The sequence below is a fragment of the Sandaracinobacteroides sp. A072 genome (assembly GCF_052616365.1).
Genome location: NZ_JBQXGU010000004.1, coordinates 57,672 through 113,861, shown reverse-complemented (window position 1 = coordinate 113,861; position 56,190 = coordinate 57,672). Strand labels below are relative to the sequence as shown.

At 67.6% G+C, this 56,190-nt stretch carries 51 protein-coding genes and 1 tRNA gene (2 of these 52 running past the window's edge); 30 read left to right on the top strand and 22 right to left on the bottom strand.

What is annotated here, in order from left to right:
* The 3 genes from ACUJ46_RS11565 to hslV all read right to left on the bottom strand — a co-directional run.
* A protein-coding gene (locus ACUJ46_RS11565; RefSeq protein WP_445390644.1) for a TerC family protein crosses the window boundary here: on the bottom strand, window positions 1-581 show its 5' portion. 409 nt of this gene lie to the left of the window's left edge; the window shows 581 of its 990 coding nt (coding positions 1-581); its start codon is at window positions 579-581; the stop codon falls past the left edge of the window.
* Window positions 582-739: 158 nt separating this feature from the next.
* A complete protein-coding gene (hslU, locus tag ACUJ46_RS11560; protein ID WP_445390643.1) occupies window positions 740-2,071 on the bottom strand; it encodes an ATP-dependent protease ATPase subunit HslU in 1,332 nt (443 codons plus the stop codon).
* Between the two features lie 2 nt (window positions 2,072-2,073).
* Window positions 2,074-2,616 carry an ATP-dependent protease subunit HslV gene (hslV, locus tag ACUJ46_RS11555; protein WP_445390642.1) on the bottom strand — a complete coding sequence of 181 codons (543 nt, stop codon included), beginning with the start codon at window positions 2,614-2,616 and terminating at the stop codon, window positions 2,074-2,076.
* Window positions 2,617-2,786: 170 nt separating this feature from the next.
* Here hslV and ACUJ46_RS11550 point away from each other — a divergent pair, with 170 nt between their 5' ends.
* Both ACUJ46_RS11550 and ACUJ46_RS11545 read left to right on the top strand, forming a co-directional pair.
* Window positions 2,787-3,902 (top strand): DUF2157 domain-containing protein, encoded by a 1,116-nt coding sequence (locus tag ACUJ46_RS11550; RefSeq protein ID WP_445390641.1) that lies wholly within the window; start codon window positions 2,787-2,789, stop codon window positions 3,900-3,902.
* The gene (locus ACUJ46_RS11545) at window positions 3,899-4,405 is read left to right on the top strand and encodes a GDYXXLXY domain-containing protein (protein ID WP_445390640.1); all 507 of its coding nucleotides are present in this window, start codon (window positions 3,899-3,901) and stop codon (window positions 4,403-4,405) included. Before ACUJ46_RS11550 ends, ACUJ46_RS11545 begins: the two co-directional genes overlap by 4 nt.
* Here ACUJ46_RS11545 and ACUJ46_RS11540 read toward each other — a convergent pair.
* Entirely contained in the window at window positions 4,402-5,868 is a 1,467-nt protein-coding gene (locus tag ACUJ46_RS11540; protein ID WP_445390639.1) for a lipopolysaccharide biosynthesis protein, read from the bottom strand. The two genes, ACUJ46_RS11545 and ACUJ46_RS11540, sit on opposite strands and share 4 nt — an antisense overlap.
* A 70-nt stretch (window positions 5,869-5,938) precedes the next feature.
* On the opposite strand from ACUJ46_RS11540, the gene ACUJ46_RS11535 reads away from it, so the two are divergent.
* Complete coding sequence (locus ACUJ46_RS11535) at window positions 5,939-7,279, top strand: MFS transporter (protein WP_445390638.1); 1,341 nt, start codon at window positions 5,939-5,941, stop codon at window positions 7,277-7,279.
* Window positions 7,280-7,286: 7 nt separating this feature from the next.
* On the opposite strand, the gene ACUJ46_RS11530 is transcribed toward ACUJ46_RS11535, so the two are convergent.
* Entirely contained in the window at window positions 7,287-8,378 is a 1,092-nt protein-coding gene (locus ACUJ46_RS11530) for a diguanylate cyclase (protein WP_445390637.1), read from the bottom strand.
* A gap of 157 nt (window positions 8,379-8,535) precedes the next feature.
* On the opposite strand from ACUJ46_RS11530, the gene acnA reads away from it, so the two are divergent.
* Window positions 8,536-11,220 (top strand): aconitate hydratase AcnA, encoded by a 2,685-nt coding sequence (gene acnA, locus ACUJ46_RS11525; RefSeq protein ID WP_445390636.1) that lies wholly within the window; start codon window positions 8,536-8,538, stop codon window positions 11,218-11,220.
* A gap of 149 nt (window positions 11,221-11,369) precedes the next feature.
* Here acnA and ACUJ46_RS11520 read toward each other — a convergent pair whose 3' ends face one another.
* Both ACUJ46_RS11520 and ACUJ46_RS11515 read right to left on the bottom strand, forming a co-directional pair.
* Window positions 11,370-12,128 carry an alpha/beta hydrolase gene (locus tag ACUJ46_RS11520; RefSeq protein WP_445390682.1) on the bottom strand — a complete coding sequence of 253 codons (759 nt, stop codon included), beginning with the start codon at window positions 12,126-12,128 and terminating at the stop codon, window positions 11,370-11,372.
* A 17-nt stretch (window positions 12,129-12,145) separates the two neighbouring features.
* On the bottom strand, window positions 12,146-14,416 hold the full coding sequence (locus ACUJ46_RS11515; protein WP_445390681.1) for an NADP-dependent malic enzyme: 2,271 nt from the start codon (window positions 14,414-14,416) through the stop codon (window positions 12,146-12,148).
* Between the two features lie 52 nt (window positions 14,417-14,468).
* Between ACUJ46_RS11515 and mutS the strand changes: the two genes are divergently transcribed.
* On the top strand, window positions 14,469-17,060 hold the full coding sequence (mutS, locus tag ACUJ46_RS11510) for a DNA mismatch repair protein MutS (RefSeq protein WP_445390635.1): 2,592 nt from the start codon (window positions 14,469-14,471) through the stop codon (window positions 17,058-17,060).
* A gap of 38 nt (window positions 17,061-17,098) precedes the next feature.
* Entirely contained in the window at window positions 17,099-18,403 is a 1,305-nt protein-coding gene (locus tag ACUJ46_RS11505) for a L,D-transpeptidase family protein (protein ID WP_445390634.1), read from the top strand.
* On the opposite strand, the gene ACUJ46_RS11500 is transcribed toward ACUJ46_RS11505, so the two are convergent.
* From ACUJ46_RS11500 to infA, 6 genes are all read right to left on the bottom strand, one after another.
* Window positions 18,373-19,026, bottom strand: a complete 654-nt coding sequence (locus ACUJ46_RS11500) for a murein L,D-transpeptidase catalytic domain family protein (RefSeq protein WP_445390633.1) — start codon at window positions 19,024-19,026, stop codon at window positions 18,373-18,375. The two genes, ACUJ46_RS11505 and ACUJ46_RS11500, sit on opposite strands and share 31 nt — an antisense overlap.
* A 178-nt stretch (window positions 19,027-19,204) precedes the next feature.
* A tRNA-Phe gene (locus ACUJ46_RS11495) sits at window positions 19,205-19,280 on the bottom strand.
* Window positions 19,281-19,316: 36 nt separating this feature from the next.
* Window positions 19,317-19,454, bottom strand: a complete 138-nt coding sequence (gene yacG, locus ACUJ46_RS11490; RefSeq protein WP_445390680.1) for a DNA gyrase inhibitor YacG — start codon at window positions 19,452-19,454, stop codon at window positions 19,317-19,319.
* Between the two features lie 31 nt (window positions 19,455-19,485).
* Complete coding sequence (locus ACUJ46_RS11485; protein ID WP_445390632.1) at window positions 19,486-20,460, bottom strand: ribonuclease; 975 nt, start codon at window positions 20,458-20,460, stop codon at window positions 19,486-19,488.
* A complete protein-coding gene (locus tag ACUJ46_RS11480) occupies window positions 20,453-21,052 on the bottom strand; it encodes a Maf family protein (RefSeq protein ID WP_445390631.1) in 600 nt (199 codons plus the stop codon). Before ACUJ46_RS11480 ends, ACUJ46_RS11485 begins: the two co-directional genes overlap by 8 nt.
* A gap of 14 nt (window positions 21,053-21,066) precedes the next feature.
* The gene (infA, locus tag ACUJ46_RS11475; protein WP_194744413.1) at window positions 21,067-21,285 is read right to left on the bottom strand and encodes a translation initiation factor IF-1; all 219 of its coding nucleotides are present in this window, start codon (window positions 21,283-21,285) and stop codon (window positions 21,067-21,069) included.
* Window positions 21,286-21,468: 183 nt separating this feature from the next.
* Between infA and ACUJ46_RS11470 the strand changes: the two genes are divergently transcribed.
* Window positions 21,469-21,711, top strand: a complete 243-nt coding sequence (locus ACUJ46_RS11470; RefSeq protein WP_445390630.1) for a hypothetical protein — start codon at window positions 21,469-21,471, stop codon at window positions 21,709-21,711.
* On the opposite strand, the gene dapB is transcribed toward ACUJ46_RS11470, so the two are convergent.
* Complete coding sequence (dapB, locus tag ACUJ46_RS11465; RefSeq protein ID WP_445390629.1) at window positions 21,708-22,508, bottom strand: 4-hydroxy-tetrahydrodipicolinate reductase; 801 nt, start codon at window positions 22,506-22,508, stop codon at window positions 21,708-21,710. The two genes, ACUJ46_RS11470 and dapB, sit on opposite strands and share 4 nt — an antisense overlap.
* Window positions 22,509-22,596: 88 nt before the next feature.
* Between dapB and ACUJ46_RS11460 the strand changes: the two genes are divergently transcribed.
* The gene (locus ACUJ46_RS11460; protein ID WP_445390628.1) at window positions 22,597-23,307 is read left to right on the top strand and encodes an NAD-dependent deacylase; all 711 of its coding nucleotides are present in this window, start codon (window positions 22,597-22,599) and stop codon (window positions 23,305-23,307) included.
* Here ACUJ46_RS11460 and phhA read toward each other — a convergent pair.
* Window positions 23,290-24,153 carry a phenylalanine 4-monooxygenase gene (phhA, locus tag ACUJ46_RS11455; protein ID WP_445390627.1) on the bottom strand — a complete coding sequence of 288 codons (864 nt, stop codon included), beginning with the start codon at window positions 24,151-24,153 and terminating at the stop codon, window positions 23,290-23,292. The genes ACUJ46_RS11460 and phhA overlap by 18 nt on opposite strands.
* An 89-nt stretch (window positions 24,154-24,242) precedes the next feature.
* On the opposite strand from phhA, the gene ACUJ46_RS11450 reads away from it, so the two are divergent.
* From ACUJ46_RS11450 to ACUJ46_RS11435, 4 genes are read left to right on the top strand one after another with little or no spacing between them, the layout of a single operon-like run.
* The gene (locus tag ACUJ46_RS11450; RefSeq protein WP_445390626.1) at window positions 24,243-24,971 is read left to right on the top strand and encodes a peptidylprolyl isomerase; all 729 of its coding nucleotides are present in this window, start codon (window positions 24,243-24,245) and stop codon (window positions 24,969-24,971) included.
* A 12-nt stretch (window positions 24,972-24,983) separates the two neighbouring features.
* On the top strand, window positions 24,984-26,798 hold the full coding sequence (mnmD, locus tag ACUJ46_RS11445; RefSeq protein ID WP_445390625.1) for a tRNA (5-methylaminomethyl-2-thiouridine)(34)-methyltransferase MnmD: 1,815 nt from the start codon (window positions 24,984-24,986) through the stop codon (window positions 26,796-26,798).
* A 35-nt stretch (window positions 26,799-26,833) separates the two neighbouring features.
* The gene (locus ACUJ46_RS11440; protein ID WP_445390624.1) at window positions 26,834-28,180 is read left to right on the top strand and encodes a TrkH family potassium uptake protein; all 1,347 of its coding nucleotides are present in this window, start codon (window positions 26,834-26,836) and stop codon (window positions 28,178-28,180) included.
* Window positions 28,170-28,841, top strand: a complete 672-nt coding sequence (locus ACUJ46_RS11435; RefSeq protein ID WP_445390623.1) for a potassium channel family protein — start codon at window positions 28,170-28,172, stop codon at window positions 28,839-28,841. The genes ACUJ46_RS11440 and ACUJ46_RS11435 overlap by 11 nt, the downstream gene beginning before the upstream one ends.
* A 104-nt stretch (window positions 28,842-28,945) precedes the next feature.
* Here ACUJ46_RS11435 and ACUJ46_RS11430 read toward each other — a convergent pair whose 3' ends face one another.
* The 5 genes from ACUJ46_RS11430 to lgt all read right to left on the bottom strand — a co-directional run bounded on the left by ACUJ46_RS11430 (window position 28,946) and on the right by lgt (window position 34,507).
* Window positions 28,946-29,611, bottom strand: a complete 666-nt coding sequence (locus tag ACUJ46_RS11430) for a superoxide dismutase (RefSeq protein WP_445390622.1) — start codon at window positions 29,609-29,611, stop codon at window positions 28,946-28,948.
* Between the two features lie 111 nt (window positions 29,612-29,722).
* Window positions 29,723-30,826, bottom strand: a complete 1,104-nt coding sequence (locus ACUJ46_RS11425; RefSeq protein WP_445390621.1) for a calcium:proton antiporter — start codon at window positions 30,824-30,826, stop codon at window positions 29,723-29,725.
* Complete coding sequence (locus ACUJ46_RS11420) at window positions 30,823-32,628, bottom strand: aminopeptidase P family protein (RefSeq protein WP_445390620.1); 1,806 nt, start codon at window positions 32,626-32,628, stop codon at window positions 30,823-30,825. Before ACUJ46_RS11420 ends, ACUJ46_RS11425 begins: the two co-directional genes overlap by 4 nt.
* Window positions 32,629-32,633: 5 nt before the next feature.
* Entirely contained in the window at window positions 32,634-33,677 is a 1,044-nt protein-coding gene (locus ACUJ46_RS11415) for a class I SAM-dependent methyltransferase (protein WP_445390619.1), read from the bottom strand.
* Window positions 33,674-34,507, bottom strand: coding sequence for a prolipoprotein diacylglyceryl transferase (lgt, locus tag ACUJ46_RS11410; RefSeq protein WP_445390618.1), 834 nt, complete (start codon window positions 34,505-34,507; stop codon window positions 33,674-33,676). Before lgt ends, ACUJ46_RS11415 begins: the two co-directional genes overlap by 4 nt.
* A 47-nt stretch (window positions 34,508-34,554) precedes the next feature.
* Between lgt and ACUJ46_RS11405 the strand changes: the two genes are divergently transcribed.
* The 5 genes from ACUJ46_RS11405 (at window position 34,555) to pgeF (ending at window position 40,008) form a co-directional block, all read left to right on the top strand.
* Window positions 34,555-35,760: an acyl-CoA dehydrogenase family protein gene (locus ACUJ46_RS11405; protein WP_445390617.1), complete on the top strand. Its 1,206-nt coding sequence runs from the start codon at window positions 34,555-34,557 to the stop codon at window positions 35,758-35,760.
* 3 nt (window positions 35,761-35,763) lie between these two features.
* Window positions 35,764-36,903, top strand: a complete 1,140-nt coding sequence (locus tag ACUJ46_RS11400) for an acyl-CoA dehydrogenase family protein (RefSeq protein ID WP_445390616.1) — start codon at window positions 35,764-35,766, stop codon at window positions 36,901-36,903.
* A 71-nt stretch (window positions 36,904-36,974) separates the two neighbouring features.
* Window positions 36,975-38,699, top strand: a complete 1,725-nt coding sequence (locus tag ACUJ46_RS11395) for a class I adenylate-forming enzyme family protein (RefSeq protein WP_445390615.1) — start codon at window positions 36,975-36,977, stop codon at window positions 38,697-38,699.
* A complete protein-coding gene (locus ACUJ46_RS11390) occupies window positions 38,696-39,253 on the top strand; it encodes a GNAT family N-acetyltransferase (protein WP_445390614.1) in 558 nt (185 codons plus the stop codon). The genes ACUJ46_RS11395 and ACUJ46_RS11390 overlap by 4 nt, the downstream gene beginning before the upstream one ends.
* Window positions 39,250-40,008 (top strand): peptidoglycan editing factor PgeF, encoded by a 759-nt coding sequence (gene pgeF, locus ACUJ46_RS11385; protein ID WP_445390613.1) that lies wholly within the window; start codon window positions 39,250-39,252, stop codon window positions 40,006-40,008. Before ACUJ46_RS11390 ends, pgeF begins: the two co-directional genes overlap by 4 nt.
* 116 nt (window positions 40,009-40,124) lie before the next feature.
* Here the strand turns inward: pgeF and ACUJ46_RS11380 are convergent, their stop codons facing one another.
* Window positions 40,125-41,270 (bottom strand): tetratricopeptide repeat protein, encoded by a 1,146-nt coding sequence (locus ACUJ46_RS11380; protein WP_445390612.1) that lies wholly within the window; start codon window positions 41,268-41,270, stop codon window positions 40,125-40,127.
* A 245-nt stretch (window positions 41,271-41,515) separates the two neighbouring features.
* Here ACUJ46_RS11380 and fabD point away from each other — a divergent pair, with 245 nt between their 5' ends.
* From fabD to ACUJ46_RS11330, 10 genes are all read left to right on the top strand, one after another.
* Window positions 41,516-42,466, top strand: a complete 951-nt coding sequence (gene fabD, locus ACUJ46_RS11375) for an ACP S-malonyltransferase (protein WP_445390611.1) — start codon at window positions 41,516-41,518, stop codon at window positions 42,464-42,466.
* An 11-nt stretch (window positions 42,467-42,477) separates the two neighbouring features.
* The gene (gene fabG, locus ACUJ46_RS11370; protein WP_445390610.1) at window positions 42,478-43,212 is read left to right on the top strand and encodes a 3-oxoacyl-[acyl-carrier-protein] reductase; all 735 of its coding nucleotides are present in this window, start codon (window positions 42,478-42,480) and stop codon (window positions 43,210-43,212) included.
* A gap of 181 nt (window positions 43,213-43,393) precedes the next feature.
* Window positions 43,394-43,630 carry an acyl carrier protein gene (locus tag ACUJ46_RS11365; protein WP_445390609.1) on the top strand — a complete coding sequence of 79 codons (237 nt, stop codon included), beginning with the start codon at window positions 43,394-43,396 and terminating at the stop codon, window positions 43,628-43,630.
* A 364-nt stretch (window positions 43,631-43,994) separates the two neighbouring features.
* A complete protein-coding gene (gene fabF / locus ACUJ46_RS11360; RefSeq protein ID WP_445390608.1) occupies window positions 43,995-45,242 on the top strand; it encodes a beta-ketoacyl-ACP synthase II in 1,248 nt (415 codons plus the stop codon).
* A 52-nt stretch (window positions 45,243-45,294) separates the two neighbouring features.
* Window positions 45,295-46,254: an endolytic transglycosylase MltG gene (gene mltG, locus ACUJ46_RS11355; RefSeq protein ID WP_445390607.1), complete on the top strand. Its 960-nt coding sequence runs from the start codon at window positions 45,295-45,297 to the stop codon at window positions 46,252-46,254.
* Window positions 46,255-46,299: 45 nt separating this feature from the next.
* Window positions 46,300-47,715 (top strand): 3-isopropylmalate dehydratase large subunit, encoded by a 1,416-nt coding sequence (gene leuC / locus ACUJ46_RS11350; RefSeq protein WP_445390606.1) that lies wholly within the window; start codon window positions 46,300-46,302, stop codon window positions 47,713-47,715.
* Entirely contained in the window at window positions 47,715-48,629 is a 915-nt protein-coding gene (locus ACUJ46_RS11345; protein WP_445390605.1) for an ABC transporter ATP-binding protein, read from the top strand. The genes leuC and ACUJ46_RS11345 overlap by 1 nt, the downstream gene beginning before the upstream one ends.
* 213 nt (window positions 48,630-48,842) lie before the next feature.
* Window positions 48,843-50,456 (top strand): L-aspartate oxidase, encoded by a 1,614-nt coding sequence (gene nadB / locus ACUJ46_RS11340; RefSeq protein ID WP_445390604.1) that lies wholly within the window; start codon window positions 48,843-48,845, stop codon window positions 50,454-50,456.
* Between the two features lie 74 nt (window positions 50,457-50,530).
* Window positions 50,531-50,944, top strand: a complete 414-nt coding sequence (locus ACUJ46_RS11335; RefSeq protein ID WP_445390603.1) for a MerC domain-containing protein — start codon at window positions 50,531-50,533, stop codon at window positions 50,942-50,944.
* 89 nt (window positions 50,945-51,033) lie between these two features.
* Window positions 51,034-52,356 carry an amidohydrolase family protein gene (locus tag ACUJ46_RS11330; RefSeq protein ID WP_445390602.1) on the top strand — a complete coding sequence of 441 codons (1,323 nt, stop codon included), beginning with the start codon at window positions 51,034-51,036 and terminating at the stop codon, window positions 52,354-52,356.
* Between the two features lie 82 nt (window positions 52,357-52,438).
* On the opposite strand, the gene trmFO is transcribed toward ACUJ46_RS11330, so the two are convergent.
* Entirely contained in the window at window positions 52,439-53,800 is a 1,362-nt protein-coding gene (gene trmFO, locus ACUJ46_RS11325) for a methylenetetrahydrofolate--tRNA-(uracil(54)-C(5))-methyltransferase (FADH(2)-oxidizing) TrmFO (RefSeq protein ID WP_445390601.1), read from the bottom strand.
* Window positions 53,801-53,879: 79 nt separating this feature from the next.
* Between trmFO and ACUJ46_RS11320 the strand changes: the two genes are divergently transcribed.
* The 3 genes in view from ACUJ46_RS11320 to pepN are tightly spaced (at most 58 nt apart) and all read left to right on the top strand, a layout consistent with a single transcriptional unit that may run on beyond the window.
* Window positions 53,880-54,800, top strand: coding sequence for a sulfite exporter TauE/SafE family protein (locus ACUJ46_RS11320; protein WP_445390600.1), 921 nt, complete (start codon window positions 53,880-53,882; stop codon window positions 54,798-54,800).
* Window positions 54,797-55,558, top strand: a complete 762-nt coding sequence (locus ACUJ46_RS11315; RefSeq protein ID WP_445390599.1) for a TIGR02186 family protein — start codon at window positions 54,797-54,799, stop codon at window positions 55,556-55,558. The genes ACUJ46_RS11320 and ACUJ46_RS11315 overlap by 4 nt, the downstream gene beginning before the upstream one ends.
* A gap of 58 nt (window positions 55,559-55,616) precedes the next feature.
* A protein-coding gene (gene pepN, locus ACUJ46_RS11310; protein ID WP_445390598.1) for an aminopeptidase N crosses the window boundary here: on the top strand, window positions 55,617-56,190 show its beginning. The gene runs 2,000 nt beyond the window's last position; the window shows 574 of its 2,574 coding nt (coding positions 1-574); its start codon is at window positions 55,617-55,619; its stop codon lies off the right edge, out of view.

Genomic DNA, 56,190 nt, shown 5'->3' with positions numbered 1-56,190 from the left:
GGCGTCTTCACGAAGAAGCGGTCGCCGTGCAGGTCGTCCGTCACGTTGAGGCGTCGGCGCACCCAGGCGAGCACCGGCGAACCGCCGACATCGAACGCGCTGTCGGCCATGCGCCACATCTTCACGCCGGTGTAGATGAGGAAGGCCGCGAAGAAATAGAGAATCCAGCCGAATTCCGAAACCAGCGTCGCGCCCAGCCCGATCATGATGCCGCGCAGCACGATCACGCCCAATATGCCCCAGAACAGCACCCGGTGCTGGTAGAGCCTCGGCACGGCGAAATAGGAAAAGATTATCGCGATGACGAAGACATTGTCCATCGCCAGGCTTTTCTCGACAACGAAGCCGGTCACATATTCCTTGGCTGCCGTCGCCCCCAGCTGCCACCATACGAAGCCGCCGAAGGCCAGCCCGAGGGTGATGTAGAAAGCCGACATCCACAGCGATTCCCGCACCTCGATCTCGCGGTTCTCCCGGTGGAGAACGCCCAGATCGAGGACGAGAAGTGACAGCACGATGCCGAAAAAGGCGAGCCACAGCCACAAGGGCTTGCCCAGCCAGTCCGTGAACAGGAACTCCATCAGGCCCCTCTGCATATCCGCATGGCGCCGCGTCCGCGCCGGTTTCCCTTGCGCGGTTCCGACATCGCCGTGCCGCCGCACGACCAGAGGGGCCCGGAACCCGAGGCTTCCAGATGGACCCCGGCCTCCGGGCTTTCAAGCGGGAAAGAACGGAATGTTCAGAGGATGAACTTGCTCAGGTCATTGTCGCGGGCGATGGCGGCCAGCTGACGATCGACATAGGCGGCGTCGATCACCACTTCGCTGCCGCCGGCGTCGGGCGCCTCGAAGCTCAGCTCGTCGAGCAGCTTTTCCATCACCGTCTGCAGACGCCGGGCGCCGATGTTCTCGACCCGCTCGTTCACCTCGGCCGCCACCCGCGCGACAGCCGCGATGCCGTCGTCCGTGAAGGACAGGCTGACGCCCTCGGTCGCCATCAGCGCCACATACTGACGGACGAGGCTCGCCTCGGTATCGGACAGGATGCGCACGAAATCCGCCTGCGACAGGCCGGTCAGCTCAACCCGGATGGGAAGCCGGCCCTGAAGCTCGGGCAGAAGATCGGACGGCTTCGCCACATGAAAGGCGCCCGAGGCGATGAACAGGATATGGTCCGTCTTCACCGGGCCATATTTGGTGGCAACCGTCGTGCCCTCGATCAGCGGCAGCAGATCACGCTGCACGCCTTCGCGGGAAACGGAACCGCCCCGCACATCCGACACGGCGATCTTGTCGATCTCGTCCAGGAAGACGATGCCATTGGCTTCGGCCGCCTTCACCGCCTCGCGGGTCAGCTCCTCGGTGTCGAGGCGCTTGTCGCTTTCCTCGTTCACCAGCAATTCCCAGGCATCTTCCACCGGCATCCTGCGACGCCGCATGCGCTTGGGACCCAGGCCCTTCAGCATGTCGCCCAGATTGATCATGCCGACGGAACCGGGCGGCATGCCCGGCATCTCGAACGGCATGCCGCCGCCATTGTCCTCCACCTCGACATCGACTTCCCGGCCCTTCAGCTGGCCGGCGAAGATGCGGTCGCGGAAGGCAAGCCGCGTCGCTTCCGAGGCATCCTTGCCCACCAGCGCATCGAGCAGACGGTCGAGCGCCGCCTTTTCGGCCGCGTCGCGAACGGACGCCCGCCTTGCATCACGGGTCAGGCGGATGGATTCCTCGACGAGATCGCGAATGATGCTGTCCACGTCGCGGCCGACATAGCCGACCTCGGTGAACTTCGTGGCCTCGATCTTCAGGAACGGGGCATCGGCCAGCTTCGCCAGCCGGCGGCTGATCTCCGTCTTGCCGCAGCCCGTCGGCCCGATCATCAGGATGTTCTTGGGCGTCACCTCGTCGCGCAGTTCGGGCGGCAGCTGCTGGCGGCGCCAGCGGTTCCTGAGTGCGACGGCGACCGCCTTCTTGGCATCTGTCTGGCCGACGATATGCCGGTCTAGCGCGGCAACGATGGCGCGCGGCGTCAGCGCTTCGGCGGCGGTGTCGGCGATGATCGTCCTGTCCATGATCAAAGGGTTTCCACGGTCAGCTGGTCGTTGGTGTAGACGCAGATGTCGGCGGCAATCCGCATCGACCTGCGGGCGATGGCCTCGGCGTCGAGCGGCTGGTCGGCCAGCGCCCGGGCGGCCGCCAGCGCATAATTGCCCCCCGAGCCGATGGCGGCGATGCCGTCATTGGGCTCGAGCACATCCCCGGTGCCGGTCAGGATGAGGGTTGCCTCGCTGTCCGCGACGATCATCATCGCCTCAAGCCGCCGCAGGTAACGATCCTGCCGCCAGTCCTTGGCGAGTTCGACGGCGGCGCGTGTCAGCTGGCCGGGAAAACGTTCCAGCTTGGCTTCCAGCCGCTCGAACAGGGTGAAGGCATCGGCGGTCGAACCGGCGAAGCCGCCGATGACCTTGCCATCGGCCCCCAGCCTTCGAACCTTGCGGGCATTGGGCTTGATCACCGTCTGGCCCAGCGACACCTGACCGTCGCCGGCCACCACAACCTTGCCGCCCTTGCGCACGGACAGGATGGTCGTGCCGTGCCAGGTCTGAACTTCGCTCATGCGGGAAGCATGCCTTTCCATATCGGGCCGCATCGGCCCTTTTCTTCCTATCGGGTTCCACATGTAGGAACGCGGCGGCGCGATGAAAGGCCGGGATTTGCCCGTGGGGCGAACAGGCCGGTGGCGCGGCCCATATGGACGAGCCTCCGGGAAGCAGGCATGCAAGCCCGATGGCACTTGAGCGCAATCTGGCCCGCTGGGTGGATGCGGGGCTGATCAACCCGGCCACGGCCGACGGCATCCGCGCCTTCGAGGCCGGGCGCGAGCGGCCGACCGCCCTGTGGGCGATCGCCGGGCTGGGCCTCTTCGCCCTCGGGCTTGGCATCATCCTTCTTGTTTCAGCCAACTGGGACCGCATCCCCGACGGGCTGAAGCTCGGCCTGCACATGGCGCTTCTGGCGGGTGCTGCGGCCACCCACTGGATAGCCCGACGGGATGCCCGGCGCTGGCTGGCCGAAGGGTCGCTCTTCCTGTTCAGCCTCCTGACACTGGCGGGAATCGCGCTTCAGGCCCAGGTCTATCAGCTGGCAGGCCCACTCTGGCATGCACTGCTGCTGTGGCTGGCGCTTGCGGGGCCGGCGCTGCTTCTGGGCGGCGCCACGAGGCTCACGGGGCTGCAATTTTCCGCCATGGCGCTTTTCGGCCCACTGGCCATGGCCGTCGACACGATCGACCGCGGCGGCCCCTGGCTTCTGGCGCAGGGGGCGGCGATGGCCGTGCCGTTGCTGCTGCTTCTGCTCGCGCTCGACCGCTGGCGGCTTCAGCCGGCCTTCCGCGCCGCCCTGCGCGAAGCCGGCATCGTGCTGACACTGGCCGGCGCCAGCATCGCCCATTTCGCCTGGGCCTCCAACATCACCTCCGTGCAGGCGCTCGACAATGCGGCAAGGCTGCTGCCCTTGCTGGCGGTCGCGCTCGCCGGGCTTTTGCTGGCGCGCGGCGGGGGAATCCCCCGGTCGCTCATCCTGCCAGTCTTCCTCGGCCCTCCAGTCGCCCTCGGCCTTGCGCTGGCCATCCCCCACCCCGATCACATGGCCAGCCGCCTCCTCGGCATCATCGTCTATGCGCTGATGTGGGCGGCCGTGGCGCGCGGGGCATCGGCAAGCGGATGGTCAACCCTGTTCGCCACCGCCGTCGCCGCCATCGCGCTGCGCATCTTCATCATCTACGTCGAACTGTTCGGTTCACTGGCGGCCACTGGCGGCGGGCTGGTGACAGGGGGCCTGCTGCTGATCGCCCTTGCCTGGGGCTGGCGCAGGATCGTGCGCGAGGAAAGGGTCAGCCCGTGAACCGCCGGACGCTCGCAACCCTGCGCCTGATCGCCCTTGTGCTGCCCATCCTGGCCCTGGGTGGCGCGCTGTGGCAGCATGAAGCCCAGCTTGGCGCGGCGACACTGTGGCGCATACTCGTGGGCGGCTACGACCCGCGCGATCCCTTGCGCGGCCGCTTCATCCAGTTCGCCTATCAATGGGATCTTCGCGGCGATGCGGGCCCCTGCGAACGGCCGGGCGGCTGCCAGCTCTGCCTGTCGCGCGAGGGCGGGCGCGTTGTCGCCACCATCGCAGCGCCCGGCGCTGCCTGCCGGCACCGCGTGAACCCCGATCTTTCGGCCATGGATCTGCGCCCGGCCTTCCGCGAAAACGAGCAGCCGGCCTTTACAAGCAGGATCTTCGTCTCCGAATCAAGCGCGCCAGCGCTTGAACGCCAGCTTCTGGACGGGCCGATGGTGGTGGTTGCCGCCCTCACGCCCGATGGCCGGCTGGTCAGCCGCCGGCTGGAACCGCAGGGCTAGCGCCGGCCGAAAAGCGCCCGGTCCTCCGGGCCGAAGCCCCAGCGCCACATGACCAGCCCGAACAGGATGAGCACGCCGGGAATCGTCGCCAGCATCTGCCACAGTTCGGGCAGGGCGCGGGCCGCATAGCCATAGCCGAAGGCAAGCGCGCCCGCCGCCAGAAGCGACCAGCGCCAGAAGGTTACCGAAGCCCCCAGCGCGCGGCGCAGCAGGATCTGCCGGGCAATCGCCGCAGCCAGAAGCGCCACGAGAAGCGCCGCCGCCGCCCCGGCGCCGCCATGCAGCGGCACAAGCACAAGGCTGAGCACGGCCTGCAACGCCAGCCCGCCCACGGCCACGGCAAGGTTGAGCTTGGGCCGGGCGTAGATCAGCGCCATTTCGGCAACGCTTCCATTGGCGGCGGCCAGTTCAGCCGTAAGCAGCAAGGCCAGGACGAGGGCGCCCGCCGCGAATTCGGGGCCGAACAGGCCCAGCACCCCCTCACCCGGCAGCCCGAGCGCCAGCACCACGGGGATCTGGAAGGCCAGCACCCAGAAACCCACCTGCCGCACATGGGCGGCCGCTTCGTCGGGCCGCCCGGCCTTGAGCGCGGTGGACAGCATCGGCGCAAGAATGGGGTCGAAGCTCATGCGGATACGGCCCGCCAGCGTCGCCACCTGCTGCGCGACAAAATAAAGGCCCACCACTTCCGGCCCGGCAAAACGGCCCAGAACGAATATGTCGAGCCGGCGTGTCGCCCAGTCCACCAGATCGGCGCCGGCCAGCGGCAGGTTGCGCACGCCCATAGCCCAGAGCCGCGAGGCCGAAAGGCGCCAGCCCCGTGGAACCCCGAACTGCCTGATGGCCGGCGCCACCGAAGCAATCGCCGCCGCCGCCAGCGAAATGGCAAAGGCGATCAGCAGCCCGCCGGGCTTGAGAAAAGTGAAGGCGAGCCCCGTGCCGACCAGCGTGAGAACCCATGGCTCGATCACCGAACGCGCCTGCACGGCCACCCCGATGCGGTGCCGGAAGGCCAGTGCCGCAAGGCAGACATCGGAAAGCAGGATGGCCAGCACAACCAGAGCCAGAAGTGGCTCGGCGGCATGGCGGATGCCATCCGGAAACATGAGAACGGGAAGGGCGATCAGCAACAGGGTCGCCGCCAGCCCCAGCAGCAGGGCGAGCGCCAGGGCATCGGCGACGACATGCGCCTCGGGCCGGCCGCTACGCGCCATCTCGCCCGAAAGGCCGCGCTTCAGGCCAAGGGTCGTCAGCTGGGCGGCGAACTCGACCACCATGGTGGCATAGGCGAATCGGCCGAGATCCTCCGCGCCGTAAAGGCGGGCGCCAAGGACAAGGAAGGGAAAACGGGCCGCCAGCCGCAGCAGGAAGCCGGCGAAATTGGTGCGCCCGCCCCGCGCGAGTGCAGCCGCACCCGAAGGCGCGTTTCCAGCACTTTGACTAGCTTCGCCGGTTTCGGCCATGCCTGCCCCTAGCGCCGTGCAACGGGCTGGGGCAAGCTTCGCTGCGGGAGAGACATTTCAGGGAGGAAGCATGGGCGTCCGATTGCGTACGCTGCTGGCATGGTGCGCACCCTGCCTGCCAGTGGCAGCGCTCAGCCTGCCGCTGGTCGTCTATCTGCCACCCTATTATGCCGGCACCCTCGGGCTGCCACTGGCAACGGTCGGCTTCCTTTTCGCCCTTGTGCGCATCGTCGACATCCCGCTCGACCCGCTGCTCGGCGCCCTGATGGACAACAGCCGCACGCGGATCGGCCAGTTCCGGCCATGGATCCTCGGCGGTGCCGTCTTTCTGGCGCTCGGCGTCTGGATGCTGTTCATGGCAAAGCCCGGCGTCAGCGCCGGCATGACCTTCCTGTCTCTGTTCACCCTCTATTTCGGCTTTTCCTGCATATCGCTGGCGCAAACGGCCTGGGGCTCCCGCCTCTCGACCGATTATGCCGAACGCGCGCGCATCTTCGGATACTGGACCGCCCTCAACGTCTTCGGATCGATTCTCGTGCTCGTGATTCCGCCCCTGGTGAACCAGCTCATGCCAGGCTCGGGGCCGGCGGCCGGGATACATGCCATGGGCTGGTACATCCTTGCGGCCATACCGCTTGCCGCGCTCGCCGTCGGCCTGTTCGTTCCCGAAGGGGAAGCACCGGTGGGCGAGCATCGCGTGCGCATGGCGGACGTTCGCGGCGTCCTTTCGGATCCCCGCATGCGCCAGCTTCTGCTTGCCGACCTGCTCCTGTCGCTGGCGCCCGGCCTCACCGGGGCGCTCTTCGTCTTCTTCATCACGCAGGTGCGCGGAATTCCGCTCGAAACGGCGTCCGGCATCATGCTGCTCTATTTCGTGGCCGGACTGATCAGCGCGCCGCTCTGGATCCATGCGGCCCGGCGGTTCGGCAAGCACAGGGCAACGGCGGTTGCCGCCATCTGGTACGGGCTCGTCCAGATTCCGGTCGCCTATGGCCCGGCCGACAATGTCCTGGTCTTTTCACTCATCCTGATCGTCGCCGGCATGCCGCTGTCCGCCTCGGGCTTCCTGCTGCGCGCCATGCTTGCCGATCTCACCGATGCCCAGACCCTCGACAGGCAGCAGGAAGGCAGGGAAGGCGCGGACACCACCGGTCTCAATTATGCGATCCTCACCGCGACAGCGAAGCTGGGCTTCGCCGTGCCCGTGGGCCTCACCTACCCGCTGCTCGGCCTCATCGGCTTCGACCCGAGACCCGATGCCGCAAACACGCCCGAGGCGATCGCCGGGCTCACCCTGATCTTCGTCGTGCCGCCTATCCTGATCGGTTTCGCGGCCGCCTATGTGATCTGGCGCTGGCCGATCACGGCCGATGCCCATGCCGCGATCCGCGCCCGGCTGGCGGCCGCATGACAGATGGTCATTCAGCCGTCCGTTCGGGATAGACCCTGTCCCGCCCGGCCCGCTTTGCGGCATAGAGCGCGGCATCGGCCCGGTCGAACAGCGTGTCTGGGCTGTCATCAGGGCGCAGTGCGGCGACACCGGCCGAAAAGCAGAGCCTGCCGAGGCTGACGCCATCCGAGGCGCGCCGCAGGATCTGCCGCGCCATCAGGTCGCGCGCCTGGTCCATGGCGGCCGTCGCCTCCGCCAATGCGAGGCCCGGAAGCAGCACTAGAAACTCCTCCCCGCCATGACGGCCGGTCACGGCGCCCTCGCCCGCGGTCTCGCGGGCACGGGCGGCCAGGTGCGCACCCACGCATCGCAGCACCTCGTCGCCGATGGCATGGCCCCACTGGTCGTTGAAGCGCTTGAAATGGTCGATATCCACCAGCGCGACAGACAGGGGTGCGCCGCGCGCATCCGCCTGGACGGCGGCGCGCTTCATGGCCTCGGCAAGGCCGCGCCTGTTGGGCAGGCCCGTCAGCGGATCGGTGCGGGCGCTGCGCTCGGCGCTTTCCAGCCGGTCGAGCAGGCGGCCGGTCTGGTGGCTGGCGGCCCGGATCTCGGCGGCAAGCCGCCTGTTGGCAGCCATCATCACCGCATTGGCCCGCCGCAGCCGCTGTACCGCTTCAGCAAGAGCCTGCGCCGTGAGGGAAGCGGCAATCAGGCTGTCCTCGGCCGCGATTCTCTCGTCATAGGCACGGATGTCGCTCTGGCCGCGGCTCAGCCGGTCGGCAAGCTGCAGGGCGCTGCCCTGCGTCGCTTCCACAAGCGCCATCATTTCGGCGCCGGCAATGTCGCCAAGATGGATGCGGCGCAGCGCCATCACCCGTTCCGCCGTCAGCCGGCCCTCGTCCAGCATGGCCTCCAGCTCGCGCGAGAGGGCGGGCGCCCCGCCGCCCAGATGCAGCCAGAAGAGTTCGTAGGTCTGCGGGTCCGGCGGCAGGCCCGTTTCCGCGAACAGGGCGCGGATCGCGTCATAGCGCGCAAGGCCCGGGTGGCCGCCATGGCCCTGCCAGTCCGCCTGCCGGTCGGCGGCTCGCACCGCTTCCGGGCGAAGTCCCTGTTCCATGTGCCTTTCCTCGCGCATCTTCGCCCCGCCGCCGCATGCCTCGGGGGCGATGCGACTGAACGGCCGCCGCCGCCGCAGATTAAGCCGATGCTTGCCGCACGGGGTGCGGCGTTCTAGGAGCGGCAGGGACATTCCAGGATCACGAGGACCATAAGACATGACCGCGATCGGACAGGACACACTCGGCACCCGCGCCACCATCGAGGTGGAAGGCAAGCGCTATGATTATTACAGCATCCCCGCCGCCCAGGCGAAGATCGGCGATGTCTCGCGCCTGCCCTTCTCGATGAAGGTGCTGCTGGAAAATCTTCTGCGCTTCGAGGATGGAACGACCGTCACGGTCGAGGATGTGAAGGCCATTGCCGACTGGGCGAAGGAGCGCCGCTCCGACCGCGAGATCCAGTATCGCCCGGCCCGCGTGCTGATGCAGGATTTCACCGGCGTTCCCGCCGTCGTCGATCTTGCCGCCATGCGCGATGCCATGGCGCAGCTTGGCGGCGACCCGCAGAAGATCAACCCGCTCGTCCCCGTCGATCTCGTGATCGACCACTCGGTCATGGTGGACGAATTCGGCACGCCGCAGGCCTTCGAGCATAATGTCGAGCTGGAATATGCCCGCAACATGGAACGCTACGAATTCCTGCGCTGGGGTTCGACCGCGCTTCGCAACTTCCGCGTGGTGCCGCCGGGCACCGGCATCTGCCACCAGGTGAACCTTGAGTATCTGGCGCAGACCGTGTGGGTCTCGCAAGCGGCAGACGGCGCCGAGATCGCCTATCCCGACACCCTCGTCGGCACCGACAGCCACACAACCATGGTGAACGGCCTCGGGGTTCTGGGCTGGGGCGTGGGCGGAATCGAGGCCGAAGCCGCGATGCTCGGCCAGCCCGTCTCGATGCTCATTCCCGAAGTCGTCGGCTTCCGCCTGACGGGCATGCTCGCCGAAGGCGTTACCGCGACCGACCTCGTGCTCACCGTCACGCAGATGCTGCGCAAGAAGGGCGTTGTGGGCCGGTTCGTCGAATTCTACGGCCCCGGTCTCGATGCCCTCACGCTGGCCGACCGCGCGACCATCGCCAACATGGCCCCGGAATATGGCGCCACCTGCGGCTTCTTCCCGGTGGACAGCAAGACACTCGACTACATGCGCCTCACCGGCCGCGACGATCACCGCATCGCCGTCGTCGAAGCCTATTGCAAGGCGCAGGGCATGTGGCGCGATGCCTCCACGCCCGATCCCGTCTTCACCGACACGCTCGAACTCGACCTCGGCTCGGTCCAGCCCTCGCTCGCCGGCCCGCGCCGCCCGCAGGACAGGGTGCTGCTCGGCCAGGTGGACGAAGCCTTCGAAGCCGAGCTTCTGGGCTCCTATGGCAAGGCGGAAAACCCCGATTTCCGCGTGCCCGTGCAGGGCGCCGCGCACGACATCGGCCATGGCGACGTGGTGATCGCCGCCATCACCAGCTGCACCAACACGTCCAACCCCAATGTGCTGGTCGCCGCCGGCCTCGTCGCCCGCAAGGCGCGCGCCCTAGGCCTCGATCGCAAGCCCTGGGTCAAGACCAGCTTCGCCCCCGGCTCGCAGGTGGTGACGGATTATTTCAACAAGTCCGGCCTCACCGAGGACATGGACGCGCTGGGCTTCAACCTCGTCGGCTATGGCTGCACCACCTGCATCGGCAACTCCGGCCCGCTGCCCGAGCCGATTTCGCAGGCGGTCAACAAGAATGACATCGTCGCCGCATCGGTGCTGTCGGGCAACCGCAACTTCGAAGGCCGCGTCTCGCCCGACGTGAAGGCGAACTATCTCGCTTCCCCGCCGCTCGTCGTGGCCTATGCCATTGCCGGCACCATCCGCTCCGACATCACCGAAACCCCGCTCGGCAAGACGCCCGACGGCCGCGACGTCTATCTCAAGGACATCTGGCCGACGAACCAGGAAGTCGCCGAAATGGTGCAGGGCGCCGTCACCCCGGCGATGTTCCGCGAGCGTTACGCGAATGTCTTCCAGGGCGACAGCCACTGGCAGGCGATCCGCGTGACCGGCGGCGACACCTACAAGTGGAATGCCGGCAGCACCTATGTGCAGAACCCGCCCTATTTCGAGGGCATGACCATGACGCCCGCCGCCGTCACCGACATCGTCGGCGCCAAGGCGCTCGCGCTTCTGGGCGACAGCATCACCACCGACCACATCAGCCCCGCCGGCTCGATCAAGCTGGACAGCCCCGCCGGCCAGTATCTGACCGACCGGCAGGTGCCCAAGGCCGAGTTCAACAGCTATGGCGCACGGCGCGGCAACCATGAAGTCATGATGCGCGGCACCTTCGCCAACATCCGCATCCGCAACCGCCTTGCCCCCGGCACAGAGGGTGGCGTCACCACCTATCTGCCCACCGGCGAGGTGATGCCGATCTACGACGCCGCCATGAAGTACAAGGAAACGGGCACCCCGCTCGTGATCCTCGCGGGCAAGGAATATGGCACCGGCTCCAGCCGCGACTGGGCTGCCAAGGGCACCAACCTGCTGGGCGTGCGCGCCGTGATCGCCGAAAGCTTCGAGCGCATCCACCGCTCGAACCTCGTCGGCATGGGCGTGCTGGCGCTGCAGTTCCCCGAGGGCCAGTCGGCGGAATCGCTCGGCCTGAAGGGCGATGAAGCCTTCACCATCGAGGGGGTCGCGAACCTGAAGCCGCGCCAGACGCTGACGGTGAAATACACCCGCGCCGACGGCAGCAGCGGCCAGTTCGACGCGCTGTGCCGGATCGATACCGAAAACGAGATCGACTATTTCTACGCTGGGGGCATCCTGCCCTACGTGCTGCGGAAACTCGCGGCCTGATGCAGCCGGCCGGGCGCAAGCCCGGCCAGCCTTTCACGCTGGAAACAGAAGGGCGCGGTCTTTTCGCAAGACCGCGCCCTTGTTTTCGAGCAGAATTTTCAAACAGGCCCGCACGGCCCATCGGCCACGACAGGCGGCAATGGGGGCTTTCAGCTCAGGCTTGCCATGAAGCGGGCGATGGCCGCCGCAAGCCGCGGGCGCACCGCATCGTGGAACAGCCAGTGGCCGACACCGGCCCATTCCTCGAAATCGACCGTCGCGCCGGCATTGGCAAGGCGCCGGGCGGTGCGGCGCGAGACTTCGGGCGGCACGATCCTGTCGGCGCTGCCGGTAAGGACAAGGGCCGGCATGCGCAGCCGGTCATAATCGACGCGCGCACCCCGCTCCTGGTCCAGCAATGGGGAGGCCATCTGGGCGAGCACGGCGCCCGAATCCCATGTCAGTTCGGCCAGCGCCGGCAGCACCTCTTCCTCGGGCACGCCGTTGAAAACGCCGAATCGCGCCCGCGCCTCGTCGATCAGGGTCGGCTTGCGCCACCAGCCCCATTCGCCCATCACCCCACGCAGGGTGCGGAACGCATCGAGCGTCATTGCCGAAGTCTCGGCCGAGGGCGCGGAAGAGAGCAGGATCAGCCCCCTGGGCTGCACCTTCACCGACAGCAACTGCGCCAGAAGCCCGCCCATGGAATGGCCCAGTATGACGGGCTGCTCGCCGAGTTCGGCAACACTGCGCTCAAGCGCCGCCACATAATCGCCAAGCCGCAGCCGGCCCAGCGCCGCCGGCGGCGGGCTGCCCGGCGGCAGGTCATGGAAAGGCAGGGTGACAGCCGCACTGCGGATCCCGGCAGCATCCAGTTCGGCGCGCAGCGTCGAGAAGGTGGAGGGGCGGCTCCACATGCCATGGATCATCAGCACCGGCGGCATGGCTATTGCACCACGCCCGAAGCAGCCAGCGCCGCCAGAGTCACGAGATCGGTTGCGCCCGAAGTCATGGGCGCGATCTGCACCGCCTTCGACATGTTCATCAGCACCGGCCCGATGACCCGGCCGCCACCCAGTTCCTTCAGCAGCTTGGCGGCGATGTTGGCCGATTGCAGGCCGGGCATCACCAGAACATTGGCGGGGCCGGTCAGGCGGTTGAACGGATAGACGGCCGTCATGTCGCGGTTGAGCGCGACATCCACCGACACCTCACCTTCATATTCGAAGCCGGGGCGCATCTCGTCGAGAATCCGGACGGCCTCCTGCAGATGCGCGAGGTAGGAACCGGGCGGGTTGCCGAAATTGGAATAGGAAAGGAATGCCACGCGCGGTTCCATGCCCAGCCGCCGGGCGGCGCGGGCGGTGCCGACAGCGATGTCGGCCAGCTGTTCGCCGGTGGGGCGCTCATTGACGGTGGTGTCGGCGATCAGGAAGGTGCCGCCGCGCCCGGTGTAGATGTGGAAGCCATAGGGCGTATGGCCGGGCAGCGGATCGACCGCGAGGCTCACCTGCGAGAGCACGTGCCGGAAATGCCGGGTCACGCCCGAGACCATGGCGTCGGCTTCACCCATTTCGACCATGAGGGCGGCAAAGACGTTGCGCTCGTTGTTCACCATGCGCTGCACGTCACGCAGCAGATAGCCCTTGCGCTGAAGCCGGGCATAGAGCCGATCCACCATCTCGGGCACGAGCGGGCTCTTGGCGCTGTTGTAGATGGGGTAATTCTCGATGTCGGTCACGCCGATGCGCCGGAAGCCTTCGAGAATCGGCTCTTCGCGGCCAACCAGAAGCGGCTCGCCATAGCCTGAGGTGCGGAAGGAAACGGCCGCGCGCAGCACCACTTCCTGCTCGCCCTCGGCGAAAACCACACGGCGCGGCCGGGCGCGGGCGGCCTCGAAGCTGGCGGCCAGCGCCGAGGAGGCCGGGTTGAGCCGGGCGCGCAGCTGCAGCTTGTAGGCATCCATGTCGAAGATCGGCTTCTGCGCCACGCCCGAATCCATCGCCGCCTGCGCGACGGCGGCCGGCACCTGCTCGATGAGGCGCGGGTCGAACGGGGCGGGAATGATGTATTCCGGCCCGAACACACGGCTGCCGCCATAGGCCGCGGCCACTTCGTCAGGCACGGATTCGCGCGCCAGTTCGGCGATGGCGTGGGCGGCGGCCACCTTCATTTCCTCGGTGATCTTGGTGGCGCGCACATCGAGCGCACCCCGGAAGATGTAGGGGAAGCCGAGAACATTGTTGACCTGGTTGGGATAATCCGACCGGCCGGTGGCGATGATCGCGTCACTGCGAACGGCCTTCACCTCCTCGGGCGTGATTTCGGGATCCGGGTTGGCCATGGCGAAGATGATCGGCCTGTCCGCCATCGAGGCGACCATCTCGCGCGTGACGGCGCCCTCCACCGAAAGCCCGAGGAAAACATCGGTGCCCACCATGGCCTCGGCCAGGGTACGTGCATCGGTGCTGACGGCATGGGCCGCCTTCCACTGGTTCATGCCTTCGGTGCGGCCCTGCCAGATCACGCCCTTGCTGTCGCACATGATGACATTGTCCGAAGCCACGCCCATCGCCTTCAGCAATTCGGTGCAGGCAATGGAGGCCGCACCGGCGCCGTTGACCACCACCTTGATGTCGCGGATGTCGCGGCCGGTCAGGTGCAGGGCGTTGAGCACGCCCGCGGCCGCGATGATGGCGGTTCCGTGCTGGTCGTCGTGGAAGACGGGGATGTTCATGCGGGCGCGCAGTTCATCCTCGATGATGAAGCATTCCGGCGCCTTGATGTCCTCGAGGTTGATGCCGCCGAAGCTCGGCTCCATCAGCTCGACTGCATCGATGATGCGCTGGACATCCTCTGTCTTCAGCTCGATGTCGATCGCGTCCACATCGGCGAAGCGCTTGAAGAGCACCGCCTTGCCTTCCATCACCGGCTTCGAGGCAAGCGCCCCCAGGTTCCCCAGCCCGAGGATGGCCGTGCCGTTGGAGATGACGGCCACGAGATTGCCCTTGATGGTGTAATCATAGGCGGTGGCGGGATCTTCGGCGATGGCGAGGACCGGCACCGCCACGCCAGGCGAATAGGCGAGGCTCAGGTCGCGCTGCGTGGCCATGGGCTTGGAGGCGATGATCTCGAGCTTGCCCGGCCTTTTCGCCGAATGGAAGATCAGCGCCTCCCTGTCCGAGAACTGCGGCCGCTGTTCGGAACTCTCGCTCATCACCACCTCGCTCTTGTATTCCAGACCCGTTCCGGGCTGATAGGCGCGGATCATGACTACGGCAACGCCCACTCCGATGATGCAGCAATATCTCGCCCTCAAGGAAGAGGCCGGGGCAGCGCTGCTGCTCTTCCGCATGGGGGATTTCTACGAGCTTTTCCTCGACGATGCCGAGGTCGCTGCGCGCACGCTCGACATCGCCCTCACCCACAGGGGCGAGCATCTGGGCCAGCCGCTTCCGATGTGCGGTGTTCCCGTCCACAGCCACGAGGCCTATCTCGCGCGGCTGGTGAAGGCGGGCTTCGCCGTTGCCATCGCCGAGCAGACGGAAGACCCGGCAGCGGCGAAGAAGCGCGGCGCAAAATCGATCGTGCGCCGGGCGATCGTGCGCATCGTGACGCCGGGAACGCTGACCGAGGAGCGGCTGCTCGACGGTCGCCGCGCCAACTGGCTGGCGGCCGCCCTGCCCGCCGGCGCGGAAACGGGCCTTGCATGGGCCGACATCTCGACAGGTGATCTCTGGCTGGCGGCCATTCCGGCCACGGCCCTCGGCGACGAGCTTGCCCGAATCGGCCCGGCCGAACTGCTGTGGCCCGAGGAGACCGCTGGCGCGCCGCCGGCTGCCACCGCGCTTTCCCGCCGGCTGTTCGACAGCCAGGCCGCCATGCGCAACCTCTCCCAGAGGCTCGGCGTCGCGACACTGGATGGCCATGGGGAATTCCCGCGCGCGGCACTCGCTGCTGCCGGCGGCCTCATCGCCCATATCGAATCGACCGCGCGCGGGGCCGCCGTCAACCTGAGGCCGCCGCGCCTGCATAGCGCCGGCGCCGTCATGGCGATCGACGCATCGACAAGACGCAGCCTCGACCTTGTGGAAGGCCCGGCCAGCCTGTTCGCCGCCATCGACCTGACCGTGACCGGCCCCGGCGCCCGCCGGCTTTCGGAGGATCTCTCGACCCCGCTGGCCGAAGCCCGGGCCATCGAAGACAGGCTGGACCTCGTGCAATGGCTGCTGGCGGACGGGCGACTGCGCGCCGATGTGCGCGGGCAGTTGAAGGGCACGCCCGATCTTGCCCGCGCCCTCGGGCGAATCGCCGCCGGACGCGGCGCCCCGCGCGATCTCGTGGCCCTGCGCACGGGGCTGGCTGCAGCCGAAAGCCTGGGGGCAGCCCTCGACACGGCAGCCGGATCGGGGGCGCCCATTGCCCTGAAGCCGCTGCGCGAAGGGCTGCGCCCGCCGGCTGCCCTGCTGGCGCATCTGCGCGCCGCGCTCGCGGAACAGCCCCCCGCCACGCGTGGCGAAGCCGGCGTGATCGCTGCCGGCCATGACAGCACGCTCGACGAGCTGCGCCTCCTTGCGCAGGACAGCCGCGCCGCGCTGGCGGCGCTGGAAGCGCGGTTGCGCGACAGCAGCGGAATCGCCCAGCTGAAGATCCGCCACAACAATGTCATCGGCTATCATGCCGAAGTGCCAAGCCGGCTGGCCGACCCGCTGATGGCCAGCCCCCTCTTCTTCCACCGCCAGACGCTTGGCACCACCATGCGATTCGATACGGAGGAACTGCGCGGCCTTGCCAGCCGCATTTCCCAGGCGCAGGCCCATGCGCTGGCGGCAGAAGCCGCCCATGTGGAAGAGATGGAGGCGATGGCGACGGCCGAGGCCCGTGCCATCGGCGCCGTTGCCGAAGCGCTTGCCGCCCTCGACCGGTCGGCAGCGCTTGCCGAGCTTGCCTCCCGCGAAGGGTGGTGCCGCCCCCGGCTGACCGACGGCCGCGATTTTCATGTCGTGGCCGGGCGCCACCCGGTGGTGGAAGCGGCGTTGAAGGCGGGCGGCAAGGCCTTCGTGCCCAATGACTGCCAGCTCGAGGGGGAAGCCCGCGTCTGGCTGGTGACAGGTCCGAACATGGGCGGGAAATCCACCTTCCTGCGGCAGAACGCCCTCATCGCCATTCTGGCGCAGGCGGGAAGCTTCGTGCCTGCGGCAGAAGCGCGCCTGGGCCTCGTCGACCGGCTCTACAGCCGTGTCGGCGCATCGGACAGCCTGGCCGAGGGGCGCTCGACCTTCATGGTCGAAATGGTCGAAACGGCGGCCATATTGAACGGCGCCAGCGACCGCTCGCTGCTGCTGCTCGATGAAGTGGGCCGGGGCACTGCCACCTGGGACGGCCTGGCCCTCGCCTGGGCGATCCTGGAGGCGATCCACGACAGGATCGGCGCGCGCTGTCTCTTCGCCAGCCATTATCATGAACTCTCCGCGCTCGACCGCCGGCTCGACGGCCTTGCACTGCGCACCATGGGGGCACGGCAATGGCAGGGCGACCTCGTCTTCCTGCATGAAGTGCAGGCAGGGGCGGCGCCGGGCAGCTTCGGCCTCGATGTCGCGCGGCTCGCCGGGGTTCCGGCCGATGTGCTTGCCCGGGCGGGCGAAATCCTCGCCCGGCTGGAAACGGGCGAAGCCGGGCGCAACGCCCGCGACGCGCTGGCGGACCTGCCGCTCTTCGCGGCCACCGCCCCGCCACCGGCGACGCCACCTGCCGACCCGCTGCGCCAGCGGCTGGCCGAAACCCACCCGGACAGCCTCAGCCCGCGCGCCGCTCTCGATCTCGTCTATGAACTGAAACGGCTGGCCGAAGCAGGGGGCTGACAGGTTGCGGCATGGCGGCATTGCTCTATCCATACGTCATGAAAAGGTCGCTTCCCCTCGCATTCGCTGCACTGCTCCTTGCCACCCAGCCCGGTCTGGCTGGCCAGCCGGCCGCAATGGTCGCCCCCCCGGCTTCCCCCGATATGGCTGTGGCCCTCGCCAGCTGGACCCCGGCATCGGCGGCCGGGCTTCTGCAGGTGATCGAAGCGGCGGCGGCGGAAGGACTGGACCCGGCTGACTACAAGGCCGCAGAACTGTCCGCTGCCATTGCCTCGGGCGATTTTCTCGGCCTCTCGTCCGTCGCAACCAGCGCCTATTTCGCTCTTTCGCGCGATTATGCCCGCGGACGCACGCCCGCTGCCGCACGGCACGGCTGGTATGTGACGGCACCGCGCGCCGATGACGCCTTTCTGCAGGCCCGGCTTTCGGATGCGCTTGCCAATGGAACGGTACGCCGCAGCCTCGAGACTCTGCTACCCGATCATGACGATTATCGCGCCCTCAGGGCCGCCCTTGCCACAACCGCCGATGCCGACGCGCGCGCCACCCTGCGCGTCAACCTCGACCGCTGGCGCTGGATGCCGCGCCTGCTCGGGCCGGATCATATCCTCGTGAATGTGCCCGCCTTCGAAATGCGGCTTGTGCAGGGCGGGGCGGTTGCCGCCCGAAAGCGCGTCATCGTCGGCAAGGTGAAGACACCGACGATCCAGTTCTCGTCCGTCATGACAGGCATTGTCCTCAACCCGCCCTGGGTGGTGCCGCAGAGCATCATCGCGGAAAGTGTCGGCAGCCTCGTGCGCAACCGGCCATCGACAGCGCGTGCGCGCGGCTACACATGGACCTACACGGGCGGCCGCCTGAACGTCACACAGATGCCCGGACCGGGCAATTCGCTGGGGCAGGTGAAGTTCGACATGCCCAACCGCCACGCCATCTTCATGCACGATACGCCATCAAAGGCCCTGTTCGACCGCGACGTCCGCGCCTTCTCGCACGGCTGCATCCGCACGCAGGGGATTGTCGATCTGTCAGCCATATTGCTCGAAACGGTGCCCGGCTGGGACAGGGCGCGGATCGACAGCGTGCTCGCGGAACGCAAGACCACGCGCGTGCCCCTGCCGCAGCAACTGCCGGTGCATATCGCCTATTTCACGGCAACGCCGGGCGAATCGGGCGATATCCTCTTCCACCGCGACCTCTATGGCCGCGACAGGCCGGTCAGGGATGCCCTCGGAGCGCCCGATACCGGGGAATCGGCCCGGTCATCGACCATGAGCGCGCAAGCGCCCACGATCGTCGCGGGAAGCGAGTGTCAGGCGGCGATGCCGAACTTGCCGGCGTAAAGCAGCCTGCCCGGTCCCATGCGCTCCAGCACTTCATCGAGGCTGTTGTCGGCAAAGGCGAAACAGCCTTCCGAGCGGCCGATCTTGCCATGCTGGCGCGCCATCTGCGGGGAAACATACCAGGCGCCGTGGATCACGATGGCGCGCGCCTCGGCGTTGCTGTTCTGAGGTTCAAGGCCCAGCAGGCGCTGTGAACGGCCATGCTTGCCATGATAATAGGCCCCGGTCAGATAGGCGCCATCCGAAGAGGCGAGCGAACCCGGCGTGTTCGAGAAGCGCTGCACCCAGCCCGAATGGGCCGGATCGGACCCGCGCCCATGCGAGACGAGATGGGAGGTTGCCCGGCCCGCCTTCATGTCGACGATGAAGAACCGCGCTTCACGCGAGGGGGCGGCAAAATCGGCAATGGCAATCAAGTCCTTGTGGCGGATGGACGCGGCGTGGCGCTCAAGCCCCTCCTGGGCGACGTCGCGCAGGGTGCGGCTTCCGGCAGGCGGCAGGCCAGCGGGGCGGGCTTCTGCGACCGCCGGAAAGGCGAGGGTAGCCGGCGCGGCAAGGCCGACAGCGGCAGCGCCAAGAAAGGCGCGGCGATTCAGGTTCATCATGGAATCGGATCGAGACATGAGGGACGATTAGATTTCGACCCCAAGGCATTACAAGAAGGAAGAGGCCACGCCTGCGACAGGCCGTGCGCCCGACGGGACTGAAGGGAGCCATCCGGCGGCACCAACCCGCAAGCCGTGCAACAAAGCCGCCCCTGCGGGCGTCTTGCACAGCGTCTTCATCAAAGGAGGGGGAAAGTGGTGCCCAGGGGCAGAATCGAACTGCCGACACTACGATTTTCAGTCGTATGCTCTACCAACTGAGCTACCTAGGCACGGGAGGCGGGCTATAGGCTGCCCCGCAGGCGCGGTCAACTGTCTTCGTCACCTTCTGCAAAAGGCCTTCCCGGAAGCACATAGCCGCCATCCAGCCACTGGATGAGATCCCTGTCGCGGCAGCTGCGCGAACAGAAGGGTGCATGCGCCGGGTCCGACGGTTTCCGGCACATGGGGCAGGCGGTTTTCACGCCCTGAAGGCGCTCAGTCTGCTGGTTCGACATGGCCCTTCCCTGCCATGAAGTCGGCCCTGACGTCCACGCGCCGCCCGGCCTGCCGCGCCAGCCGCGCCAGAAGATGCGGCCGCGCCTCCAGCCAGCCGGCGATGGCGGGCGCAGCGAGGATCCGCAGCGACCCGGGTCGCGGCTCGCGCGCGGCCGATTCGAGAAGCCCGATGGCCGCCGTTTCCACCGTTTCCAGCCGCGCGCGTTCCAGGATCGAAGGGCCGGGGCGTTGCAGCACGATCTGCATCAGGCCGAAGCCGTTGATGGCGGTGCGTTCCCAACTGCCGGGCGCGGCCCAGCCCATGGCCCGGTCAAAGGCATCGGCGGCGGCCGTGCGCGCAGCCTTTCCCGAAAGCGCCGGCAGGTCGATCACCACGGACCCACCAAGCCCCCAGAGCCGTATCAGCCGCGCCAGCATCACCAGCGCCGGCCCTGCCAGATCGCTGCCGGCGCCATCCACATCCACTGCCACCATCGCGGGCGTGGGCGTCAGGCTGAGGCTGCCGCCGGGAAAGGCCATGCGGCCAAGCTCGGCAGCCTCCCAGCCCTCGTCCCAGGCAGCAGCCACATCGGCCGGCCAGCCGGCAACAGGCCGGTGCCCAAGGGCGGCAAGCCGCGCGGCAAGCGGCAGCGGCGGCTGTTCCGGCAGGTCGGTCGCGCGCACTTTCGCAATCCGCACCCGCCCTGGCTCGCGCCAGGCAGCGCGGCGCACCTCCACCCGGATTGTGGCACCCTCGGCAAGGCCTGCGGGCCATGGCTCGATCACGGCCTCCTCGCCGCCGGGCAGAAGGGCGATGCCGCGCGGGCCAAGCCTTGCCTTCAGCCGCGCCGGAACCCGGGCGCCGGCAGGCAGGCCATCGCCATCCCGCTCGAGATGCATCGCGAGCAGTTGCCCCTTCTCGACCAGAGCAGCGCGAGTCTCGCCCAGCCGCGAATCGACGAAAAGCTCAGCCAAGAATCCCCGCTGTCTTCAGCATGGCCCGCGCGTCGAAGAGCGGCAGGCCCATCACGCCGGAAAAACTGCCTTCCATCCAGGCCACATGGGCTTCGAACCGGCCCTGTATGGCATAGCCGCCCGCCTTGCCGTGCCACTCGCCGCTGGCGACATAGGCATCGATGTCGGCCGCCGAAAGCGGCGCAACACGCACCGTGGACCGGCTGAGACGATGGCGGGCAACGCCCTTCGCATCCACCACGGTCAGGGCGGTCAGCACCTTGTGGCGGCGGCCGGCGATGAGCCGGAGGCAGGCGCGCGCGGTCGCCTCGTCCTCGGCCTTGGGCAGGATTCGGCGGCCAACGGCGACCAGCGTATCGGCGGCAAGAACCACGGCGCCCGCATGCCGGGCCGCAACGACCCCAGCCTTTTCGGCAGCGAGCCTCGCGACATGCGGCTCGGGCAATTCGCCCTTGCGCACCGATTCATCGATATCGGCAGGATCGATCGCGCATGGGGAAAGGCCAAGACGGCCAAGCAGATCCAGCCTGCGCGGCGAGGCCGAGGCAAGGACAAGCGGCGGCCTGCCCGTGGCGGGAGAGGCCCCGTTCACTTCACCCTGCCCGTTCACTTGAACCTGTAGGTGATCCGGCCCTTGGTCAGGTCGTAGGGGGTCAGTTCCACCAGCACTTCATCGCCGGTCAGCACGCGGATGCGGTTCTTGCGCATCTTGCCCGCCGTATGGCCCAGGATCTCGTGATCATTTTCCAGACGCACCCTGAACATGGCGTTGGGAAGCAGTTCGACGACCGTTCCCCGCATCTCGAGAAGCTCTTCCTTGGGCATGGGCTGATGCAATAACCTTCGGACAATGACCCCGGCGTGCCGGGGCTGACATGGCCGCCGCCATGCCCAAAACAGGCCATCTTGGCAAGACCGGCGCATGCTTCTGTCGGATTCCTCCAAGCATCCCGTGCCCCATGGGCGCTAGGTGCCGCCCATGGAGAGGCGCGGTCTTCATGGTTCGGCATGGAATCGCGCCGCCCCTTCGTCACCAGCCAGGACAGGCATATTCGGATGCTGAAAGCCATCATCATCGGATTTCTGCTCGGTTTCTCGCTCGTCGGAATGTCGCGCTTTGCTTCCGCCCCGCCCGAGGGTCCGGCGCATGAAGCGTCCGCCACGGCCCAGGCACGTGCCGATGGCCGCGTTTCCCACTTCGTCAGCGCAGTGCCCGCGCCCTCCGGCGCACGCCTCATGCCGGCTGCCTAACTGGCGGCCTTCGACAGGGCATCGCGGAACATGTCCGCCATCGCGTAGCGGCCCGGCTTCTGCTTCGCCACCCAGCGAGCGCCCCTGACGGCGCCACGCGCGAAGATCTCGCGGTTTTCGGCCACATGGCCCAGTTCGATCCGCTCCCCCTCGCCAGCCAGGATAACCCGGTGGTCGCCAGCGGCCGAACCACCCCGCAGGGCCGCGAAACCGATGCCGCCGCCCCGGCGCGGGCCGGTCATTCCCTCATGGGCGGGCAGGCGCAGTTCGGAAAGCGGCGCGCCACGGCCGCGCGCAGCCGCCTCGCCCAGATAGAGGGCCGTGCCCGAGGGCGCATCCACCTTGTGGCGATGGTGCAGTTCCACGATCTCGATATCCCAGCTGGCATCGAGCGCACGGGCCGCCTGCTCGACCAGGGCCGCCAGAAGCGTGACGCCCAGCGCCGTGTTCGCCGCCTGAAGCACGGGGATGGATTTCGCTGCCGCATCGATGAGCGCATGATGCCGGGGCTGAAGCCCGGTCGTTCCAATCAGGATCGCCGATTTTCCATCCTGCGCTGCGCGCAGATTTTCTTCCAGCGCCACGGGCGAGGTGAAGTCGATCAGCACATCGGCCTTGTGGGCGACAGGGGCGGCATTGGCGCATATCACCATCCCCTCGCCCAGCGGCGTGCCGCACATGGCATGGCCGGCACGCTCGACGCCGCCGGCCAGGATGCAATCCGGCGCGGCCTGGATTTCGGCGATGATCGCCTGCCCCATTCGCCCGCCTGCACCCAGCACACCGATCCTGATCATGTCCTGCTCCTCATTGCCGGCATCCCGCGGGCTGCCGGTTGCGCCGCCGAACCTTTCCAACCATCGCCCCTCTTGGCAAGAGACGGGCATGAAAGACAGGCTCGAGCGCATCGTCATCCTGACCGGGGCCGGCATTTCGGCCGAATCAGGCGTTGCCACCTTTCGCGGCCCCGGCGGCCTGTGGGAAGGGCACAGGGTGGAGGATGTGGCAACCCCCGAAGCGTTCCGCCACGACCCCGCGCTCGTCCAGCGCTTCTATGATCTGCGCCGTGCGGCCCTTGGCACGGTCGCGCCGAACCCGGCGCACATGGCGCTGGCGCGGCTCGATGCGGAATGGCCGGGCGAACTGCTCCTCGTCACCCAGAATGTCGATGACCTGCACGAACGCGCCGGCAGCCGCCGCCTCCTGCATATGCATGGCGCGCTGAAATCGGCCTGGTGCCTCGCCTGCGACGGGCGCTTCCCCCACGCGGGGCCGCTGGCTGGCTGGCCGCCCTGCCCCGGCTGCGGCGCGCGCGGCCGGCTCCGCCCGGATATCGTTTGGTTCGGGGAAATGCCCTATCACATGCCGCGCATCCATGATGCGCTTCTTATGGCGGACCTTTTCGTGTCGATCGGCACCTCGGGCAATGTCTATCCGGCTGCCGGCTTCGTGGACATCGCGCGGGAATCGGGCGCGCGCACGCTGGAACTGAACCTCGACCCCTCGATGACAAGCGACCGCTTCGCGGAAAGCCGCCTCGGCCCCGCCGGATCGCTTGTGCCCGAATTCGTCGAGGATCTATTGCGCCGGCGCTGAAACCGGGCGCGCCTGTGTGCCGCGGGTGAAGACCCTGTCTCCGGGCAGAATGGCATCGGGGGAAAGATCGGGCAGCGCAGCGAGTTCCTTGTAGAGCGGGGCGAAATCCGTCTCCAGGGTCTGGCGCAGCAGCGCTTCGAAGGAGGGGATGACGAAATAGCCCTGCTGATAGTCATCAATGCGATAGCGTGTCCGCATCACCCGCATCAGGTCGAAGCCGAGCCTGTTGGGAGAGGGGTCCTCGATGGCGAAGCGGCTTTCCCCGGCGGATGACAGGATGCCGGCGCCGAAGATCCGGATGCCGTCCGCCGTTTCCATCAGCCCGAACTCCACCGTGTACCAGTAGAGCCGGGCCAGCTTGTGCAGCGCCCCATGCCGCATCGAGCGCAACCCGCCCTCGCCATAGGCCTGCATGTAATCCGCGAACACCGGGTCGGCGAGGAGCGGCACATGGCCGAAGACATCGTGGAAGATGTCCGGCTCTTGCAGATAGTCGATCTGGTCGGGCCGGCGCAGGAAATTGCCGGCAACGAAGCGCCGGTTCGACAAATGCCCGAAGAAGACATCATCGGGAACCAGCCCCGGCACGGCCACCACCTGCCAGCCCGTCAGGCGCATCAGCCGCTCGTTGAGGCGGCGATAGTCCGGCACGCCGCCCGCCCCGAGATCGAGGGCCTTCAGCCCGTCGAGGAACTGGGGCACGGCCCGCCCGGGCAAAAGCGCAAGCTGGCGGGCGTAGAGCCGGTCCCACAGGGCATGCTCGGCCCGGGTGAACCGCGCCCATTGCTGGGGGACGGTCCAGTCAGGCGCCGCACCGGGCGGCGGGGCTTCGGGCATGGGACTCATGCCGCGCATCATAACCCATCACGGCCCCTCTGTCCGCCTTTCACGGGCCTGCGCTTCCGCGCCGCCGCGCCAGCCTCTAGACTGGCGGCATGATTCGCCTTCTCAGCCCCGTCGCCCTTCTGCTCATCCTCGCCCAGCCGGCAGTGGCGCAAGAGCCGCCGCAGGCCGCGCCGGTCGCGGAGGCGGAAGCCCCCGCTGAGGCCGGAAGCACAGCGGCCGGGTCTGCACAGGCCGAAACCACGCAGGCCGAAACCACGCAGGCGACGGAAAAACAGGCCCCGCCCGAGGATCTCGTGCGTGTGCGCCTCGTGACGGCCGAAGGCACCATGATGCTGGCCCTCGATCGCGGTCGCGCGCCCGTCACCACCGCCAATTTCCTGCGCTATGTCGATCAGAAAAGGCTGGACGGCGTCAGCTTCTACCGCGCCCTCACCTTCCCTGGCCGGCCGGATCTCGGGCTGATCCAGGGCGGAATCAAGTCCGATCCGAAACGCGCCCTGCCCCCCATCGCCCATGAACCGACGACCAAAACCGGCCTTGGCCATGGAGATGGCGCCATCTCCATGGCGCGCGGCGCGCCCGGCAGCGCGCAGGGCGATTTCTTCATCACCCTCGGGCCGCTGACCTCGCTCGATGCCCAGCCCGGAGGCGAAGGCGACACGGCCGGTTTCGCCGTCTTCGGCCGGGTGGTCGAAGGCATGGACGTGATGCGCCGGATTCTCCTGGCCCCCGTTTCGGCAACCGAAGGCACGGGCGCGATGAAAGGCCAGATGATCGCCCGGCCCGTCGCCATCCTCTCGGCCCGCCGGGCAGACTGAGGCGCACCGGCCATGACAGCACATGATCCCGGCCCGGACTGGGCCGGCGGCCATCTGCGGTCCGCGCGGCATGGCGATGTCTATTTCTCCCGCGAGGGCGGGCTGGCGGAAAGCCGCGCCGTCTTTCTCGAAGGCTGCGGCCTGCCCGGCCGCTGGGCCGGGCGCGCCCACTTCACCGTCGGGGAACTGGGCTTCGGCACCGGCCTCAACATGCTTGCGCTCATCGACCTGTGGCGGCGGCACCGGCCGGCGGGCGGCCATCTCGGGCTGTTCTCCGTGGAAGGCTTTCCGCTGCCGGTCGCCGATGCCGCCCGCGCGCTGGCCGCCTTTCCGGAGCTTGCCGATCTTGCCGCCGCCCTGCTGGCGCAATGGCCGAAGGGCGCGCGCGGTTTCCACCGCATCCAGTGGCCAGACCATGGCGTCACGCTCGATCTTGCCATTCTCGATGCAGGCGAGGCGCTTTCCCAGTGGTCCGGCAGGGCGGATGCATGGTTCCTCGACGGCTTCGCGCCCGCCCTCAACCCCGACATGTGGTCGCCGGACCTGATGGCGGCCATCGCGGCACGTTCCGCGCCGGGGGCGCGGGCTGCAACCTACAGCGTCGCCCGCATCGTCCGCGACGGTCTTTCGGCAGCCGGTTTCACGCTGAACCGCAAGCCCGGCTTCGGCCGCAAGCGCGAGCGGCTGGAAGCGGAACTGCCCGGTGTCGCCGTCAACCAAAGCCCACCCCGGCGCATCGCCATCATCGGGGCCGGCATCGCGGGCGCGGCCCTTGCCCGCGCCTTCCGGGCGCTGGGGGCCGGACCCCGGCTCTTCGCGCAAGGCCCCATGGCCTCGGGGAACCCCGCCGCCCTTGTGTCGCCCCGGCTTGCAGCCGGCAGCAGCGCCGGCGCGCAGCTTCATGCCCAGGCCTTCCGCCGCGCCGTGGACCTCGTGCGCCAGACGGCTGCGGATGCGGTCCTCGGCACTGGTGCGCTCAGGATCCTGGCGGGGCGCGGCGAGCCGGAACGCGGCCGGGCAACGCTGGACAGCGGCCTCTTCGATCCGGGAAGCCTGCAGTGGCTCGACGCCGGGGCCACGAGCGCGCGGCTGGGTGAAGTGGTTACCGATGAAGCGCTGTGGGTGGCCGATGCCCTCGTCCTGCGGCCGCAACGGCTGCGCGCAGCATGGTCAGGTTCGGCCGGGCTGGGCGGCCAGCCCGAAGCCCGGCGCATCGCCCGTATCGCCCGCGCGGGTCCGGGGGGCTGGCAGCTGTTCGCGGAAGGCGGGGCGCTGCTCGCCGAAGCGGACTGCCTCGTCATCGCCGCCGGGCCAGGGAGCGCGGCCCTCACCGGCCTGCCGCTGCGCCCGGTTCGCGGGCAGGTCACGCTTGCGCACGAAGAGCCTGGCGGCGCGCCGGCCAGCTGGGGCGGCTATGCCATTCCGGCGCCGGGCGGCGTGCTTTTCGGCGCCACCCACGGTCGGGATGACCCTGACCCGGCAGTCCGCGCCGAGGACAATGACCGCAATCTCGACAAGCTTGCGCGAATGCGCCCGGCGCTGGCGGTGCGGCTTCGTGGCCTGCCGCTGGATGCGGTAGCCGGCGTGCGCGCGGCCTCGCCCGATCACCAGCCCCTGGCCGGCCGGATCGAAGACGGCCTGTTCATCCTCTCGGGCCTTGGCGGGCGTGGCTTCACCCTTGCCCCGCTTCTGGCCGAACATGTGGCCGCCTGCGCCATGGGCGCGCCTTCGCCGCTTGGCGCATCATCTGCGGCCCTTGTCGATCCGGCCAGGCTGAAGCGCCGCGTTGCGCCCGAAAGCGGGCTGGGGCAGATAGATGTCGGATGAAGGCCGCCACGCCGGCTTCGGCATCAGGAGTGCAGGTGACACCAGGGCTTGAAGCACGCGCAATCCCGAGGCCCGAACGGATCATTCCGCTGGCCTTCCTGATCGGGATCGCGGCGGGCACCCTGCTTCTGATGATGCCTGTTTCCCGAACTGGCAGCGGGAATGCGGATTTCGTGACGGCGCTGTTCACGGCCACTTCGGCGCTGTGCGTCACCGGGCTGACAGTCGTCGACACCCCCACCTACTGGTCGCCCTTCGGCCATGTCGTCATCCTGGGGCTGTTCCAGGCGGGCGGCTTCGGCATCATGACAGGGGCGACACTCATCGGCCTGCTCGTGTCGAAGCACATGCGCCTCAGAAGCCAGCTCATGGCCTCGGCCGAAATGCGCAGCCTCGATCTCGGCGATGTGCGCCATGTCGTGCGGCTGGTGCTTGTTGCCTCGCTTGCAACGGAAGCCGTGCTCGCCGTCGCCCTTTTCCTGCGCTTCTGGATGGGCCTTGGCTTTTCCATTCCCGACGCCGCCTGGCACGGCCTCTTCCACGCCGTTTCCGCCTTCAACAATGCCGGTTTCACCACCCTGCCAGACGGCTTGATGCCCCACCGGTCCGACCTGTGGCTCCTGACCCCGCTTGTCATCGGCGTGATCGCCGGCGGCATCGGCTTTCCCGTTCTACACGAACTGCGGACGGAATGGCGCCAGCCGCGCAGCTGGTCGATCCACACCAAACTCACGCTGTGGGGCAGCCTCGGCCTGCTTGTCGTGGGCACCCTTGGCCTGCTTCTGTTCGAATGGTCGAACCCGAAGACACTCGGCCCCGAGAATCCCGGCGGCAGGATCCTGGGCGCCTTCTTCCATTCGGTGATGACCCGTTCGGGCGGGTTCAACACGCATGACATATCGGCCCTGGGGCCGGATTCGCTTCTCGTCTCGACCGCCCTGATGCTGATCGGCGGCGGCAGCGCCTCAACCGCCGGCGGCATCCGCATCACCACCTTCCTGCTACTGGGCTTTGTCGTCTGGTCCGAAATCCGCGGCCACCCGGATTCCATCGCGTTCCGCCGCCGCCTGGCGCCGGACATCCAGCGCCAGGCCACCGCCATTGTCCTGCTGGCCGTGGGCGCGGTCTCGGCCGGAATCCTCGCCCTTGCAGCCTTCGTCGAGGCCCCGGTCGAAAAGATCATGTTCGAGGCCGTCTCGGCCTTCGGAACCGTTGGCCTGTCGACCGGCCTGTCGGCCAGCATGCCACCGGCCGGCCAGCTCATCCTCGTCGCCCTCATGTACATCGGCCGCGTCGGCACCGTCAGCCTGGCGGCGGCCTTTGCACTCAGGCTTCGCAGCATGCCCTATCGCTACCCCGAGGAGAGACCCATTGTCGGCTGATCACAGCAGCAGCGCCCCCCCCGTACTCGTCATCGGGCTGGGCCGCTTCGGCGGCGCGGTCGCCCGCTCGCTGATCCGCATGGGCCATGAAGTGCTCGGCATCGACCAGGACATGGACATCGTTCAGCAATGGTCGGAGGAACTGACCCATGTGGTCCAGGCCGACACCACGAACACTGCAACGCTGAAGAAGCTGGGCGCGGGCGACATGGCGCATGGCGTCGTGGGCATCGGTTCGGATATCGAGGCGAGCGTGCTCACAGCCGTCGCGCTCGCCGATGCCGGCTGCAAGGACATCTGGGCCAAGGCGGTGAACGTCAACCATGGCCGCATCCTGGAACGGGTGGGGGTGAGCCATGTGGTCTATCCGGAAGCGGAAATGGGCGAGCGCGTCGCCCATCTGGTGACCGGCAAGATGATGGATTTCATCGAATTCGACGACGGTTTCGCCATCGTGAAGACGCGCACGCCCCGCTTCATGGCGGGCAAGACGCTGCTGCAGACGGACATAAGGCAGAAATATGGCGTGACGGTCGTGGGGGTGAAACGCCCGCGCGAACCGATGATCACCGCCTATCCCGACACCATCGTCTACATGTCGGACCTGCTGATCGTCTCGGGCCCGACATCGGCCGTGGAGCAGTTTGCCTCGACGACCTGAAGAAGGGTTGCAGGAGCTGCTTTCGCCCTGACCATATCAGTGGAAACAAAATGGCGGGCCAGGTTTCACCCCGGCCCGCCGCAATGTCATCAGCCTACGGCGAATCAGCCGTTGGCGATGCCGAGTTCGAGTGCCTCGACGCTGTCGGCGGCAAGGGCTTCGGCCGCAAAGGCCCAGTTCAGGTGGCGCGCGGTCACGGCCTCAAGATAGGCCTTACGGGCGCGCTGGTGGTCGATGTAATAGGCGTGCTCCCACAGGTCGATCACGAGAAGGGGCTTCAGATCCTCGTCGATCACCGGAGTCTGTGCATCGTGGGTGGACATCACCGAAAGCTCGTCGCCATCGGCAACAAGCCACACCCAGCCGCTGGCGAAATGATCGAGGCCTTCGGCCACGATCTTCGCCTTCAGTTCATCGACCGAGCCGAACGCCTTTTCGATGGCTTTCAGAAGATCGCCCGTGGGGGCGCCGCCATCGGGGCTGAGGCTTTTCCAGTAGAAGCTGTGGTTGAAGTGCTGGGCGGCATGAACGAAGAGTTCGCCGGCCGAAACCAGTTCGGACACGTCCTCGGGGTCGGCGTCGGCCGTCTCGCGGATGATCTCCAGAAGGCCGGCATTCTCCATGCCTTCATCCGCCGCAAGGGCGTTCAGCTTGTCCACATAGGCCTGATGGTGGCCGGCATGGTGCTGGGCGAAGGTGGCGGCCGAAATCGCCGGCTGCAGCGCGTCGGTCGCGAAGGGCAGCGGCGGAAGGCTGAACTTGGCAGGCATGAGAAACGTCTCCTTTCAGGATGGTCGGTGAAGGGCGCGAAGAAGGCCCGGTTGATGGGTTAACGATTCGTCCCGGACTTTGTGCCCTGTCGAGGCAGGGCGTGTCTTAGGTCAGGGCGTGAAAGAGGTGAACAGGAAGAATGCGAAGATCACGAGGTGAACCGCGCCCTGCATGACGGTGGTGCGCCCGGTGCTGAAGGACATGCTGGCCACAAGCAGCATCAGGGCGACAAGGGTGATGCCCTTGTCATCGAGCCCGAGGACCAGTTGCCAGTCGAAGATGAGCGACAGGCCGGTGATGATGGGAACCGTGAGGCCGATGGTGGCGAGCGCCGAGCCGAGCGCGAGGTTCATGCTGGTCTGCAACCGGTTGGCGCGGGCGGCCTTCAGCGCCGCCAGCCCCTCGGGCATCAGCACCAGCCCGGCAATGATGACGCCCACGGCCGCCACCGGCGCCCCGGTGGCGCGCATGGCGGCAGCGAGCGGATCGGACAGGGCCTTCGACAGCAGGACAACGGCGCCAAGGCTGGCGAGAAGCAGGCCGAGGGCAAGCAGGGCCTGCTTCGTCGTGCAGGATTCGGGGCCATGCGGCGTGCCAGGCGAATCCTCATCCTCGGCAAGCAGGAAATAATCACGGTGGCGGACGGTCTGGACGAAGATGAAAAGCAGCCACAGGCTGAGGCTGGCGGCCCCCACGAGCAGCAGCTGGCCTTCGGAATAGGTCGGCCCGCGGGTGGATGTGGTGAAATTGGGCAGCACCAGCACGAGGACGGCAAGCGCCGCCAGCGCCGTGGATGCAGCCGAAACCCCGTCGAGGCCGAAGCGCTGGACATGATGCCGCGCCGCGCCCACCGCCAGGCACAGGCCGACGACCCCGCCCAGGATGATCATCACGGCCGAATAGACGGTATCGCGCAGCAGGGTCGCCGTATCGTCCGGCTTGGCGAGCATCAGGGTGACGATGAGCGCGCATTCGATCACGGTGACGGCCAGCGCCAGGACCAGCGTGCCATAAGGCTCCCCCAGCCGCACCGCGATCACTTCGGCATGGTGCACGGCCGAAAGGATGCTCGGCACCAGCAGGGCGGCGAGCAGCAGAACGACGGCCATGGCATGGGCCTGGCCCGACAGGATGAAATAGCCGACCAGCGCCGCGAGCGGTGCAGCCCAGCTCCAGAAGGGGGCGGTGCGGGAAAGCCGCAACGCCTCCGTCATGCGGCCTCCCTGTCGATCACGCTGGCGAGCGGCCGGGTCGCTGCCAGAAGCCAGTCGCGGGCGGCGCCGTCCAGCTGCCCTTCGAGCGCTTCGCGCACGCGGGCATGATAGGCGTCGAGCCAGGCGGCTTCTTCGGCGTTGAGCAGCGCCGGCTCGACGAGCCGCAGGTCTATGGGCGCAAGGGTGATGGTCTCGAAGGCGAGCATGGGCTGTTCGTCACCAGGCTGCGGGTCTTCCACCACGATCACGAGATTTTCGGTGCGGATGCCATAGGCGCCGGCCTTGTAGTAGCCGGGCTCGTTCGAAAGCACCATGCCGGGAAGCAGCGGCTCATCCACGCCAGCTGCGCCGACGGCCGCGGCGATGCGCTGCGGCCCCTCGTGCACACCCAGGAAATGGCCGACGCCATGGCCGGTGCCATGGGCGTAATCGCACCCGGAAGACCAGAGGAACTGGCGCGCCAATATGTCGAGCTGCCCGCCGCGCGTGCCCTTGGGAAAGCGGGCGCAGGCAAGCGCGATATGCCCCTTCAGCACGCGGGTGAAGCGGTCGCGCATCTCGGCCGTCGGCGTGCCGATCGCCACCGTGCGGGTGATGTCCGTCGTGCCGTCGGGATACTGGCCGCCCGAATCGACGAGATAGAGCCCGTCACCTTCCAGCGGCAGGCTGGTTTCCGGGGTGGAGCGGTAATGTGGGCTGGCGGCATTGGCCCCATAGGCCGAGATGCTGTCGAAGCTCAGGTCCTTCAGCAGGTTGGATTCGCGGCGGAAGGCCTCCAGCCGCGCCTCGGCCGCCAGCTCGTCGGCCGGGGTATCGGAATCGACGCTGTGCAGGAATTTCGAAATCGCCACCCCGTCGCGCACATGGGCGGCGCGCATGCCGGAAAGCTCCACCGGATTCTTGGTCGCCTTGGCAAGCTGGCAGGGGTCGCGCCGCTCCAGAACCGTCGCGCCGCTGCGCGCAAGCGCTTCGAAGATGGCCGCAACCGACCATGCGGGATCAAGCCAGACCTTGCCCTTCAGGGCCTCCAGCGCCGGGCCGAAATCGGCGTAGGGCGCAAGCGTCACATCCGGGCCGAGATGCGCCGCCACTTCGGGCGTGATCTTGGCCGGATCGGTGAAAAGCCGGACAGACCCGTCATCCGCCAGCAAGGCAAACGCCCTGACCACGGGCGTGCGGGATACATCGCTGCCCCGTATGTTGAGAAGCCAGGCAATCGAATCGAGCGCGGACACCACCAGCGCGCCGGCCCCGGCCGCACGCATCTGCGCAGCGATCGCGGCGCGCTTGTCGGCGGAGGACTGGCCGGCGAAGTCCAGCGGCTGCACCACGGCGGGGGCAGCCGAGGGTGCGGGCTGATCGGCCCAGATGGCGTCGACCGGGTTCTGCTCCACCGCCACAAGTTCGATTCCGCGCGGCGACAGCGCAGCCGATGCCGTTGCCAGGAAGCCCCGGGTGGTCAGCCAGGGGTCATAGCCGATACGCGCGCCCTCGGCTGCACTGGCCGCCAGCCAGTCCGCCATCGGCTCCGAAGGGACGGAGCGATATTCGTAGAGCGCCCCGTCAACCTGCTGGCGCACCTGCAGCGTGTAGCGCCCGTCGACGAACATGGCGGCCTTGTCCGCCAGAACGGCGGCGGAACCGGCCGAACCCTGGAAGCCTGTCAGCCATTCCAGCCGCCGCGCATAGGCGCCGACATATTCCGACATATGCTCGTCGGTGAGTGGAATGATGAAGCCATGAAGGCCGTTGCGCTGAAGCTGTGCCCTGAGGGCCTGAATCCGGTCGTTGTAGCTGCTCATGCGCCTTATGTAGGGAATCCTGCCGGAACTGGCCAGCCGGGCGCGGCAATGGCGAGCGCCTGGAACAGCCGCCCCATGCCGCCCGCAGAAGCCAGGCGCACCCGCGCCGCCTCGATCTCGGCCGCGCGTTCGAGGCTTGCCACCGCCTTCAGCGCCCGGGCGCGCTGCGAAAGGCCGAGCGCTTCGAGGAACAGGCCCTGCGCCTGCGGGCCGAAGACATGGGCGCCCGCGCCCGAGGCGGCACGCGCCATGGCGGTGAAATCGACATGGGCGGAAATGTCCGCCTCGCCCAGCGTATCGATCACCTTCGCAAAGGCGCCGCCCTTCAGGGCCTGCAGCGTGTCGCCCAGCGCCGGGCCGCTGTAGCCATAGTCCATGAACAATCCCGCCCCGCCCTGCGCCGCTATCCGCCGGGCGATTCCGGCCACAAGGGCCTCGGCCGCGAAGTTGCGCTCGAAGACGCTGCCTTCGGGCGCATCGCGCAGCGCCTCGGGCACGAAGGCAAGATTGGCCGGCATTGCTATATCCCAGCCATCCGCCGCCACGCGCCGGAGCGCCCAGCCATCGGCGGTACGCTCGAACTGGCTGAGCGGCAGGGCATCGAGAAATTCATTGGCCACCAGCATCAGCGGGCGGTCCGCCGGCAGGCTGTCGATGCCGTCGTGCCACTGCGCCGCGGGCGGCAGAACGGTCTTCTGCAGCAGCCTGAGGCGGGGGCTTTTTTCCACGAGGTGCAGCTCGATGGCGGCGGCAAAGGCTGGCAGCGCCCGCTCGATGGCGCGCAGGGCATCGGCCATCAGTGTGCCCCGGCCCGGCCCCAGCTCGACCAGCGCGACAGGTGCCGGCGCACCGGCGCGCTGCCACAGATCGGCCAGCCACAGGCCGACAAGCTCGCCGAACATCTGCGAAACCTCGGGCGCGGTGACGAAATCGCCGCGCGGGCCGAAAGGTTCGCGGGTGGCGTAATAATGGTCCGCCGCCATGGCCATGGCGCGCGCGAGCGGCAGCGGCCCCTCGCGGGCGATGCTGTCTTCAATGGCGGCGATCATGCGCCGGCCGGCAGGCGGCGGCCCGCTGTGGCCAGAAGCCACAGCCCCAGCAGGATCATCGGCAGCGACAGAAGCTGCCCCATGGTCATCCCCATGGCGAGCGTGCCCAGCTGGGCATCTGGCTCGCGGAAGAATTCGATGGAAAAGCGCGAAAGGCCGTAGCCGAGAACGAAGATGCCGCCCAGCAGCCCCGGCTTCATCCGCGCCGACGAGAACCAGAAAGCCAGGTTGAGGATGACAAGAAGCAGCGCCCCTTCGAGCGCTGCTTCATAGAGCTGGCTGGGGTGGCGCGGTTCCGGCCCGGCATCGGGAAAGATGATGCCCCATGTGCCGTCCGTCGGGCGGCCCCACAGTTCGCCGTTCACGAAATTGGCGAAACGCCCCAGAAGCAGGCCGATCGGCGTGACGACGGCGAGATAATCGAGAATCCTGAGCGCGCTCAGCCCCTGGCTGCGGGCATAGAGCAGGATCGCGACGATCACCCCTGTCAGCCCGCCATGGAAGGCCATGCCGCCCTCCCACAGCTTCAGGATGGACAGCGGATCGTCGAGATACTGGGCAGGATTGTAGAAGATCACATAGGCCAGCCGCCCGCCGAGAATCACGCCGAGCGTGCACCATGTGACCAGATCGTCCACATGGCCCCCGTTCATCGGGGCGCCCGGCCGGCGGATCATGCGCGAAAGCAGCCACCAGCCTCCCAATATGCCCACAATATAGGCAAGACTGTACCAACGGATCGCCAGCGGGCCGATCGCCAAAGCGACAGGATCGAGGCCTAGGCTGTTCCATTCGACAGCTGTCTGGAAAAAGGACATGTGGGCTTTCATATCCGCAGCAATGGGCAAGCGCCAAGAGGCGCGATGCACCCGGGGAGATGATGACCATGGAAGACAACGCCGCCCTCGAAGCCTTCCGCGCCGAAACGCGCGCCTGGCTCGAAGCCAATTGCCCGCCCGAGATGCGCCAGCCCGTCGATGACGATGGCGATGTCTGCTGGGGCGGGCGCAAGTGGGTATTCAAGTCCGACGCGCAGCGCCAGTGGCTGGAGCGCATGGCGGCAAAGGGCTGGACGGTGCCGGAATGGCCAACCGAATATGGCGGCGGCGGCCTTTCGCGCGAGCAGGCGAAGATCCTGCAGCAGGAAATGCGGCGCATCAACGCACGCTCGCCGCTCAACAGCTTCGGCATCTGGATGCTGGGGCCGGCGCTGCTGAAATATGGCAATGAAGAGCAGAAGAAGGAACATCTGCCGAAGATCGCCCGTGGCGAAATCCGCTGGTGCCAGGGCTATTCCGAACCGGGCGCCGGGTCCGACCTCGCCTCTCTGCGCACTTCGGCCGTGCTCGAAGGCGATGAATATGTCGTCAATGGCCAGAAGATCTGGACCAGCTATGCCGACAAGGCCGACTGGATCTTCTGCCTCGTCCGCACCGACCCGGATGCGCCCAAGCATCTCGGCATCAGCTTCCTCCTGTTCGACATGGAAAGCCCCGGCGTCTCGACCAGCCCGATCCAGCTGATCTCGGGCTATTCGCCCTTCTGCCAGACCTTCTTCGACAATGTGCGCGTTCCGGCCCGCAACCTGGTGGGCCAGCGTGGCAAGGGCTGGGACATCGCGAAATATCTCCTCACCCACGAACGCGAGATGATCGGCGGCATGGACCTGCCCTCGGGCGGCGCCAATGCGCTGCACCAGATGGCCGTCCGGGCGATCGGCGCCAATGCCGAAGGCGCGCTTTCCGACAATCTGCTGCGGGCCGAGATTGCCCGCCACGAGATCGACGCCATGGCCTTCGGCCTGACCATGGAGCGCGTGAAGGACGAGGCGAAGGCAGGCCAGGGCGTCGGCGCGCTGTCGTCGATGCTGAAATATTACGGCACCGAACTGAACAAGGAACGCCAGCAGATCGTCATGTCGATCCATGGCAGCGAAAGCCTTGTCTGGGAGGGCGAGGACAAGCATGACGGCGACATGGCCAGGACCTGGCTCCGGAGCCGCGCCAATTCCATCGAGGGAGGAACATCGGAAGTGCAGCTCAACATCATCGCCAAGCGCGTCCTCCAGCTGCCGGGAGCCTGATCGATGGCACTTGTCCTCAATGACGAACAGCGGATGGTCCAGGAATCCGCCAATGGTTTCTTTGCCGAACATGCCCCCGCGGCACAGCTCAGGAAGCTGCGCGACACGAAGGATCCCGACGGTTTCGACCGCGGCCTCTGGGCAAAGATGGCGGAAATGGGCTTCGCGGGCGTCGCCATTCCCGAGCAGTTCGGCGGCGCCGGCCTCGGCATGGTGGCAGCCGGCCTGATCCAGGAAGCGATCGGCCGCAACCTCTCCGTCTCGCCCTTCCTCTCGGCCTCCATCCTTTCGGCGACGGCCATTGCCAGGGGCGGCACCGAAGACCAGAAGGCGGCGCTGCTGCCGAAGATCGCGGCCGCCGAGCTGATCGTGGCGCTCGCCGCCGACGAAACGCCCCGCCACCAGCCCGCCCATGTGGAAACGCGGGCCGAAGTGTCGGGCAACGGCTTCCGCCTCACCGGCGCCAAGCCCTTCGTGCTCGACGGCCATGTCGCCGACCGGCTGATCGTCGCGGCGCGGACTTCGGGCGACATCGCCGACCGCGCAGGCATCACCCTCTTCCTCGTGGATCCGAAGGCAGCCGGCGTCAGCGTCGCCCGACGCTTCATGGTGGACAGCCGCAACGCCGCTGCCGTCACCCTCGATGGCGTGCAGGTCGATGGCGCCGATGTGCTCGGCCCGGTGGGCGAAGGTCTGGCCATTCTGGAAGCGGCGCTCGACGCCGGCCGCGCCTGCCTTGCCGCCGAGATGCTGGGCATTTCCGCCCAGAGCTTCGAGACCACGATCGACTATCTGAAGCAGCGGGACCAGTTCGGCGTGAAGATCGGCAGCTTCCAGGCGCTGCAGCACCGGGCTGCCCATCTCTTCTGTGAAATCGAGCTTGCCCGCTCCGCCACGCTGAAGGCGCTGACCGCGCTTGACGAAGGCGATGCGCGCGCCAGCTTCTACGCCAGCCTCGCCAAGGCCAAGGCCACAGGTGTCGCGAAGCTTGCCACCAACGAGGCCGTGCAGATGCATGGCGGGATCGGCATGACCGACGAATATGACATCGGCTTCTACATGAAGCGCGCGCGGGCCGCAGGCGAAACCTTCGGCGATGTGGCCTTCCATGGCGACCGTCTTGCCCGCATGATGCAGTTCTGAGGAGCCTCGCCGGGCCTGGCAACGGAACCGGGCCCGGCGAGGCATGGAATGGACGGGGAGGGAGAAACCCGATGCTGACCGAACTCGACAAGGCGCTCGACGCCGCCCTTGACGCCATCACCGCGCCCGGCGGACAGCTTGCCATTACCTCGGCCGAAGTGCGCGGCGTAACCTATCCCGTATTCGAGGCCGCGCCGCCTTCGCTGCGCGAACTCATTGCCTTCTTCCTTGCGCCCCACGCCGACAAGGAGTTCATCGTCTACCAGGACGAGCGCATCACCTTCGCGCAGGTGCAGGAAAAGGCTGTCCGCATCGCCGCCATGCTGCAGGACCGCTACGGCGTCGCCAAGGGCGACCGCGTGGCGATCGCGATGCGCAACTACCCGGAATGGGTGTCGGCCTTCATCGGCGCCGTGATGCTTGGCGCCGTTGTCGTGCCTATGAACGCCTGGTGGCAGACGGACGAGCTGGCCTATGGCCTGAAGGACAGCGGCACCCGCGTGGTGATCGCCGACGAGGAGCGCGCGCGCCGGATCGCCGCCATCGAGGGACCGCTGCCGGCCATCATTGCCGTGCGCACCGGCCATGCGGTTGCCGCCAGCCTCGGCGCGACCACGCTGGAGGACGCCCTCGCTGCCTCGCCGCAGGCGCCCTGGTATCTGCCGCCCATCTACCCCGAGGATGATGCCACCATCATGTACACTTCGGGTTCGACCGGCGCGCCCAAGGGCGCCGTCTCGACCCATCGGGGCATTGTGTCGGGCACGCTCAACTATCTGGTGAACGGCCTTGCCATGCTGCAACTGGCCGAGGCTCAGGGCATCACGCCGCCGGAGCAGCAGGTGATGCTGCTCAACGTGCCGCTGTTCCACATCACCGGGCTGGTTCCGGTGCTGCTGGTTTCCATCTGTATCGGGCGCAAGCTGGTCATCATGTATCGCTGGGATGCGGGCGAGGCGCTGCAGCTGATCGAGCGCGAGAAGGCGACCTATTTCGTCGGCGTGCCGACCATGAGCCTCGAGCTGATGCAGCACCCCGACCGGGACAAATACGACCTTTCCACCCTGGTGGACATCGCCGGCGGCGGCGCGCCGCGCCCGCCCGAGCATGTCGGCCGACTGGCCGAAGCCTTCCCCGGCAAGAATCCGGCGATCGGCTACGGCCTCACGGAAACCAATGGCGTCGGCGCCGGCAACATCCGCGACAGCTACCGCGCCAAGCCGCACTCCACCGGTCGCCCCTCGCGCCCGCTGGTCGAGATGTCGATGATGGACGACGACATGAGGCCGGTGCCCGCCGGTGACGTGGGCGAAGTGTGCATCCGGTCCGTCGCCAATGTCCGCGGCTACTGGAACAAGCCCGAAGCCACGGCCAAGGCCTTCACTGCAGATGGCTGGTTCCGCACCGGCGATCTCGGCAAGTTCGACGAGGATGGCTATCTCATCATCGTCGACCGCAAGAAGGACATCATCATCCGGGGCGGGGAAAACATCTCCGCCGTCGAGGTCGAGGCCGCGATCTACACCCACCCCTCGGTCGCCGAAGCAAGCGTGTTCGGCCTGCCGGACGAGCGCCTCGGCGAAATCGTCGGCGCCGTCGTCTATCCAAAGCCGGGCGAGCAGCTCGAGGGCGAGGCGATCATCCAGTTCGTGAGCCGCGAGCTTGCAAGCTTCAAGGTGCCCGCCCGTGTCTGGATCGTGCATGAGCAGCTGCCGAAGCTCGGCTCGGGCAAGATCGACAAGGTCTCGCTCAGGGCGCACTTCCGCGACATGCACCTCGGCCGTTCTGCGGCATGAGCATGGCGGCGCAGGGCCGGGCCCTGCCCTTCACCCTGCGCCGTGCCACCCCTGAGGATGCCGCCACCATCAGCGGCATCTATCGCCGCACCTTCACCGAAACCTTCGGGCACCTCTACCCGCCCGGGGAACTGGCGGACTGGCTTGCGGAAAACGGGCCGGAAAAATATCGCGCCGACTGTGCCAGCCCCGATGTCGCCATCATGCTTGGAACAGGCCCCGCCGGGCAGGTGCTCGGCTTCTGCCTGCTCGGCCCGCAGGACCTTGGCATCGACAGCCAGCGCCGCTGGTGGGTACTGCGCCAATTCTATCTCGAAGCCGATGCGCGCGGCACCGGCCTTGCGCAGGCGCTGATGCAATGGGCCATCGGCGAAGCACGCGCGCGCGGCTATGAAGAGCTTTACCTGACCGTCTGGGTCGACAATCACCGCGCACGGCGCTTCTACGAGCGCTTCGGGTTCGAGGAGGTCGGCCGCTATGCCTTCACCGTCGGATCGACCGTTGACGATGACCGCATCATGAAACTCTCCCTGCAAGCAGGACTTGCCCCTTGATCACGCAGCTCCGCTCTGCCCTCATCGGCGCGCCGCATGGCTTTCTGGGCCGCACGGGCGGGCACAGCACGGGCCTCTACGCCAGCCTGAACACGGGCCTTGGCTCGGGTGACGACAAGGCGGCGGTGCTGGAAAACAGGCGTCTGGCCCGCGATGCAGTTGCGCCCGGCGCGCATCTCGTCACCCTGCACCAGGTGCACAGCGCACGCGCCGTGGAAGCCGGCTTGTGGGAAGATGACAGCCGCCCCGAAGCCGATGCGCTGGTGACCGACAAGCCAGGCCTTGTCCTTGGCATATTGACTGCCGATTGCGCGCCCATCCTGTTCGAGGATGGCAAGGCCGGGGTGATCGGCGCCGCCCATGCCGGCTGGAAAGGCGCCTTTACAGGCGTGATCGAGGCAACGCTGGTCGCCATGGAAAGCCTTGGCGCGGACAGGCGCCGAATCCGGGCCGCCGTCGGCCCCTGCATCGCCCGGTGCTCCTATGAGGTGGACGTGGGCTTTCGCGACCGCTTCGTGCAGGCGGAGCCCGGAAATGACCGCTTTTTCGGCGAAGGCCGGCCCGGCCACTGGCACTTCGATCTCGAAGCCTATTGCCTTGCCCGGCTGGCATCGGCCGGCGTTGGCAAGGCCGAGGGATTGGGAACCGACACCCGGTCCGACCCGGAGCGCTTCTTCAGCTACCGCCGCACGACACTTGCGAAAGAGCCGGATTATGGCCGCCAGATCAGCCTGATCGCCCTGCCGCCAGCGTAACGCGGGCAGCAGCCGGCGGTGGCAGGAAGCGGATTGTCCTGACCGCATGAAAACAGCATGAAAAAAGGCCCGGCGGATTGCGCCGCCGGGCCTTGTTCCTGTCGATCCGCCGGGCCTCAGCCCTTGGTGGTCGTGTAGAGCTGCCAGAGGCCGGCAACCTCGGAAAGCGGGCCTTGCGGCACGGTGCCGAAGGTTGCCCGGGCAGCGGCGACATTGCCGCCGCGAACCTGAGCGATGCCCTTGAAGAGCGCCGCTTCGGCCGGGTTGGAGCCTTTCTGGGCGGTGGTGAAGGCGGCGATCGCCTGCGGATAGAGACCGGCGCCCAGATAGGCGTTGCCGGCGGCAAGGGCCGTTGCCGGGCTCTTCGCCTGGGCCGCGGCCTGAGCCATGGCGGCGGACTGGCGCTTGTCACCCGCGTCGACGAGGCGGGCCGTCATCGCGTCGGTGAGCGAGACGACATTGCTGGCGCCGGCGGCCTTCACCACATCGGAAGCCACGCCCGGCTGGCCGGCAACGATGGCGACCTTGGCGAATTCCTGTACGTCATTGGCGTTGGTGAGCGTGCCCGTCTCGCGCATCAGGTGATAAAGGCCAAGCTTGGCATCACGCGACATCGGCGAGGACTTCATGTCGATCAGCAGCGCCCGCCAGCGGTTCGGCGTCGGGTCGACACGAATCAGCTTCTGGATGGTTGCCAGATAGGCCTTCTTGTCGCCCATCTTGAACTGTGCGCCAGCCAGGTTCTGCAGCACCGTCGGGTTGTTGGGCTGCTTCGCCAGCATCTGCTCGTAGATCTTGGCGGCATCGGCAGCCTTGCCCTGCATCAGGTAGGACTGGGCGATGATCGTCGTCTGGCCCGATTTGCGGGCAGCCGCGATCGCCTTGTCATACTGGCGCGCCTGATAATAGAGCGGCGCCAGCTGGCTGGCCGGAGCGCCGATGCGCTCGAGTTCGGTCGCGGCCTGCGCATATTGGCCGCCACGCGTGTACACATAGGCCGCCATCTGCGCGACCTTCGTGCGCTCGGCACTGGTCTTGGCGGCGGCGCGCGCCGTGTTCACATGGTTCTGTGCAGCCGAGATGTTGCCGGCGCGCGCGGCGGCGGATGCCTGCTGCAGCGGCTTGCCAACGGCCGCCGAAAGCGCCTGGGCGCTCGCGACACCGGCAAGCCCGATGGCTGCGGCGCCGGGCACGCCGGCCATCGGCAGGGCTGCCGCGGCAGCAATGGAAAGAGCAAGGGCGGGGCGAATAACCAGCTTCATCGACGACCTTTCATTCAATTTCGGAAGTTCTGCCATGCCGCCACCATGCCACAGGCTTGATGGCATAAATCTGAACGGCGCGAATTTTCCCTCCTCAGCGTCGGACAAGGCTCATATCCAAAGGCCCGCCGCAAGGGAAGCGCAGGAAAGTTTCAGGCGGCTTCCACACGACGACCTGTTTTGACAGCACGGCACGATGCGCTAGTGGCGGGCCATCAGCAACGGATCAAAAAGCGGGAGTTCAGGTGGGAACAGCCTTCATCTTTCCGGGCCAGGGAAGCCAGGCCGTCGGCATGGGCAAGGCCCTGGCGGATGCCAGCGCCGCAGCACGGCAGACCCTGCAGGAAGTGGACGAGGCGCTCGGCCAGAGCCTGTCGCGCCTGATGTTCGAAGGGCCGGAGGATGCGCTGACGCTGACATCGAACGCCCAGCCGGCGATCATGGCGGCCAGCATCGCGGCGCTTCATGTGCTGGAGCAGGATGGCAACATCCGCCTGGCGGACAAGGCGGCGCTGGTCTCTGGCCACAGCCTCGGCGAATATTCGGCCCTTGCGGCAGCAGGTGTTTTCACCCTTGCCGACACTGCCCGCCTTCTGCGCACGCGCGGCGATGCCATGCAGGCAGCCGTGGCGCCGGGCGAAGGCGCCATGGCGGCCCTGCTAGGCCTTGACCGCGACGCAGTCGAGAAGGTCGTGGCCGATGCGCTGGCGGCCGGGCCGGGCGGCGAGGTCCTCGCCGCCGCCAATGACAATGCGCCGGGTCAGGTGGTGATTTCCGGCCACAAGACGGCCGTCGACCGCGCCATCGATCTGGCGAAGGCGGCCGGCGCGCGCCGGGCAATGCCGCTCGCCGTTTCGGCCCCCTTCCACTGCGCGCTGATGCAGCCGGCGGCGGATGTGATGGCCGAAGCGCTCGGCAGGGCCGCGATGCAGGCGCCGCTGGTGCCGCTCGTCGCCAATGTGACGGCCGCTTCGGTGACCGACGTGGAAAGCATCCGCCGTCTGCTGGTCGAGCAGGTGACGGCGACGGTGCGCTGGCGCGAATCCGTCGAGGCGATGGCCGGCCTCGGCATCACCCGCATGGTCGAGTTCGGCGGCAAGGTTCTGGGGCCGATGGTGAAGCGCATCGCGCCTGACATCGAATGCCTGTCGGTTGCCGGCCCAGCCGACATCGACGCGGTTCTGAAGGCTCTGTGAAGGGAATGGACATGTTCGATCTTTCCGGCAGGACAGCGCTGGTCACGGGCGCGAGTGGCGGCATCGGCGGCGCCATCGCCCGCACGCTGGCGGCACGCGGCGCGAAGCTCGCGCTTTCGGGAACCCGGGCCGACGCCCTGCAGGCGCTGGCGGACGAGCTTGGCGGCGCCGCCGTCCTGCCCTGCCGGCTGGATGTGGCCGAAGAGGTCGAAGGGCTTGTTCCCGCAGCCCTCGAAGCCCTCGGCGGCCTCGACATATTGGTGAACAACGCCGGAATCACCCGCGACGGCCTTGCCATGCGCATGAAGGACGAGGACTGGTCCGCCGTCCTGCGCGTGAATCTCGAGGCGGGCTTCCGGCTCTCGCGCGCGGCGCTGAGGCCGATGATGAAGGCGCGCCATGGCCGCATCATCGCCATCAGCTCGGTCGTCGGCTCGATCGGCAACCCCGGCCAGGCCAATTACGCCGCCGCCAAGGCCGGCCTCGAGGGCATGACCCGCTCGCTCGCCGCCGAAGTCGCCTCGCGTGGGGTGACGGTGAACTGCGTCGCGCCGGGCTTCATCCGCTCGGCGATGACGGACGCCCTCAACGAACAGCAGCAGGCCGCCATGTTCGAGCGCATTCCAGCCGGACGCTTCGGCGACGGCGCGGATGTCGCTGCTGCGGTTCTCTGGCTTGCCAGTGCCGAAGGCGGCTATGTGACTGGCCAGACCATTCATGTGAATGGCGGCATGTACATGGGTTGACTGGGGGGCTGGCACGGCAAATGGCGGCCAGCGCCGGAGAAACGCTGCTCAATATGGAGAAAGCCGGTGCCGGCATGGCTTTGCGCGTCTTGCATGGCGGCGGTGCCGCCGCTAGTGCAGGCGTGAAACTAGGGGCAGCCCCAGATCAAGGGGGCCATGCCCGGACAGAAGGGGTTAGAGCATGAGCGATGTCGCGGATCGTGTGAAGAAGATCGTGGTCGAGCATCTCGGCGTCGAAGCCGAGAAGGTGACCGAGGAAGCCAGCTTCATCGACGACCTGGGGGCGGACAGCCTCGACACTGTCGAGCTGGTGATGGCCTTCGAGGATGAATTCGGCGTGGAAATTCCCGACGATGCCGCCGAGAAGATCCTGACGGTGAAGGACGCCATCGCCTTCATCGCCGCCAGCGGCAAGTAAGGCCACCAGGGGGCGCGGACGGGTTCTGCCCGGCGGCCCCATGCCAGCCCGGCACCAGCCAGCGGCATGAACGGCCCGCGTGGTCACGTGCGCTACGGGCCGGTCCACCGGCGGAATGCTTCATCGGCAGATTTGCCGGACGACAGATATTCCGGGCGGCGGGTATTCCAGGCGGTGGGTATTCCAGGCGGTGGGTATTCCAGGCGGTGGGTATTCCAGGCGGCGGGTATTCCAGGCGGCGGGTATTCCAGGCGGCTCCGGGGCCTTGCGCTTCGGGGCCGCCTTGCTATGCGGTGCGCACGCACCAGAATGAGGGCAGAGATGTGGCCGCGCCTGCCGCGGCCCTGATGGGAAGGAGAGGCGGATGCGCCGCGTTGTCATCACAGGTCTTGGTCTAGTCACGCCGCTGGGCGGCAGCGTCGAGACCACCTGGAAACGGCTTCTGGAAGGTCAGTCCGGCGCCGGGCCGATCACCCACTTCGATGCCAGCGACTATGCCTGCCGCATCGCCTGCGAAGTGAAGCCCGGGGATTTCGACCCGAACCTGCGCGTCGATCACAAGATCCAGCGGCAGGTGGACCCGTTCATCGTGTTCGGCATCGATGCAGCCTCGCAGGCGCTGGAAAGCGCCGGCCTCACCGACATGAGCGAGGAAGACCGGCTTCGCGCCGGCGTGCTCATCGGTTCGGGCATTGGTGGCCTGCCCGGCATCGCCAGCGAATCCATCGTGCTCCACGAACGCGGGCCGCGCCGGGTCAGCCCGCATTTCGTGCATGGCCGCCTCATCAACCTCGTGTCGGGCCAGGTTTCCATCAAATATGGCCTGATGGGTCCGAATCACGCGGTCGTCACCGCCTGCTCGACCGGCGCCCACGCCATCGGCGACGCCGCCCGCCTCATCGCCCTCGATGATGCCGACGTGATGGTTGCCGGCGGCGCCGAAGCCGCCATCTGCCCCATCGGCATTGCCGGCTTCGCCCAGGCGCGCGCCCTGTCCACCGCCTTCAACGACGAACCCGCCCGCGCCAGCCGCCCGTGGGACAAGGCGCGCGACGGCTTCGTGATGGGCGAAGGCGCCGGCTGCGTCGTGCTTGAAGAATATGAGCGCGCGAAAAAGCGCGGCGCCACCATCTATGGCGAAGTGATCGGCTATGGCCTGACCGGCGATGCCTATCATGTGACCGCCCCGCACCCCGAAGGCCGCGGCGCCTACCGCTCCATGGAAATGGCGCTGAAGCGCGCCGGAATCGGCCCCGAAGCCATCCACTATGTGAACGCCCACGGCACCTCCACCCCGATGGGCGACGAACTGGAACTCGGCGCCGTGAAGCGCCTGTTCGGCGACGCCATCAAGGGCGTGTCGATGAGCTCCACCAAATCCGCCATCGGCCATCTTCTGGGTGGCGCCGGCGCGGTGGAGAGCATCTTCACCCTGCTCGCCATGCGCGACCAGATCGTTCCGCCCACGCTCAATCTCGATGATCCGGTGGACGGCGCCGAGGGCGTCGACCTCGTGCCCTGGAAGGCGAAGGAGCGGAAGGTCGAGGCCGTGCTGAACAACAGCTTCGGCTTTGGCGGCACCAACGCCACGGTCATCTTCCGCAAGATCTGATCGCGCCATGGCGGCAGGCTCAGGCGGGCCGGCGACGCCGGCGCGGCGGTGGTTGCTCCTGCTTCCCGCCGCGCTGGTCGCGGTGCTGCTTCTGTCCGGTCTGTGGGCGCTGCAGCAGTGGCGCGCGCCCACGCCGCCCGATGCGCCAGCCATAGAGGTCGAGATCCCGCGCGGGGCCAGCCTCGCCCGCGCGGCGGCCCTGCTGGAAGATGCCGGCGCTGTCAGCGATGCCCGGCTTTTCCGGCTGATGACCCGCCTGTTCGGCGGCGGTCGCGCCATCCAGCATGGTGTCTATGAAGTGCGACCGGGCGAAGGCTGGGGCGCCATTCTCGCGCGCATGCAGCGCGGCGACACGCTGACCGTGCGCGTCACCATTCCCGAGGGCATGCCCAGCATCATGGTGGCCGAACGGCTGAACGCGATGGAACGGCTGGAGGGCATGGTGGAAACACCGGCCGAAGGCAGCATCCTGCCCGCCACCTATGAGGCGAAGGTCGGCGAAAGCCGGGCAGCCGTGATGGCGCGCATGCAGAAGGCCATGGACGCCGAACTCGACCGGCTGTGGGAAAGGCGCACCGCGCGGGCCGTGGTGAAGACGAAGGAAGAAGCTGTCATCCTTGCCTCCATCGTGGAAAAGGAAAGCGGCCTCGCCTCGGAACGGCGACGGATCGCCGGCCTCTACACCAACCGCCTGCGGGCCGGCATGCGGCTGGAAGCCGACCCGACGGTGATCTACCCCGTCACGCGCGGAAAGCCGCTGGGGCGGCGCATCCGGCTTTCGGAACTGCGGGCCGACAATGGCTACAACAGCTATCGCCGCGCAGGCCTGCCGATAGGCCCGATCGCCAACCCCGGCCGCGAAAGCCTCGCCGCCGTGCTCGACCCTGAGCCGAACGACTATCTGTTCATGGTGGCCGATGGCAGCGGCGGCCATGCCTTTGCCCGCACCTATGCCGAGCATCAGGCCAATGTCGCCCGCTGGCGGGCCTTCCGGGCGGAAAAGGGTATCTGACGCTCCGCTTGACCAGCAGGCCGCCACGGGCCTAACGCCCAAGGCATGACAGGAACGCGCACGCTTTACGACAAGATCTGGGACGACCATGTCGTCGCCACCCGCGACGATGGCACCAGCCTGATCTTCATCGACCGCCACCTGATCCACGAGGTCACGACGCCCCAGGCCTTCGATGGCCTGCGCGCCGCCGGGCGCCGCCTGCGCCGTCCTGACCTGACGCTTGCCGTCCCCGATCACAATGTGCCGACGACGGACCGCAGCCTTCCCATCCTCGACCCGGAATCGGCCGCCCAGCTTGCCGCCCTGAAGCGCAACTGCGCCGATTTCGGAGTCGAATATTTCGAGATCGACGCGCCCGAACAGGGCATCGTCCATGTGATCGGGCCGGAACAGGGCTTCACCTTGCCCGGCCTCACCATGGTCTGCGGCGACAGCCACACCTCCACCCACGGCGCCTTCGGCACGCTGGCTTTCGGAATCGGCACGTCGGAGGTGGAGCATGTCTTCGCCACCCAGACGCTGCTCCTGCAGAAAAGCCGGAACCTCGCCGTCAATGTCACCGGCAGCCTCGGCTTTTCCATCACCGCCAAGGACGTGGCGCTCGCCATCATCGGCGCGATCGGCACGGCGGGCGCGACCGGACATGTCATCGAGTTTCGCGGGCCGGTGATCGAGGCCTTGAGCATGGAAGGGCGGATGACGCTCTGCAACATGTCGATCGAGGCGGGCGGCCGCGCCGGTCTCGTCGCGCCCGATGAAAAGACCTTCGCCTATGTCTCCGGCCGGCCGCGCGCACCCAAAGGCGCGATGCTGGAGCAGGCGATCGCCTGGTGGCGGCAGCTGCCGAGCGATGCGGGCGCCCGTTTCGACCGCGAAGTGACGATCGACGGCACGACGATCGCCCCGCTCGTCACCTGGGGCACCAGCCCGGAAGACGTCGTCGCCATCACCGGGGCCGTGCCCTCGCCCGACAGCTTCGCAGACCCGTCCAAGCGCGCCGCGGTTGAGAAATCCCTTGCCTACATGGGCCTCACGCCCGGCACCCGCATCGAGGACGTGCCGGTCGAGAACATCTTCATCGGCAGCTGCACCAACAGCCGCATCGAGGATCTGCGCGCGGCTGCCGCCGTGGTGAAGGGCCGGAAGGTCGCCGGCACGGTCCGTCAGGCGCTGGTGGTGCCGGGATCAGGGCTGGTGAAGCGCCAGGCGGAAGCCGAGGGCCTCGACCGCATCTTCACCGAGGCAGGCTTCCAGTGGCGCGAACCAGGCTGCTCGATGTGCCTGGGCATGAACCCCGACAAGGTGCCCTCCGGGGAACGCTGCGCCTCCACCTCCAACCGCAACTTCGTCGGCCGGCAGGGGCCGGGCGCACGCACGCACCTGATGTCCCCGGCGATGGCGGCGGCGGCAGCCGTCACCGGCCGCCTGACAGACGTGCGGCAGCTGGTTTCAGCCTGATGGACGCCATCCGCCTTCGCGGTCTGCAAAAGACCTATGCGGGCGGCAAGCGCGCGCTCGACGGCATCGACCTGTCGATCCCGCGCGGGTCGATGTTCGGCCTTCTGGGCCCGAACGGTGCGGGCAAGTCCACCCTCATCAACATCCTCGCCGGGCTGGTGGTGAAAACGGGCGGCACGGCCGAAGTCTGGGGCTTCGACATCGACCAGAACCCCCGTAACGCCAAGGCTTCGCTCGGCGTCGTGCCGCAGGAACTTCTGTTCGACGCCTTCTTCACGCCCTACGAGACACTCGAACTTCAGGCCGGCCTGTTCGGTGTGCCGAAAGACCAGCGCCGCTCGATGGAACTGCTGCGCAAGGTGCGGCTGGAAGACAAGGCCCACGCCTATGCCCGCACCCTGTCGGGCGGCATGAAGCGCCGGCTGCTGATCGCCAAGGCCCTTGTCCACAATCCGCCCGTCATCATCCTCGACGAGCCGACGGCCGGTGTCGACATCGAGCTTCGCCAGATGCTCTGGAGCTATGTGCGCGAACTGCACGCCAATGGCACCACGGTCGTGCTGACCACCCATTATCTCGAAGAAGCCGAGGAGCTTTGCGACCGCATCGCAATCGTGAACCACGGCCGCATCGTGGCGGATACCGACAAGCAGACCCTGCTGTCGCAGGCGCGCGAGAAGCGCGTGGTGGTTGCCCTGGAGACGGACCTTGCCGAAGCGCCGGTCATCGAAGGCGCGACACGGGTCGACCTGCTCGACAGCCGCCGGCTCGACATCCTCTACGACAAGAGCCGGATCCAGGCCGGCGCCATCCTCACGCGGCTGCAGGCCATGGGCCTGAGCGTCGTCGACGTGACGACACGCGAAGCCGATCTGGAGGATGTGTTCCTGGAACTGACGGGCGGCCAGGGCTGAAGCGCTCTTGACCGCACCGGCTTGCCGGGCGCGAGGGGCTGGCCGGTTTCATCAGGCTGGCCGCTTTCATCAGGCTGGACAGGGGCACCCGATCCCGACAAGCTGAACCGCGATGCCCATGGCATCGTGACAGAAGCGCCTGATGGCCGGAAGGAAAAGCGATGACAGTCCTTTCGCCTTTACGCCATTTACCGACGAGGAGCAGCACCGCCCATGCATGACAACCCGATCGAAGCCGATGTCGTCATCATCGGGTCGGGGGCGGCCGGGCTGACAGCGGCGCTCCATCTGGCCGGGGGCGGTCTCAAGGTCCTGGTGCTGTCGAAGTCCGACATCTCCGCCGGCTCCACCGCCTGGGCACAGGGCGGCATCGCCGCCGTGCTCGACGAGGGCGACACCTTCGAAAGCCACATCGAGGATACGATGGTGGCCGGCGCCGGTCTCAACGATCGCCGAACGGTCGAGTTCGTGGTGGAAAATGCGCCGGAAGCCATCGAACGGCTGGCCAGGCTGGGCGTGCCATTCAACCCGGGCGAAACCGTCTCCGAACGCTGGCACCTCACCCGAGAAGGCGGCCATTCCGCCCGCCGCATCGTCCATGTGGACGACGCGACCGGCTGGGCGGTGCAGAAGGCGCTGGAGCGCGCGGCGCTGTCCACGCCGGGCATCCGCTTCCTGCCCGACCATGTGGCCGTAGACATAATTACCGAACGCCATGCCGAGGGGCGCGGCTTTTCAGCGCGCCGGGCCATGGGCCTCTATGCGCTGGACCGGGCAAGCGGCCATGTTCGCCGGCTCGTGGGGCGGGCCGTCATTCTGGCGACGGGCGGCGCATCGCGCGTCTACCGCTTCTCCACCAACCCCGACGGTTCCACCGGAGACGGCATCGCCATGGCCTGGCGCGCAGGCTGCCGTGTCTCCAACATGGAGTTCAACCAGTTCCACCCCACCTGCCTCTACCATCCGCAGGTGAAGAATTTCCTCATCACCGAAGCCATGCGCGGCGAAGGCGGCATCCTGCGCCTTCCCGATGGCGAAGCCTTCATGGAGCGCTATGACAGCCGCCGCGAACTCGCCCCGCGCGATGTCGTGGCCCGCGCCATCGACGCCGAGATGAAGCGCCTCGGCCTGCCCCATGTCCTGCTCGACATGACCCACCTCGAACCCGGCTTCGTGGAGCAGCATTTCCCCACCATCGTGAAACGGCTGTCCGAACTCGGGGTCGATGCCACCCGCCAGCCCATCCCGGTCGTGCCGGCCGCACATTATACCTGTGGCGGCGTCTTGGTGGACCTGCATGGCCGCACCGACCTCGCCGGGCTCTATGCCATCGGCGAAGTCACCCAGTCGGGCCTGCATGGGGCCAACCGCATGGCATCGAACAGCCTGCTGGAATGCCTTGTCTTCGGCGCTTCGGCGGCGGACGATATCCTCTCTTCCTTTGCCGATACGCCGCCGCCGGCCCCCATCCGCCCGTGGGACGAAAGCCGCGTCACCTCCTCCGACGAGGAGGTCGTGGTGTCCCACAACTGGGACGAACTGCGCCGCTTCATGTGGGACTATGTCGGCATCGTGCGCACCAACCGCCGCCTCGAGCGCGCCGCCCACCGGGTTGCGCTGCTGCGGCAGGAAATCGCGGATTATTACGGCGAATTCCGCGTCACGCCCGATCTTCTGGAGCTGCGCAACCTGGTGGAAGTGGCTGACCTCATCGTGCGATCCGCGCGCGAGCGCAAGGAATCGCGCGGGCTGCACTTCACCAGCGACTATCCCGAAACCCTGGCCGAACCGCGCGACACCATCCTCTATCCAAGCCTCGGCGGCTGATAGCCGGGACGGCTTGACCGGCCGGGCATGTGATATTATCTCATCTCCCGGTGTTGAGGAGAGATTCGATTTCCATGCCCGGCAAGCACAGGATCGGCGAGGACGGCACGCGCGGCCTGATTCCGGATGGCCTTGCCGCGGCCCTGTCCAGCCTGTGCCTCCTGCACTGCCTGCTGATGCCCCTGGGCGTCGGCCTGCTGCCACTGTTCGCCGGCCTTTCGGCCGATGCGCTGGAAGGCCCTGAATGGCTGCACTGGGCGCTGCTGCTCATGGCGCTGCCCTTTTCCATTCATGCGCTGTGGAAGGGGCTTGAAAACCATGGCCGCCCCGCCCCCGCCCGCATGGCGGCGCTGGGCTTCACCCTGATGGCAGCCGGCGCCCTCGCCCATGGGCATCACCTGCTGGAACAGCTGCTGACCGTGGGCGGCGGCCTGATGATCGCCTGGGCCCACTGGCGCAACTGGAAGCTGCGCGCCGCCCTTTCCTGAGGCCCGCTATCCGGAGCGTCGGCCCCTTCCGGCCCGCTTGCCAGCCTGTCATGAGCAGCTAGTGTCTTCCCCACGAAGGAGACACGCCGATGCGCACCGCGATTGCAGCCCTTGCCGCCCTTTCATTCCCTGCCCTGTCTTTTGCAGCCCTCATGGCTGCACCCGCTAGCGCCGCACCGGCTTCGGCCATCGTCATCCAGGCGGACCGGGTCCTTGCCGAGCCGGGGAAAGCGCCGCTTGGGCCGACTTCCATCCTCATCGAGAATGGCAGGATCGCGGCGCTGCTTCCGGGCCGTCAGGCGCCTGCCGGAGCGAAAATCATCGATCTGGGCACGCGCTTCATCCTGCCCGGCCTGATCGACAGCCACGTGCACCTCGATTCGGATGCGGGTGGCGAGGCAGCCCTGATCGAAGGCGTGACGGCATCGCCCGGGCTCGATGCGCTGCGCGCCCAGTGGAACGGCATGAAGACACTGATGGCCGGCTTCACCACCGTGCGGAATCTCGGGGATGGCAGCGGCGCCACCCTCGCCCTGCGCGAAGCGATCGAGGCCGGCTGGGTGCAGGGGCCGCGTATCGTCGATTCGGGGCGCTCGATTTCCGTAACCTCAGGCCACATGGATTCGACCCTGAGCCTCGGTGAACAGCTTCACCACGCCATCGATCAGGACAATCTTTGCAACGGCCCGGCCCAGTGCCGCGAGGCGGTTCGGCGGCAGGTTCGGCGCGGGGTGGACGTGATCAAGATCGCGACGACGGGCGGGGTCAACAGCCGGACCGGCGCGGGCCTCGGCCAGCAGATGTTCGAGGATGAAGCGCGCGCGGTGGTCGAAACTGCGCACCTCCACGGCAAGAAGGTGGCCGTGCATGCCCATGGAACGGGCGGTATCAATGTCGCGCTGGCGGCAGGTGCGGATTCCATCGAGCATGGCACCATGCCGGATGACGAGACGATCCGGCTGTTCCGCAAATCCGGCGCCTTCTACGTACCGACCCTGAGCACCGTGAACGGCTATCGCGAGCGGCTGGCGGCCAACCCGGACGCCTATCCGCCCGCCGTGCTGGAAAAGGTGAAATGGCGCCTCGAGATCACCGGCAAGTCGCTGCGCAAGGCAGTGCCCGCCGGCGTGCGGATCGCGTTCGGAACGGATGCCGGGGTTTCGAAGCATGGCCGCAACGCCGACGAATTCGAACTGATGGTCGAGCATGGCATGACGCCCGCCATGGCAATCCACGCCGCCACGATCAACGCCGCCGAGCTTCTTGGCCTGAAGGATATGGCGGGCGCCCTGCGGCCCGGCATGCATGCCGACATCATCGCCGTCTCGGGCGACCCGCTGGCGGATATCCGGGCGCTGAAGACGGTCGACTTCGTGATGAAGGGCGGCGACGTCATCAAGCCGGCGCCGTGAGGGCGGACAGAGGGCCAGCCGCCGTCAGGCGGCGCGCCCCTATTCGCCGCCGTCAGGCGGCGCCCCCTCCTGTCAGCCGCCGTCAGGCGGCGGCGGGCACCCCCTCCGCCCGCAGCCAGGCCTGGTGCGCGGCGCGGGCGCGAGCGCTGAGCGCCGCCTTGCGCTCCCGCCCCTTCTTCACCCCCTCGATGGACGGGAACAGCCCGAAGTTCACGTTCATGGGCTGGAAGCTTTCGGCCATGGCGGCCCCGGTGATATGGGCCAGTAGCGCGCCCATGGCCGTATCGGCAGGCGGCGGCGCCACGGCCCGCCCGGCGCGGCGGGCGGCCATGAAATGGCCGGCCATCAGCCCGACGGCCGCCGATTCGACATAGCCCTCACAGCCGGTGATCTGGCCGGCGAAGCTGATGCGCGGGTCCGCCTTCAGCCTGAGGCCCGAATCGAGCAGCACGGGCGAGCGGATGAAGCTGTTGCGGTGAAGCCCGCCGAGGCGGGCGAACTCGGCCCCCTCGAGGCCGGGAATGGTGCGGAAGATGCGGACCTGTTCGCCATGCTTCAGCTTGGTCTGGAAGCCGACCATGTTCATCAACGTGCCCGACGCATTGTCCTGCCGCAGCTGCACCACCGCCCACGGCCTGCGCCCGGTGCGCGGGTCGCGAAGGCCCACGGGCTTCATCGGGCCATAGCGCAGCGTGTCCAGCCCGCGCGCGGCCATCACCTCGATAGGCATGCAGCCGTCGAAATAGGGTGTGTCGCGCTCCCACTCGCGGAACTCGGCCTTTTCGCCGCTGTTCAGCGCCTCGACGAAGGCCAGATACTGCGCCTTGTCCAGCGGGCAGTTGACATAGTCGCCCTCGCCGGGCGCATGCAGGCTGCCGTCGCCGGCCTTGTCATAGCGGGATTGCCGCCACGCAACCGACATGTTGATGCTGTCGGTGTGGACGATGGGGGCGATGGCGTCGAAGAAGGCCAGATGCGCCTCCCCCGTCAGCCCCTGGATGAAGCGGGCGAGCGGCTCCGAAGTGAGGGGGCCGGTGGCGATCAGCACATCGGGCCAGTCGGGCGATGGCGCCGTCACTTCCTCGCGCCGGATCTCGACCAGCGGGTGCGCTTCCAGCGCGCCGGTCACGGCGCGCGCGAAAATGTCGCGATCGACCGCCAGCGCCGATCCGGCCGGCACGCGGGCGCCATCGGCTGCCCGCATCACGAGCGAATCCATCGCCCGCATCTCGGCATGCAGAAGCCCGACGGCATTGTAATCGGCATCATCCGAGCGGAAGCTGTTGGAGCAGACCAGCTCGGCCAGCCGGTCGGTCTGGTGGGCGGGCGTCATGCGGCCGCCGCGCATTTCATGCAGCACGACAGGAACGCCGCGGGAAGCAAGCTGCCAGGCGGCTTCGGAACCGGCGAGGCCGCCGCCGATGATGTGAACGGGGTTTGTCATGCCGCCATCCTTGCCCAATCCCGACCCTTTGGCGCAAGCCGCCTTCACCCGCGGCAAAAGCGGCTCTAAGGACAGGGGCGTGGACCTCTATCTTCCAATCGCCGAAATGTCGGTCAACGCCCTGGTCATCATCGGCCTGGGCGGGCTTGTCGGCTTTCTGTCCGGCATGTTCGGGGTAGGCGGCGGCTTTCTCACCACGCCGCTCCTCATCTTCTACGGCATTCCGCCGGCAATCGCAGTCGCCTCCTCGGCGACGCAAGTCACCGGCTCCAGCGTTTCGGGCGCAATCAGCTACTACCGGCGCGGGCAGGTGGATGTGCGCATGGGGCTGGTGCTGGCGGCAGGCGGCTTCATAGGCTCGGTCATCGGCTCATTCATCTTCCGCTGGCTGAAATCGCTGGGCCAGGTCGATATCACCATCGGCATCGTCTATGTCGTCTTCCTCGGAACGGTGGGCGGGCTGATGCTGAAGGAATCGATCGGCACGCTTCTGCGGCAGAGGGCCGGGCAGGCCCCTTCCGGCAGGACCCGCCGCCATCATCCGCTGGTGGCGGCTCTTCCCATGCGCATGCGCTTTCCCAGTTCGGGCATCTACATATCGCCGCTCGCGCCGCTTCTCGTGGGGGCCTTCGTCGGCATCCTCACCGTCATCATGGGGGTGGGGGGCGGCTTCATCATGGTGCCCGCCATGCTCTACATCCTCGGCATGGCGGCCGGCTCCGTTGTCGGCACCAGCCTGTTCCAGATCGTGTTCGTGACAGCCGTCGCCACGATGCTGCACGCCAGCCAGTCCCAGACGGTCGACATATTGCTGGCCGCACTGCTGCTGGTGGGCGGTGTCGTCGGCGCGCAGTTCGGAACCCGCGCGGCGCAGAAACTGCCGCCGGAACGGCTGCGCCTGTTCCTTGCGCTGCTCGTCGTGGCGGTCGCCATCCGCCTCGCCATCGGCCTTACCTGGACACCGGCCGAGCTCTTCTCCATCCAGACGGCGCTGTCATGAAGCGGCTTGCCGCTCTTTTCCTCATGTTCCTGTCGCTCCCCGCTGTGGCGCAGCCGCGCCTCGTGACCGACATTTCGCAGAGCCGGATCGACATTTCCTACCGCTTCGCCGGCGCCGAACTGCTGATCTTCGGCGCCATCCAGCATCCCGGCGGCCGCACCCCGCGCGCGCCGCCCGGAATCGCCGTGGTGCTGCGCGGCCCGGCCGAACCGATCACCGTGCGGAAAAAGGCACGGGTTGCCGGGATCTGGGTGAACACCGAGGCCCTGCGCTTCGAAAGCACGCCCGGCTTCTACGCCGTTGCCACGACAAGGCCGGTCCGCGACCTGCTGGACGAGCGCAACGCCGCCATCCATGAAATCGGTCTCAGGCACCTGCAGCTTTCCCCGGCGACAGCGGCCGACCCTGAAACCACGCGCAGCTTCCAGGACGGGCTGATCGGCCTCAGGGCGCGCGAGGGCCTGTTCGTGGAACAGCCGCATGGCGTGCAGGTGACGGACAATGTGCTCTACCGCGCCCGCATCCCCATCCCCTCGGCGGTGCCGGTGGGCAATTACCAGGCGGAAATCTACCTGATCGAGGATGGCGCGGTGCGCGCGCGCTCGACCGCGCCCGTCATCATCGACAAATCCGGTTTCGAGCGCGGCGTCTATGTCTTCGCGCATGAACACAGCCTGCTCTACGGGCTTTCGGCGGTGGCGATCGCCATGCTGCTGGGCTGGCTGGCCGGAACGATCGGCCGCCGCACCGCGACCTGAGCGCGCTGCCGCTCACGCGCTGTTGCGTGCAGGCGCGGGGCTGCCTAGCGTATCGGCCATGCAGTCACCCGCTTTCCTTCCGCCCGTGAAACGCCTTTCGGATTACCGCGCGCCGGAATGGCGCGTCCCGCACATCGGCCTCGTCTTCGAGCTCGACCCGGCACGGACCATCGTGCGCGCCCGCCTTTCGGTCGAGCGCAACGGCGACCACCAGGCCCCGCTCAGGCTGGACGGCGAAGAGCTGGAGCTTCTCGAACTGGCGATCGACGGCGCCGTGCAGCCCCTGCCGAACCCCGGCGCGGACGGCCTCGTCATCGATCTTCCCGACGGCCACCATTTGGTCGAGACGGTGGTTGCCATCCGCCAGGAGGCCAACAGCCGGCTGATGGGCCTCTATGCCTCGGGCGGAAAGCTCTGCACCCAGTGCGAGGCCGAAGGTTTCCGGCGCATCACCTTCTTCCCCGACCGCCCTGACGTGCTAAGCCGCTATCATGTGCGGCTGGAAGCCGATGCCGGGCGCTTTCCGGTGCTGCTGTCGAACGGCAACCCGGCCGGGCGCGGCGAGCTTCCGGGCGGCCGCCACTTTGCCGAATGGGATGATCCCTTCCCCAAGCCCGGCTATCTGTTCGCGC

What these genes read in the sequence shown, in the direction of transcription:
- hslU (WP_445390643.1), bottom strand. Translation starts at nt 2,071, where the DNA reads ATGGACAGGACGATCATCGCCGACACCGCCGCCGAAGCGCTGACGCCG.
- hslV (WP_445390642.1), bottom strand. Translation starts at nt 2,616, where the DNA reads ATGAGCGAAGTTCAGACCTGGCACGGCACGACCATCCTGTCCGTGCGC.
- ACUJ46_RS11550 (WP_445390641.1), top strand. Translation starts at nt 2,787, where the DNA reads ATGGCACTTGAGCGCAATCTGGCCCGCTGGGTGGATGCGGGGCTGATC.
- ACUJ46_RS11540 (WP_445390639.1), bottom strand. Translation starts at nt 5,868, where the DNA reads ATGGCCGAAACCGGCGAAGCTAGTCAAAGTGCTGGAAACGCGCCTTCG.
- ACUJ46_RS11535 (WP_445390638.1), top strand. Translation starts at nt 5,939, where the DNA reads ATGGGCGTCCGATTGCGTACGCTGCTGGCATGGTGCGCACCCTGCCTG.
- ACUJ46_RS11530 (WP_445390637.1), bottom strand. Translation starts at nt 8,378, where the DNA reads ATGGAACAGGGACTTCGCCCGGAAGCGGTGCGAGCCGCCGACCGGCAG.
- acnA (WP_445390636.1), top strand. Translation starts at nt 8,536, where the DNA reads ATGACCGCGATCGGACAGGACACACTCGGCACCCGCGCCACCATCGAG.
- ACUJ46_RS11520 (WP_445390682.1), bottom strand. Translation starts at nt 12,128, where the DNA reads ATGATCCATGGCATGTGGAGCCGCCCCTCCACCTTCTCGACGCTGCGC.
- ACUJ46_RS11515 (WP_445390681.1), bottom strand. Translation starts at nt 14,416, where the DNA reads ATGAGCGAGAGTTCCGAACAGCGGCCGCAGTTCTCGGACAGGGAGGCG.
- mutS (WP_445390635.1), top strand. Translation starts at nt 14,469, where the DNA reads ATGACTACGGCAACGCCCACTCCGATGATGCAGCAATATCTCGCCCTC.
- ACUJ46_RS11505 (WP_445390634.1), top strand. Translation starts at nt 17,099, where the DNA reads ATGAAAAGGTCGCTTCCCCTCGCATTCGCTGCACTGCTCCTTGCCACC.
- ACUJ46_RS11500 (WP_445390633.1), bottom strand. Translation starts at nt 19,026, where the DNA reads ATGTCTCGATCCGATTCCATGATGAACCTGAATCGCCGCGCCTTTCTT.
- yacG (WP_445390680.1), bottom strand. Translation starts at nt 19,454, where the DNA reads ATGTGCCGGAAACCGTCGGACCCGGCGCATGCACCCTTCTGTTCGCGC.
- infA (WP_194744413.1), bottom strand. Translation starts at nt 21,285, where the DNA reads ATGCCCAAGGAAGAGCTTCTCGAGATGCGGGGAACGGTCGTCGAACTG.
- ACUJ46_RS11470 (WP_445390630.1), top strand. Translation starts at nt 21,469, where the DNA reads ATGGAATCGCGCCGCCCCTTCGTCACCAGCCAGGACAGGCATATTCGG.
- dapB (WP_445390629.1), bottom strand. Translation starts at nt 22,508, where the DNA reads ATGATCAGGATCGGTGTGCTGGGTGCAGGCGGGCGAATGGGGCAGGCG.
- ACUJ46_RS11460 (WP_445390628.1), top strand. Translation starts at nt 22,597, where the DNA reads ATGAAAGACAGGCTCGAGCGCATCGTCATCCTGACCGGGGCCGGCATT.
- phhA (WP_445390627.1), bottom strand. Translation starts at nt 24,153, where the DNA reads ATGAGTCCCATGCCCGAAGCCCCGCCGCCCGGTGCGGCGCCTGACTGG.
- ACUJ46_RS11450 (WP_445390626.1), top strand. Translation starts at nt 24,243, where the DNA reads ATGATTCGCCTTCTCAGCCCCGTCGCCCTTCTGCTCATCCTCGCCCAG.
- mnmD (WP_445390625.1), top strand. Translation starts at nt 24,984, where the DNA reads ATGACAGCACATGATCCCGGCCCGGACTGGGCCGGCGGCCATCTGCGG.
- ACUJ46_RS11430 (WP_445390622.1), bottom strand. Translation starts at nt 29,611, where the DNA reads ATGCCTGCCAAGTTCAGCCTTCCGCCGCTGCCCTTCGCGACCGACGCG.
- ACUJ46_RS11425 (WP_445390621.1), bottom strand. Translation starts at nt 30,826, where the DNA reads ATGACGGAGGCGTTGCGGCTTTCCCGCACCGCCCCCTTCTGGAGCTGG.
- ACUJ46_RS11420 (WP_445390620.1), bottom strand. Translation starts at nt 32,628, where the DNA reads ATGAGCAGCTACAACGACCGGATTCAGGCCCTCAGGGCACAGCTTCAG.
- ACUJ46_RS11415 (WP_445390619.1), bottom strand. Translation starts at nt 33,677, where the DNA reads ATGATCGCCGCCATTGAAGACAGCATCGCCCGCGAGGGGCCGCTGCCG.
- lgt (WP_445390618.1), bottom strand. Translation starts at nt 34,507, where the DNA reads ATGAAAGCCCACATGTCCTTTTTCCAGACAGCTGTCGAATGGAACAGC.
- ACUJ46_RS11405 (WP_445390617.1), top strand. Translation starts at nt 34,555, where the DNA reads ATGATGACCATGGAAGACAACGCCGCCCTCGAAGCCTTCCGCGCCGAA.
- ACUJ46_RS11400 (WP_445390616.1), top strand. Translation starts at nt 35,764, where the DNA reads ATGGCACTTGTCCTCAATGACGAACAGCGGATGGTCCAGGAATCCGCC.
- ACUJ46_RS11395 (WP_445390615.1), top strand. Translation starts at nt 36,975, where the DNA reads ATGCTGACCGAACTCGACAAGGCGCTCGACGCCGCCCTTGACGCCATC.
- ACUJ46_RS11390 (WP_445390614.1), top strand. Translation starts at nt 38,696, where the DNA reads ATGAGCATGGCGGCGCAGGGCCGGGCCCTGCCCTTCACCCTGCGCCGT.
- ACUJ46_RS11380 (WP_445390612.1), bottom strand. Translation starts at nt 41,270, where the DNA reads ATGAAGCTGGTTATTCGCCCCGCCCTTGCTCTTTCCATTGCTGCCGCG.
- fabG (WP_445390610.1), top strand. Translation starts at nt 42,478, where the DNA reads ATGTTCGATCTTTCCGGCAGGACAGCGCTGGTCACGGGCGCGAGTGGC.
- ACUJ46_RS11365 (WP_445390609.1), top strand. Translation starts at nt 43,394, where the DNA reads ATGAGCGATGTCGCGGATCGTGTGAAGAAGATCGTGGTCGAGCATCTC.
- fabF (WP_445390608.1), top strand. Translation starts at nt 43,995, where the DNA reads ATGCGCCGCGTTGTCATCACAGGTCTTGGTCTAGTCACGCCGCTGGGC.
- leuC (WP_445390606.1), top strand. Translation starts at nt 46,300, where the DNA reads ATGACAGGAACGCGCACGCTTTACGACAAGATCTGGGACGACCATGTC.
- ACUJ46_RS11345 (WP_445390605.1), top strand. Translation starts at nt 47,715, where the DNA reads ATGGACGCCATCCGCCTTCGCGGTCTGCAAAAGACCTATGCGGGCGGC.
- nadB (WP_445390604.1), top strand. Translation starts at nt 48,843, where the DNA reads ATGCATGACAACCCGATCGAAGCCGATGTCGTCATCATCGGGTCGGGG.
- ACUJ46_RS11335 (WP_445390603.1), top strand. Translation starts at nt 50,531, where the DNA reads ATGCCCGGCAAGCACAGGATCGGCGAGGACGGCACGCGCGGCCTGATT.
- ACUJ46_RS11330 (WP_445390602.1), top strand. Translation starts at nt 51,034, where the DNA reads ATGCGCACCGCGATTGCAGCCCTTGCCGCCCTTTCATTCCCTGCCCTG.
- trmFO (WP_445390601.1), bottom strand. Translation starts at nt 53,800, where the DNA reads ATGACAAACCCCGTTCACATCATCGGCGGCGGCCTCGCCGGTTCCGAA.
- ACUJ46_RS11315 (WP_445390599.1), top strand. Translation starts at nt 54,797, where the DNA reads ATGAAGCGGCTTGCCGCTCTTTTCCTCATGTTCCTGTCGCTCCCCGCT.